Source organism: Arenicella chitinivorans (assembly GCF_014651515.1).
Classification (GTDB): domain Bacteria; phylum Pseudomonadota; class Gammaproteobacteria; order Arenicellales; family Arenicellaceae; genus Arenicella; species Arenicella chitinivorans.
In genome coordinates this window covers 288,358-346,028 of record NZ_BMXA01000001.1, presented here as the reverse complement: position 1 = coordinate 346,028, position 57,671 = coordinate 288,358, and the positions used below count along the sequence as shown (strand labels likewise).

The window sequence follows — 57,671 nt, the reverse complement described above, 5'->3', positions numbered from 1 at the left end:
ATCGGCGGTTGCTCAATGATAAACGGGCCCGTGTCAGTTTGCGTCCGATAGCGCAGCGACTCACCAACAAATAGATCCACCGAAGATTGACCAAACGCTTCACCATAGAGACTCGGCAAGGGATACCTTACTAGGCCGGGTTCCAGCTCGAAACGGGTGCCCAGCTGAACGCCACCAAAGCGAAAAGTTGAACCCAGTTCGCTACCATCCGCACTTTGCGCAATCGTGTCACCCAGACTGAATCGCGTGCGCGTATCCAAAAAGTCCTTGGTCAACACCGTGTCTAACCGTACCAGCTTCTCCGCTGCACTCCAGTCCGATAATATGAACGATGACGTGAACACCGCTCGCGGCAAAGTCAGACCAAATTCCGTAAATCCACTGGATTGAGTCTGGCCCGCACTGTACGTCGTATTTGTACTGTAGTTTAAAAATAACGACGTCAAACCATCTGGCGGTTGGTTTTCGGCGTTCCGTGACGACTGGATTTCTCGCGCGACAAATGCGCTAGGCATTGCCTTCAATAACAACGCATGCTGAGATGGATTAAACTCGAAGCGGACCGACGGTAGACTGCTGAGAGCGATAAATCGATCGCTTGCCGTATGCGCGCTGTTGCCCGTCGCGTGGTGCGGTATTGACAATCGGTTAGCGAACAATACTGATTCTGGCACCCAGTAATCGCCTTCATGTTGGTACACAAAAGCACCACCGTGAATTAGACGGTCGTTGAGTTCAATGCTTACAAGTAATTCTGTGGCCTGGCTAATGTCGAGGTGAGGATAAAACCGTCGATCAGCATCGCTTGCGGCGACCGCGACCGGCACACTAACCATCAGCGAGGCCACCAACAGCGCTCCAATAGCGGCTGCCATGATCGTACCATTACACAATTGCCCCCAACGCATTCGCATCAACCCCCTACCGAAACCTCCGGCCGCGCTGTGACAGTCTCAGGTTGCCAACATTTATTCTCATCTACATGCAACTCTGCCGAATCTGTTGCGCCGCTCAAGGTTTCGTAATCCAACCACAGTGTCTGAGGCAATTTGGATATGTCGGTTGTTAAGGGCCAGAATGCGCGCGAGTCAGGCAATACATAGCGAGGATGATATATTTGCTCGAGTTGGGTCTCGCCGCGCAAGGTCATTTTCAACATCATGGCATGTTGATCACCCAGATTTTGTACGAGTAGATCCTGCTTAGTCGCGTCATCGCAGCGTCTGGCGAGCCGCCAAGAAAACACCGCCTTACTCTCTTTTGGCGTCACGAAGATTGGCAAGCTCAAGCGCAATGCCACAGTGACGCCCGTTGCGTTCGCGCTTTGTTTTTCAATTGCAGGGACTTCGCTAAGAAAGAGACGAAATGTGCGTTGTTGATTGATGGGCGTATCACCACGCACAGCCACACGCACAACTTGGGACCCGCCTGGGGGCAACTCAAAGATAGCCGGCGACACGATCAGCTCATTGGTTGGCGTCAGTATCTGGCGGTTGTCTTGCTGCGCCCACAATACGGTTTCGGATTGAACCGTGACAGCCGTTTGTTCTTTATTTTCAACTTTGATGCTGGCCACGGGCCGTTCTGCCGGCATATAGATCCGCACGGGCAATACGTTGAATGAGGCTGCATTCACCGTCAACGATGTCGTAACGAGAACAGTGCCCCCAATTATGCGAACCAAATGCATCAATTGACACAGGGTTTTCATCTACCGCTCCATGTTGTTTTTATTGTTAAGCCTGTTAGATGAGCATGGTGATATACCATGCTCATCGAGTAGAGAAAAATGGCAACTGAGGCAGAAGAGGAGAAAATAGGGTTTGAAAAACTACCCCAGCGCCATTAAGAGTCAGTGCACTCAATCAAAGAGGCCGACTCGTACCAAATGGGCTCCACAGCGTGAATCGCATAAGAACTTGGCGTTCATCATTCGCGGAACCCTTCACACATCGCCTAGAATGTGACCGTCGCCGTAACCGGATTATCACGGTAGGTACCGATGGGAACATTCTGCCCAGCCGGTATTGTTCCCGTCATAATGATTGGTATCGGTAAGCCAGTTCCAAGGCCCACAAATGTGTCAGTACCGACGGTATTTCCCCAATTCGTCGCACAGTTGGTCAGCACTGCACCTAGTGGAGGCAGGTTAATTGCACAACCCAAGGTGTAGTCGATTGTATCCGTACCAGCACCGTCGATAATCATTTTTCGGTCAGAGACACCGGTTCCGTTTTGCCCAGCGTCAATCCCCACGTTGTGCGGCGTCAATAAAGCACACGTCACATCGATCGATGCGAGCCCGCTAATCAGGGGCAATGCATCAAGAGGGTCATAGGTACCGAAATCAAGATCGTTGGCGGTGACTTCACACACTTCGGCAACCGTGACACGCACCTCGAAGGTATCGCTGACTGTGGCAGCGCTGACAGAAGATGAGAATGAAAGAAATGCCAGGATTGGCAGTACTGCATTGAAAGCAGGTTTAATATATCGCATGGTTGTCCCCAAAATTGTTGTCAATTAAACAATGTATTTTGAAGCTTGAAAACGCATCTCCAATAGTGCCTCTATTACATGTCGTGGAGGCAAGCAATGGATTTGCTCGTTTACCATACTTACCCCCACGACATCACTCTGTGATAGATGTCACTATCAGAAGTTGGCCCCCAAGCCTCCCCCCTTTTGCAGAAACAATTAACTTGCCAAGACTCCTCACACCACTATTCTTGTCAAGTCAGGCCGCGCAGCCAGTGGATAGGAGTCTACTGATAATTGTTCAAGAAATAATCAGTTGTATTAGTTGACCCTATGCCGAGCTGTTGCGGTACAACTTGCTCCTGCCTAACCAATATGGTCAGAAGACAAAAAAAAGGCAAGAAAAAATAAAATATTCGTCAATTATTAGACTAAAGTCTAATGGCATTTATAATCGTTCCGCCTGCAAAAACACCAATATTAATAACAAATATCAATTATAAATCTTATAATCATAAGTTTTTCAATGCTTTATAAATGTGCATTTATTATACATAACTATGAGATATTTAATTGACAACACCCCATTAGCCAAGGTTGATGCTTCCTACCTTCGGCTAATTTTTTTCATGTAGCATGGCCCATGGTACATTCCTTACGGTCAATACCAACTTACTTAACCACCGACAACAAGGTGTTTATCAAGTTAGAATAGGACATTGCCAATCGGCGCATCCGCGAGTAGAAGCATGTTGCGTTGGTGTCAGTTTTGCACTACTCGCAACCACACCAATTTGCACTCAGCAATTAATTGACAACGTTGTCATTGATGGCTATGATCGGGATATAAATAGTAATGGACTTGAATTCGAACTTAGCAAGACTCACTGAGTCTCGGTTCACACCAAATTTAGTAGATATCATCATGACTCAGGCCAACATACTTGACCCCCTTCCTTCGCTCTATATTGGCATCGATGGCGGCGGCAGCAAATGTAAAGCCAAGCTCGTTTCAGACGATGCCAAGTTTGTCGGCGTCGGTATTTCCGGTCGCGCTAACCCCGTACACGGTATGGAAACCACGCTGGAATCCATCGTTGATTCGGCGCACAAAGCCTTAGCCGACGCCGACCTGCCGCGCAGAGCACTTCGCAACGTGATCGCGGGTATTGGGCTTGCTGGGGTTAATTTACCGTCCCTGTTCGAGCAGGTGAACAACTGGCCTCACCCATTTAAAGAAATGCACCTTACAACCGACCTGCATATTGCTTGCCTAGGTGCACACGCATGGCAAGATGGCTCAGTGATCATCTCCGGCACCGGTTCCTGCGGGATTTCGATGATTGACGGTAAAACTAAGATGTACGGCGCACATGGGTTTCCCTTGGGCGATCAAGGGAGTGGCGCTTGGCTCGGATGGAAAGCAATTGTCGCCGCTCTGCTTGCGTCCGACGACCTCGGCCCTGCAACCGTCCTCACCGATCGAATCTGTGATTACCTAGGTGCCCGCCCTCGCGGGATTGCGGATGCAATGGCGAATCAACCACCCAAAGAGTTTGCGAAGCTAGCATCCATCGTCTTTACGGAAGCAAAAAGTGGGGATGCTGTCGCCGTATCCATTCTCGAAGAAGGCGTATCTTACTTAGACAGCATGGCACGCAAGATTCTGACTGACAATCCTGGTCGCCTGTCTTTACTTGGTGGGCTGCGTTCAGAGATCACGCCCTGGTTGGCAGAGGATGTCAAAAACACCTTATCAGACCCAATACATGCACCGGAAGATGGCGCAATTCATTTTGCCAAAACCGAATCCGCCAACGCGAATAAAAAAGCCGGTTAACACATAACTTTATGGCCTACGCGGTGAACATTCGGCGCTCAATAACCAATCTTCCTCTCGCGCCGTACCCCGCCCATTGCGAGCTGGCGGCGAATGACCACAGATTCAATCTCGAGCTGGCAACGATCTATGCCAACCAATGCCTGAGCGAGTACGCCGAAGTCCTACACGCTGCGCTTGATTTGCCCAAGCATAACGTTCAACTTGACGCTGAACGCTCAGGGAAAAGTCCAGCTATTGCGCTCAACTTGAATGCGGCGCTCGACTCAGATTACGAATTGATAATAGGCGTGGACACGGTCAGCCTAACCGGCCGCGATGAAACACAGATGTTTTATGGCGTACAAACCTTGATTCAATTGGCTCAAAGTTTGGGGCCATACCTACCGACGCTCGAGATTCGCGATACCGCACGCTGCAAGTATCGTGGACTGCACCTCGATGTCAGTCGCCATTTTTATCCGGTTGACAACGTCAAACGTGTGCTGGATTTGATGGCCATGCATAAATTGAATCACTTTCACTGGCACTTAGTGGATGATCAAGGATGGCGACTCGAAATAGACGCGTTCCCAGACCTGGTCAAAACTGGCAGCCATCGACCCGGCACCGTTACCAAACACACACTGGATCGAGACAATGAACTCGATAATACCCCACACCGTGGTTTTTACACAAAGCAGGATATCCGAGACATCGTCGCGTATGCCAAGGCCCGCCACATTACGGTGATTCCTGAAATCGACCTGCCGGGTCACAGCTCAGCATTACTTACCGCATACCCAGTCTTGGCATGCCACAACGCACCGACGCCGCCGCGTGTGCAAACGCATTTTGGTATTTTCACGCAGGTTTTGTGCAACCGTGAATCCACTTTCACGTTCCTAGAAACTTTGTTTACCGAACTCGCCGTATTGTTTCCTGGGCCGTACGTGCATATCGGCGGCGATGAAGTCAAAAAAACGCATTGGGATAGCTGCCCAGACTGCCAGCAGGTGTTACGAGATCGTGCGCTATCGAATAGCGAAGCCTTACACGGGTACTTTATTCAACGTGTCACAAAAATTCTGGCTAACCTCAACAAGCGCGCCATCTGTTGGGACGACGTACTGGATTCTGATAACCTAGATCAGAGCGTAAAAATCATGTCTTGGCTGGGTGAAGAGAAAGCCTGCGACGCGCTCACGCGTGGTCATGATGTAATCATGACTCAGAGCAAGCTCTACTTCGATTTTTACCAGTCCTTGTCGATTGACGAACCCTTCGCGATACACGGGCATGCCCCACTTAAAGAGGTCTACAACTACGACCCCTTAGAACACTCAGACACAATCCAAGGCGTGCAAGCCAATGTCTGGACCGAGTACATCGACACCATGCCCAAACTGGAGTACGCCTTGCTGCCCAGGCTTGCGGCACTCGCTGAGATCGCATGGACACCCAAATCACAACAATCATGGACAGCGTTTAGACAACGCATTCCAGCTCTTCTGGAACGCTATGAGAAACTCGGATATCACGCCGCTGATTCCGTGTTTGTACCGCAGTTCAACGTGCTCGATCGAGGCACAGGCTATTTACGTGTGGCGCTACATTCGGAGTTTCCTCAATTGCCGATCTACTTTACGTCCGACGGCACTCGCCCTACAGAGGGCTCCTCTGCTTATCAACAACCGCTGCTGATTACCGAACCGACCCTCCTGCATGCCGGCTGCTTTTCAACTGACAACAAGCCGGCCAGCGGTGTGGTGCCACTGTTTGTTTTTCCACATCACGCAATGGGCTGTAAGGTGGTAGCCAAGGACAGCGCATTAAACCTGATCGAGATCGATCATCTCAACCAATTGACCAATGGCTTGCCTCAGCAAGGTGTTCGTTTTCAGCATGCGCAATGGGCGCTGTTTGAAGCATTGGACAGTTTTCATATTGATCTCGATTTACGCACTACGCAGACTTTTTCGACTATTTCTGTCGGCTTTGACGGCGCGCTCGGACGGTCCCTCTATTTTCCAGTTAGCGTCACGGTCCACGGTTCACAGAATGAGCAAGACTGGAAAGTACTAGGTCAATTACAACCCAGTCAACCGACCGGGCGCTGGGCACTTTCAAGTGCAGAACACACCTATCGATTTCTTCGTTTCAGTGTCGACAACCGGCAAACCATTTACTCCTTCGAAGACGCCCGCGACATCATCCCGCCGCTTTACGTCGATGAAATAACCGTCACCTGATTGCGACCAACATGACGCACACTACCGTTCTTTCTCATCTCGACTGGCTCATAATCGGCCTGATATTGGGCCTGACGTTAGTCATCAGCCTAGTACTAAAAGACAGCGGCGGGAAAGGCGGCGTTGAAGAATTTTTCACTGCCAATCGCTCGGCTAAATGGTGGTTTCTCGGGACATCAATCGCCGCCACAACCTTTGCCTCCGACACACCGCTGGTGATTACCGGCTGGATTGCCGACTACGGCGTCGCCGGGAACTGGTTCTGGTGGGGCGGCGCCATAGGCATCGTGGCCATTACCGTGTTTTTTGCGCGGGTTTGGCGCTCCACCGGAGTCGTCACTGACGCTGAAATTGCGGAATTGCGCTATGGCGGCAAACCCGCGACTGTATTGCGCACCAGCAAAGCCTTCGTGTTTTCTGTGATCGTTAATTGTGTCGTCCTGGGCTGGGTGTTTGCGGGCATGTCCAAAATTGCGGAACCGTTTATGGACTGGCAATATTTGCTCGGCTCCACGCTCTACACCGTTATCGAGAGCATATATCCAGAGGTGCTGATCTTTAATGACCTGAACACCAGTCTGACAATTTTTACTCTCGTCGTGGTTACACTCACTTATTCCGCCGTTGGCGGACTCAAAGCGATTCTGGTCACTGACATGATCTGGTTCGTACTGGCTATGACTATGGCCATCACTCTCAGCTATTTCGCTGTGTCTCATGTCGGTGGCTTAGATCAATTGTGGGCCAGCCTGGAAACAACCTATCCGGTCGGCGGCAATGCAACAGATCTGGATGGCAAGGCCTTTCTGGACCACCAACAACTCAGCTCGTTTATCCCTTCATTCTCCGACGAGGCTGTTGGTTCCCTCGGCATTCCTTTTTCGGCCTTTATTCTAACGCTGACGTTTATGTGGTGGACTAACGGAAACGTGGATGGTGCTGGCTTTTTTGCACAACGTCTCTACAGTGCAGCGGATAACAGCGAAGCGGAAAAAGGGGCCCTATGGTACGGCCTGGCGCACTTTGTCTTTCGGTCCTGGCCTTGGGTCATCGCTGGCATCGCCGCATTGGTTATTTATCCGCGAGTCGCCGTGAACGACGTCGCCGCACAATTCAACGCCTGTTTGAACGACTCTCAAGTTTGCAGTATCGCACAGCGCACCTGTCTAGACAGTCGATACGCGTGCCAGATTGACGAGTTTGGTCTGTTGTACGAAAAACATATTACCCAGGCTGACGGCACCACTCAGGTCGAATTCCGCGAGGACCGTGAACGCAGTTATCCTGCTATGATCAAAGACGTCTTACCCACCGGCTTACTCGGTTTGGCACTGGTCGCCTTGATGGGTGCGTTCATGTCGACAGTATCGACGCACATTAATTGGGGCGCATCGTACATCGCGAACGATTTCTACCTACGTTTCGTTAACCCGAAAGCCACTAATCAGCGCCTTACGCTGGTGAGTCGTCTTGCCACACTGGGCATCACGGTCGCCGCCGTGACATTTGCATCGTTTATCGAGAATGTTGGCGCTATGTGGCAATTATATCTGGGCATGATGGCCGGCCTTGGCCTGCCGCACTTGTTGCGTTGGTTTTGGTGGCGCGCCAATGCGTGGTCCGAGTTGGCCGGCATGTTGACGGGGCTATTGCTGGCGCTTGGTAATTATGTACTCGAATACAATACTCTGCTGCCTTCCGGTCAGATATCGATCTTTCCTACCGCAATTGCGAGCCATCCGATTCACGTCATCTGCTGGATCTCTGTCTGCGCAGCCCTGGTGTCTCTCGTCACCACATTCATTACGCCAGCGGTACCAGACGCAACGCTGCAGCGCTTTGTTGATAAGGTCAAGCCGATCGGGTTGTGGAAAAATTTGAACCAAGCCCATCAACCTGCACGAAGTTTTGCCGCATCCATGTTGTATTTTGTTTTAGGCTCGATTGGGATCTACGCCGGGATGTTTGGCATTGGCTATGGCCTGCGACTCGACTATGGCGTTGCCAGTATCTTGCTGAGCATATTTACGATCACCATGCTGATCGTGATCCGAGGCATGAATAAAATTAATCGAGAACGATAAACAGAAAGGGATATTGCCGATACGGAATAATCTTATGCCGCAGAGGATTTTGCTGCCAGCTTGATCCGTTGCGTTTCCACAAAACGATAAAATTCTGCATTCCGTAATTTTGCAGCCGCTGCTTCATCCATAACCACGATCGCATCTGCATGCATCTGCAATATCGATGCTGGACAAGCGGCACTGACCGGCCCTTCAATCGCCGCCCGCATCGCATCCGCCTTGGAGTCTCCGGTTGCAATTAACAGCACCCGACGCGCATCCATAATCGTGCCAATACCCATCGTTAGCGACAGGCTCGGTTGGTACTCACCATCAGCAAAGAAGCGAGCGTTGTCCGCGATCGTTCCCTCAGTCAAGGTTTTAACGCGCGTTCGCGACACCAGCGATGACGAAGGCTCGTTAAACCCAATATGGCCATTGCGCCCGACACCAAGCAACTGGAGATCGATACCGCCTGCATTCATGATTTGTGCTTCGTATTCGGCACACGCAAGTTCCGCGTTTTCCGCCATACCGTTTGGAACATGGGTATTTTCGGGCGCAACGTCAATGCAATCAAACAGGTTTCGCTGCATGAAATGGCGATAACTTTGCGAATGATCGCCCGCTAAGCCGACGTATTCATCAAGATTAAACGTGGTCACTTGAGCAAAACTGATACCTTGATTTCGATGTGCGTCGATCAAGGCTTGATACAACGCTAATGGCGTCGATCCGGTGGCTAAACCAAACACCGACGTGGGCTTATCGTGAAGCTGACCTAGAAACAAATCACACCCGTACGCGGCCGCATCGTGTGCAGATCCAACAATCACTACTCTCATGATAAAACACGCTTGTTTGATGGCAGCTTGGCTTGCCCTGCAACCCACGTCTGCTGCACCTGAAACTCTGAGTTAAAGTGCACCAAATCCGCACGATAGCCAGGTTTAACCAAGCCTAACTTCGGTTGGCGTAGAAATTCGGCTGGATACAAGGAGGCCATCCGTAAGACTTCCCCAAGCTCAATTCCCGCCAGTTGATGCGCGATCCGCACTGCATCGATCATCGTAATCGCTGATCCAGCGAGATTCCCTTCGCTGTTCAATAGTCTGCCATCACGCTCAGTAATCGTTTGACCATACAATTCGAAAGATCTATGTACACCGCCTACTGTGGCCATGGCGTCACTTACCAGGCACAGTTTGCCGGTGGGCTTGGCATGCCACGCCAAGCGAATCATATCCGCATGCACATGATGTCCATCGGCAATAATGCCGCACCAAGCTTGTCGATCAACCAGCGCCGCACCGACCACGCCTGGCTCCCGCCCCGTCGCCGGGCGCATCGCATTGTAAAGATGCGTGAAGCCACGTAAGCCAGCCCGTAAGGCCTTATTCACGGTCGCAGCATCTGCGTTAGTATGCCCAGCACAAACTATAACGCCGGCATCGCTAAGACGCTGAATCTGCTGGCAGCCAACTACTTCCGGCGCCAAGGTTACGAGTAGAGGTAAATCCGCATTGTCGATCAGCCAAGCAATCTCTGCATCGCTGGGCGACGCCATGAACGCCTCATGGTGTGTGCCACGCTTCGCCGCAGCGAAGTATGGGCCTTCTAGATGCAATCCCAAAACGCTTTGTTCACCTTCGGCAATCGCTGCACGGGTCGCCATAACAGCAAGGCCACGGGCTGATTGCGTATCACTGATCAAGGTGGGCAACAACCCCGTGGTGCCACCCTGATAATGGCCACGCAGTATGCGCCGAATACCATTGACCGTCGTGTCATTATTGAATAACACGCCGCCACCACCATTGACCTGCCAGTCGATAAATCCGGGGGCCAAAACACCCGAACCCAAGTTTTCAACCACCATATCTGAGGGAAGTTCACTGCGTGCTGTCACCGCGGATATGCGGTTCTGTTCCACAACCACAGCATGGTTCTCAAGAAATTGATCGCCGTTGAATATCCGATCGGCTTGAAGGGCGAACTCGGTCATGACGGTGTATAAGGGTCAAAAAGCATAGGTTCAGGAATTATCTGACAACGTTGTCAATTATGCAATCATATGATTCTAAAGTAAAGCACATAACGCGCGCCCAGCCTAGCTAAGCGAATCCCGTGTCTGCGAATACCGCATCTAGCAGCATGCTGAATTGGTGTACTCTCATTGCAGAACTGAGGGTTGCTAGATCTAGGTTAAAGGCTTATTTTTAATCTGCGTTGAAGATTCTCGTACAATGATCTCCGGCAAATAGGCATGATCACGGTAACCCGCATCATCATGAGCTTCTCCGCTGACCAGGCGAATGAGTATCTCTGTCGCATGCTGTGCGATCTCGTCCATGGGCTGTTTAGCCGTGGTCAACGAAGGCCATGTCTGCCTTGAGAAAGGGCTATCCTCAAAACCGGCAATCGCCAGCTGCTCAGGGACTCGGACGCCCCGCATTCGTGCCGCAAACAGTGCACCTGCGGCAATTTCGTCATTACAGGCGAAGATGGCTGTCGGCGCCGACGGCTGACTTAACACTTGCTGGGCGCGCTCCATGCCGGACTCAAACGTATAATGCCCCTCGAGCACCAGCGTGTCATCGACAGGCAGTCCGTGTTCACGAAGTGCCTGCTTATAACCTTCCAGTCGTTCGCCACTGGACATGTGTTCTGGGTCGCCATTCAAAAAACAAATCCGCGTGTGTTTTTGCGTCAGCAAATGTTGGGTAATCTGATATGCCGCCTGGCGGTCGTCGATATAAATTGTCCGCTCGGCATCTGACGGTGGACTGGAGCTAGATACAATTCGAGAATACGGAATCTCGGCCGCATCTAGTTTAGACAAAATGTCGGGGTTCTCTGAAATTGGTGGCGTAAGCACCAACCCTGCGACCATGCTCCGCCTGGTTAGGGCGATAATTTCTTCCACAATAGCAACTGGATCTGACTCAGTCTCACAAGGATGTACTACCAACTCGTACGAATTCGCTCTCGCTGCTGCGAGAATGCCGTGCAACATCGTAATCACATAATTACTGTTGGGGTTGTTATAAATGAAGCCAATGGTGGCAGACTTTCCGCGCAGACGCCTTGCAGACAAGTTTGGCTGATAATTTAGCTTCTCGATCGCGGCCTGCACTTTTTCGCGCATCTCGGCTTTAACACCGCCTTCCTGATTTACGACGCGCGAAACGGTTTTGAAGGACACACCGGCCAGTTCGGCAACATCTTTTATGGTGACTTTCATGGTTAATCCTAACTTATTGACTGCGCCTTGGTCACAGGCCCTAGACGGCTGAGCTGAGTAAGCTCAGCAAATCTCGACAGCCCATAGGGGACTGCTTGGTTAAATCTTAGCAAATCCAAACTTGTGCACTTGCTCCAACAGTTGACGATGCGTTGGTAATTGGGTTTCGAGCGTCGATACCGAACGACGAACCTCATCAAACCGTTGTCGAGCCGAGCGCTTCTGAGCAAACTGATGTTCGCTGTCACGCAAATCAACCTCGTATTGCATGCCGTACAACACAAATAAATAGCTGTCCAACACGAATGGCTCAAACGCGTAATCGAAATCGTACTTACTGGGAACGTGTGTCTTCCAGTATGCTAAGCGTTGCTGCAGCGATTCTGGAATGGATTTTGGGTCGCAATTGTCGATCCAGTATTGGCTGTCACGCCGTTTACTCACGCAATAATGAAGCTTAACGAAGTCGACGGTTTTATCCCAGCGCAAATTTAAAATACTGTTGTACTGATCCGCCGCGTACTGCATTTCCTTCCGTGTGTTGGGAAATTGTTCGGCCAACATGTTGGCGGCGGCCTCCACCAGAAAAATTGCGGAAGCCTCTAACGGCTCGATAAACGCGGCCGACATACCAATCGCGACACAGTTTTTGTGCCAAAATTCACGACGGTAACCGCTCTGAAACCGGATTTTGCGTGCCTCGAACTGGTTCCCTGCCTCACCAAGGTAGGCGCGTAAATATTCCTCAGCCTGTGCATCATCCGTATACATTGAACTGTAAACAAAGCCAACACCACGGCGCTCGGTCAGGCCGATATCCCAAGTCCAACCATCTGCAAATGCAGTAGCAATGGTGTGCGTGGCTATCGGCTCTTGATCATCTTCATAGGGCACGCGTATCGCCAGCGCCGTATCGTTAAAAATGATGTCCGAAATATCTTGGTACGGTACACCCAGCGCTTCGCCTAACAGAATTGCTTTAGCGCCGGAACAGTCCACAAATAGATCGGCTTCCAAACGTCCAACTTGGTCAGTTTCAACGGCCATGATATCGCCCTGCTCATCCAGACAGACCTCATTCACATCTGCTGAGTGAAACTGTACCCCCAAATGGGCGACACAGTGCTCATGCAAAAAGTCCGCAAACTTATTGGCATCGAGATGATATGAGTAATTTTGGATTGCTGCATAGGCTGGCGTTGTAATCTTTTTAGGCGCCAAATTACGCGCACACATCTGAGCCTGCGTGGCGGTTGCCATGTCATACGGCAAATCTCCGCCGTCACCGAGTATCCAGTACGGCGCGAGATTGAAGTCATAGGCTGCATGAAACACCGCGTTCAATGGGTGATAATAGCTGTGACGTTCACCCGGCTCGGGTGTGTGCACCCAGTTGACAAACTCAGACCCTTGTTTGAACGTGGCGTCGCAGCATCGAATAAACTCGGATTCATCAATACCGAGCACTTGCAGTGTGGTTCGAATAGTCGGCCAAGTGCCTTCACCAACACCCATAATTGGTACATTCGGTGATTCCACCAACGACACCGTGATAGTCGGGTCATCTGCGCAATTAAACCGTTTGGCCAGCAAGCCTGCGGTAATCCAGCCGGCTGTGCCACCGCCAACAATTAAGACACGCGTTACCCTGCTCATATCGACGTTACGTGCTGATCTGCCAATTACTTGGCTTCCTGAGCGCTCCGTTTAGCACGTCGTTGCATCAGATCGTCCAGTCGATGTAAAGACACCAAGCTCGCGTAGATAGCACGCAGATACCCTTTGTCTCGCAACTCGGCCAGCTTCTCCGCCGGTAATTCGCCCAGGGCAACTTCATCAACAAAGTACAGCCCCGTGACATTGAATGGCTGACCACTCGGCGGTGTAATGGAGATCGGGTTGCTCTTCAACAGTGACAGCTCGGTTAAGGTGTCAATAAAGTCCAGCATTTGCATGCCATGCGCGCGCACTTCCGCAGCTAATTTTGACTGATGCTGAAGGAATTCAGTTTGATTTCCTTCGTCATCAAAAAGCCGCTCGCCCAGATCGGTATTCACCAGCTTCGAGTCCTCATCAACACAGATAACCAGTTTCTCGCTATTGTTCTTATCAGGCATAGCAACCAGCGCTGACGGTCTCAAACTACCCGGCAGATAGCGGCCCAGCCATTTGCCGTTCTCACACAGCAAATTCTCATCGGGTGTAAAGCCGGTCATGATAACGGGGCGGATCTGACCTGTTTCGTTATTTTTTGCAAATACAACCGGGCATTCAGAGGAACAAGGTCCAAATTCAGCCATAAAAATCGGCAACAGGTTGTGCCCTTCGGCCAGTGCCACTTGGTCTTTAACTTCCACCTTTAGGTTACGGTGGGCATCGGAATTTAGTGCTACGAGTGATGTCATAATTATTTTTAAATCTTTGGAAAGCCATATTGGCATACTTTGTCAATCAACGATCGATGCGACGGCAAGTCTCGACACACATGCTCAGTGGCTTTGGCCACGTTGGCAAAAGACATCTTGGCCTGTTCCACCTGGGCAAATGTCGATGCGCTCGACTGCAACGATTGCTCGAACCCCATACCGTGCAAGATGTATTGATAACTCTCGTGCGGAAAGGGTTCATTCGTGTCCGAGAAGTCGTATTTGCTGACTGGATGCCGAGACCAGGCATCCAGCTTATCCAACAAACTGTTGGGGACCGTTTCGGACTGCTTATTGTCTCGCCAGAATGGTTCCTGACGAGAAGACAGATAATAATGCAGTTTTATAAAGTCGATAGTCTTATCCCACCGAAAACGGAACGATTTATTAAATTTTTTCTCTGTGTGTGCCATTGCACCCCGTGATCGAGGGAATAAATCAGACAACATGTTCCCTGCTGCCTCTACCAAAAAGATCGCTGATGCTTCGAGCGGTTCCACAAACGCGGCTGACAAGCCAATCGCAACACAATTTTTGTGCCAAAATTTTTCCCGATAGCCTACCCGCATTTTAATCTTGCGTACACTCAGCTCACCGCTTAGGTCACCACAGTATGCTCGCAGCTGCTGCTCAGCTTGATCGTCGCTGATGTGCGCGGAAGAAAACACGTGACCAACTCCGCGCCGGTTTTGCAGCCCGATATCCCAAATCCAACCAGCTGCCTGCGCCGTTGCTTTGGTCACACACGCGATATCTGCATCTTTCGAAAGGTACGGAATCTGAGCAGCCATTGCGGTATCGGTCAGCAATACGTCGTTTACGTCGTTAAACGGTATTCGCATGGTGTCGCCGAGTAATAAGCTCCGAAAACCAGTGCAGTCCACAAACAACTGACCGCTGACTTTGCCTTGCTCTTCGGTGTCGACGTCGGTGATGAACCCATCGTGGTCACAATTTACCTGCGTGACGTTGGCGGGCACAAAATGGACGCCCAGCTTATCGACCGCATGCCGCTTAAGTAGTGCGGCGAACTTGCCCGCATCCAAATGATACGCGTAACTTTGAACCGCATCGTAACCGCGCGTGGTGATTTTCTTGGGCGCCAGACCGCGATCACAGGCCACACCCTGAGCACTCACCGCATTTGCGTAACTGACATCACGCCCAGCATGCCCAAGCACCCAATACGGCGCGAGATTAAAGTCGGCAGGATTGTAGATCGAGCTAAAAAGGTTGTAATACGTATGCGGCTGAGCGTCGTCTGCATTTTGTTTCCAATCAATAAACTGGCTGCCTTGCTTAAAGGTTGCGTTACATTCTCGAATGAACTCGGTTTCATCCAAACCAATATTTTCCAGCGTTCGACGCATGGTTGGCCAAGTACCTTCGCCCACACCGATAGTCGGGATATCCGGCGATTCAATCACGCAAACTCGGATCGCACCGGGTCGCGTTGACACAAGGTTTTTAGCTAATGTGCAGGCTGTTAGCCAACCCGCGGTGCCACCACCAACGATGACCACCTGCTCAACTCGAAGCTCACCCAATTTCATGCAGACTAGTATACTCCATTGCACGCTCTATCCATGCTTAGTGAACCTGAAACAAACTCAGCATGAAGACTGCTTCAGGCCACACTTTACAAAAAAAGGGAGGGACACTGCCCTCCCCTCTAATCGCCGATCGCCGCCTAGTAACGATACGCCAGCTTGACGAAGTAGCGCGCGCCATTCACTGATGCAACACGCAGACTATTCAGGCCTGAACCAAAGTTCTGGATGGTGACCTCTTCCGTTAGGTTCACGCCTTCAAAAGAGATATCCAGGTTATTGGTGATGTGGTAAGTCGCAGACAAGTCAACGAACGACTGATCTTCAAACGAATCAAGCGCTGTCCCCAGTGCCGTACCTTCCGCCAGGAAGGCGTCGCGATAGGTGTACGCCAAACGCACTGAGACTTTTTCGTTCTCGTAGTAACCGCTCAGGTTGTACGCGCTCTCAGAGGTACCCGGCAAATCGACCTTAGTGCCATCATCCAACTCACCTTCCGCGTCGACGTAGGTGTAGTTCGCAATCAAGCCAAAGCCGTTCTCGAACTCTTTTTGGAACTGAACTTCGAAGCCAGTCAAGTCACCGCCTTTACCTTGGACAGGGATCGTTGTGCGGTATGGCAGAGGTGGCTCACCAGGCAGTGTCAACGTGCGCACTTCTGACGTCGTCGTGATAAAGGATTTGATGTCTTTGTGGAAGATCGATCCAGACAACAACGAACCTTCACCGAAATACCATTCCAAACCGATATCTGCTTGGTCAGCAATGAATGGTTCAATCGCGGAGTTACCTTGCGTTGCAGTTTGTTGAATGTTGGCGATAGCTCCAAATGCCGGATTCAGGCTGCTGTACCCTGCACGCGACATCACGCGCGCCATCGAACCACGTAACAACAGGTCGTCCGACAAATCAAACGCGATATTGAAGCTTGGCAACAATTCTGAGTAATCCGACTCAACCACGTTGAACGCCGACGTACCAGTCACATCCGTCTGCACATAACGTGCACCAACATTACCGCGATAGCTGTCACCGGCAAAGTTTGCTTGTGCGTAAAATGCCGTGATGTCCTCTTCAATGCGACCAAACGCGTTATCTACACGCTGCGGGGCACCGGCAAGGCTAGTCGCTGCACCGTGCAGCGCGCCGCTATCAATACGGACATAATTACACGCGTTCCCACCGCACACATCGCCATCGACGTTCAGCGCACCATCGCCTATTCCCAGACTGGCGACTGTTGCACCTTCTGGCAATGACACAGTGGAATTGAATTGGTTCTGCTCTTGCGCATGATCACGCAATTTGACACCAACGTCGACGGAGTTGAACACACCCCAATCGACATCAAAATTCAAGTCCGCCTGGTAGTAGGTTTCCTCGTCTTCCAACACCGTTTCTGCCAGCGCCATGCTCAGCACGGTACTGCCCGACGCGTTGGCAACCGACGTCCCATTAATGTTAGCAATAATCCGTTGCGGCAGATCGGCATCGAAATCCACGGTGACACCCGATGTGGCATCAAACGCGCCTAATCCAATCAACGCGTTCGCATTGCCACCGTTACCGCCTTCGGCCGTGGTTTTGCCCAGCTCATAGCTCAAAGTCCAGCCCTCACCGTCATACTCACCGGTAAAGTGCAATACATCGCTTTCCATCACGGGCATCCGTGCGTTCGCGTCCTGAGCCAGATTCGCTGCTGCATTGACTGTGCCCGCCAGCGGCAATACTTCTGCGCGACCACAACAGGCTGCTGATGGGGCAACGCGCGACGTAGATGGGGTAATATCGCTGGCATTAATTACCAGGAAGTTCTGATTAATGTTTTGCGCGTCGATTTCGGTCTTCAAGTACTCAAGCGTGTAAGACTGCTCGTCCGTTGGCGCGTACTCCAAGGTTAGATCAACCGTTTGGCGCTCACGATTTTGCCGAAATTCTGCCAAACCGATTGCTGACCAGGATTCTTCCCAATAGTTTTCTGCTTTGTCCGCACGACCAACAATTTCATTGCTGTGCACCATGCCGGATACACCAAAAGTACTGTCATCATTTTTCCAACTGACATAACCAGTCGCACCAATGCCGGTGTCATCGCTATCTGCCAAGCTGTTGCTATTCGTTTCGATTGATGCGAAAACTGTTAACGCATCCGTCGCTTCCAGTGGACGCCGGGTATTGACGATAACAGTACCACCCACTCCGCCTTCATCCAGCGATGCGGTTGGCGACTTATGTACTTCAATGCTCGAAACCAGCTCAGATGGCAACAAGTCCATGTTAAAGCTGCGGTTGTTCGCACCCAATGAGAACCATTCCGTAGATGCTACAAACTGACCGTTCATCATGGTGTGTGTCAATTCTGGGTTTACACCACGAATCGACACTTCGTTACCTTCGCCAACGAAACCGCGGTTAATCGTCACGCCAGGTACACGCTGTAACGCTTCGGCCAGGTTTTTGTCTGGGAATTTACCAATGTCTTCCGCGGAGATTGCATCCACTACCGAGTTTGCTGCACGCTTTACTTCCAGTGCTTTGCGTAATGCGCCACGTGTGCCGTAGACAACGACTTCTTCGATCTCTGCATTCACTTGCGCATCCTGCGCATAGCCACTGTTTACAGGCGCAAGCATTGCCGCTGCAAGGGTACCAACCGCACCATACAAAGCCGGGTCGCTAATTCGCTTTAGCTTGGCCTTGAGTGGCATTTTATTGAACTTTTTGGACATTCTCATCTCCTACCGAAACGGTAACTTGTCACAAACTCGTATCTGAATTTTTTACATTATTATTCGCCAAATGAGCACTGGGTTCTCACCTAGTGGGAACAAAGTACAAACATAAGACAACGTTGTCAATCTTGCGATGTGAAAAATACGATTTTTTTGGCAACGTTGTCATTGATATGTAACAGAATGTTGTTTTCGCGTACTAAGTGCGATTTAGTTCTACATCGACCGAACACGCCCGCGGCAACCTGAACCGGTCACAACGGGCGTTTTTGGTGTTATTACTTAAGGGTTTGCGTTCAGATAAGCACGATGCGGATTCGAAAAACTACCGTTACCATAGGCATCCCAGGTAATAGACCAGGTCATCAGACCTCGAAAATCCGGGTGTGCCTGCCCCGGCACATAAGCCCCACAACCAGTGCGCTTGATCAAACAATCTAAAGCAGAATGCACAACGCTACTTGAGGTAAGCCCTGATGAAGCAGCACCGGCTGTGGCTGGCAGTCCGATCGCTACCTGATCGGCACGCAAGCCAGGGAAGAAATTGTTGGCATCTCGTCCAGCTGGAAAACCCGTGATCATCATGTCTGACAACGCCACATGGAAATTGGCGGTTCCGGCGTTGTAGGCAACATCATCAGTGGCCAGGATGGAACCGGAATTGTAGTGCTGTACATGCAACAGATTCAGATCATTACGCAAGGCGTGAATCAAGGGCAGATACGCTCCCCAGATGCCACCGAAATTCGCATAGCCACCCTGGACGTATGCGGTTTCTGGGGCCATTGTGAGGATAAAGTCGGGACCAAAGCGCGCTTTCAACTGACGTGTCGCTTCAATCAAATTCACAATCGCCGGAGTTTGCGGGTTCGCCACAGTATCGCCGGGATTCATGTTTAACGATCCGCCTTCGAGATCTATGTCCATGCCGTCCAAATCATAGCGCGCGATTATATCGCCCATGGTGCGCACAAAGTTATCGCGCTCTGTGACATTATCGAGCGTGATATGCGCGTTTGCACCACCCAGCGAGATAAGCACTTTTTGCCCACGCGCCTGTAACATCTGGACACCCGCCATAAATGCTGCTTCGCTCTCTTCAGCCGGTGCAAACGCCACCTCACCCGGCTGACCACCGAGTTTATTTTCAGCGAATGAAAGGTTTACGATGTCCCAGACATCACTGACCGATCCAATAGGAAGGTAGCCTGCTTGATTCACAAAGTTATGCCAATAACCAACCAATACACGGTGTGGTAATGGACTGCCCGTTGCGCTGCCATCGTTAATATTCGCCACCGTTGACACGGTGGTTGCAGCCCCGTCATTGTCGGTGACGGTTAGCGTGACCGTATAGGTTCCCGTATTGGTGTAACTATGCGAGGCAGATGACTGGTTAGACTGTGCCCCGTCACCGAAGCTCCAGCTATAATTGGCGACACTGCCATCTGGGTCGCTACTGCCTGCGGCAGTGAAGTTAATCATCTGGTTAACCTGGCCATAGTAAGGGCCGTTAATCTCAGCAACGGGCGGTTGATTGTTGCCACTTGTTTGGCAATCACCAAACTCATTCCAGGCATCTCCCCAATGCGCACCGACGCCTGGTTCATATGCCCAAGCTGCGGACGAAGAACACCAGCCCTCAATCAGGCATTCGAAACGCTTGCCGGCATTGGACACCATGTCACCAGCTGCATAACTCGCGCCAGCAACATACGCCGGAACGCCATCACAACTGCCTGGTTCGCCGCCAGAATCGTCACTGATTGCCGCCGAAGTGGAGGCGACGCTGCTGGTGCCTTGATTATCGATAACAGTTAAGGTGACGGTGTAGGTGCCCGCCGTCGTGTAGGTGTGTTGCGGATTGGGCAACGAACTCGAAGCACCGTCGCCAAACTGCCACTGATAGCCTGTAATCGTGCCATCGACATCGGTTGATCCAGCACTGTTGAAATTAAGTGTTTGACCAACCAGCGCCTGATAGGGACCGTTGATTTGTGCACTCGGTGCTTGGTTAGTCGGCGTATCCCCACAAGATCCCAACACGGCCCAGACATCCCATTGTTGCGAATGGTTAATTGGGTTTTGGTTTTGTGTCCACCATTTCGCGCGATAGGCAGATCCCGCATGCTTAACCTGATCATTACCAACGTACACTGTACTGCTGGTCCAGGAAGATAGACTACTGCAGTCGACCGCCAAAGCCGATGCAGGAACAAATAAGAGCGCACCACAATACAGTGCGGTGCATAAACGTAGGAAAGTCATGATTACCTCACTCGTCGACTGACGATCAGAATGTGAGTTGAAAAGAATACTGCCGGGTGACAGTTGGCACCCGGCAGCGCTGCCCTAAAGACAGTGGGGTTAGTTTACAGACCGTCTGAAATAGCTTGGATCAGCTCGCCATTCGCCGTGTCTCCACTAAATTCCCAGAAAAACGCACCACCGAGACCTTGTTGGTTTGCGTAATTCATTTTCCCTTGAATAGTCGCGGGCGTATCGAAGCTCCACCAATTGTTGCCGCAATATGCGTACGCAGTTCCAGCCACGACGCCGGTCGCAGGACATGAATTCTTCAAAACTTTGTAGTCTTCAATGCCCGCCTCGTACGTGCCTTGCGCGGCACCACTGGCGGAGCCACCTGGCGCACTTTGTGACACACCGGTCCAGCCTCGTCCATAAAAGCCAATGCCGAGTAAGATTTTTTCAGATGGCACACCGAAACTCTTCAACAGTTGTACGCCATTATCCGAATGGAAGTCCGCAATCGGAATACCAGGGTAGGCGGTAAGCGGGGAATGTGGTGCCGTAGGCCCATCGGCATCGAATGCGCCGAAAAAGTCATAGGTCATCAACATATAGAAGTCTAGGTATTGCGCAGCTGGGCCATAGTCAGCCGCATTCAACTTAGCACTGCCCGCGCCAATCGCTGAGGTTACTAACTGATTGCCGAAACGAGCACGCAAGGCACCCATTAGCGTTGGATACGCCGCCGGACCACTAGAATCACACGACAAGCCACAGGCGTTAGGGTACTCCCAGTCGATATCAATGCCATCGAACACATCCGACCAGCGCGCATCATTGACGAGGTTGTAGCAGGAATCAGCAAAGGCTTGCGCATTGGCTGCCGCCTGACCGAAACCGCCAGACCAAGTCCAGCCACCAAACGACCACACAACTTTGATGTTTGGATACATGGCTTTCAGTTTGCGAATCTGATTGAAGTTTCCACGCAATGCACCCGCATCCCATGTATCACTGGTACCATCCACACTCGCTCCGGCATCGTAATACTTGTCGTACGCAGCGTACGAATCGCCGATCTTACACTCGCCGTTCTGTACATTACCGAAGGCGTAGACAATGTGCGTTAACTTTTCCGCAGATCCGCTGGTGACCAGGTTTTTGATGTGATAATTACGGCCGTAAACGCCCCACTCGGTAAAATAGCCAACCACCTTCTTATTTCCGGTTGGCGGATTGCTTGTATTGATCGTGGCTGTGGTACTACTGGTATTCGTTGCGCCGTCATCATCTGTCACTGTGAGACTCACTGTGTAGTTTCCAGCAGTCGCGTAGGCGTGTGCCGGAGTCGCTGCACTCGAGCTCGCACCATCGCCAAAATCCCAAGCGTAGCTCACGATATTGCCATCAGAATCCTGCGAACCGGCACTGCTGAAGGCGATGCTGTTACCAACTAAGGCACTGTATGGCCCATTGGCATTGGCAACCGGGTCCAGATTACCGCCAACTGACGAAATCGTCGCCGTGGTTGAGTTGCTTGCAGATGCACCGCCATTGTCAGTCACTGTTAGTGTGACTGTATAATTCCCGGCAGTCGCGTAGGTATGCGTCGGATTCGCACCCGTAGCACTACCTCCGTCGCCAAAACTCCAGCTGTAGCCGACGATTTGACCATCAGGGTCAACCGAGCCGGCACTACTGAAACTAATCGCGGAACCAGCGGTTCCTGAGTAAGGTCCATTGGCATCGGCGCTGGGTGCCGCATTGCCGCTGCAATCACCGACTTCAGACCAGGCATCCTGCCAATGAGCGCCGACACCTGGCTCATACGCCCACGCTGCGGACGAAGAACACCAGCCAGCGACATTGCAAACAAATTCTTTATTTACATTACTCACATGCTGGCCGGCCGAATAGCTCTGCCCGGCTGAATATGTCGGCAAGCCGTTGCATCCGCCGGAGGTGCCACCGGAAATGGTCGCCGACGTCGATGCGCTGCTGGTCGCTCCGTCATCATCCGTCACCGTGAGTGCAACCGTGTAGTTGCCCGCACTGGAATACACATGCGCCGGACTTGCAGCGCTGGAAGAAGCGCCATCACCAAAGTTCCAGGAATACGACACGATCTGACCATCTGAATCACTCGAGCCAGCACTGCTAAAGGCAATATTGCTGCCTACCGTACCGGAGTATGGTCCGTTGGCATTCGCAACCGGGCTTTGATTACTGCCGCCATCACAGAGACCCAGTACACTCCAAGGCTGTCCGGAGCCACTGGGTCCGCTGTTGGTGACGGGGTCATTGCCTTGCGTCCACCAATTGGCACTGTATGCGCTACCATTCGCTTCTACCGTATCACCGCCATTGTAAACCTGAGACGCGCTCCAACTGTTCAGCGAACTACAGTCAACTGCAAACGCGGTGGCCGAGAAAAGCCCGGCGGTAGCGATAGTTAACGATTTGACTAACTTGTACATCTACTAATCCTCCATTAAATAGCCAACCTGTATGTAGGGTTGTCGGCTAAATGAGTAAAAATGCTGAACCACTACTTGAGAGTAGGAACGCAGTAGCAGCAGCATGGCGAATTCGACCAAAGATCACCGCTAACTGGCCGACATAATGACAACGTTGTCCGAATCCTACATGAATTCGACAACGTTGTCTAATGTCTAGTATTTAATTGTGAACGAAATGCGGAGTCAGCGCGGATAAGCTACGATTGCTTGAGTCAATCCATGTCACATCGACGCGGCACAACAGGGACAGATGGCTATTCTAGGATCTCATCGAGAATATCCGAGGTATGCTGGCCCAGTAGCGGTGGAGGCCGGTGATAGCGTATCGGTGTGCGTGAAAACTTGATCGGGTTCGCAACTAATTTCAGCTCTGCGTGCTGAGGATGAGGGAGTGTGACAACCATATTTCGCGCGAGCACCTGCTGATCAGTGAACACCGTGTCGAGCGTATTTATTGGCGCACTCGGCACACCCAATTCATCGAAAAGTTGCCGCCAATCGGCTGTCTCTCTCATCAACATCGCCTCGGCGATAATGGTAACTAACGCGTCGCGGTTGGCAACGCGCTGTTGGTTGGTACAAAATCTAGGGTTTTCTGCCAAACTCGACCAACCTATTGCATCACACAGCTTCGCAAACTGACTATCATTGCCGACCGCCACAATGCAATGTCCGTCTTTAGTTGCAAAACTCTGATACGGGACGATGTTCGGATGTGCGTTGCCCATAGGTTTTGGCACGATGTTACCAACCAAATAGTTACTTGCCTGGTTCGCCATTGTTGACACCGCCACGTCCATGAGCGACATGTCAATGTGCTGACCCAAGCCAGACCGCTCTCGCTCCGCCAGGGCTGCAAGAATGCCGATTGTGGCGTACAAGCCCGTCATGATATCCGTGACAGCCACGCCGACTTTTTGTGGCTCGCCATTGAGCGCTCCAGTCACACTCATTAGTCCACTCATTCCCTGAATTAAGAAGTCATAGCCAGGCCGTTTAGCGTAAGGTCCAGAGTGACCGAATCCTGTAATCGAGCAATAGACGATGCGCGGATTTATGGTCGATACAGTGGTGTAATCGAGTTGATAATCAGCCAACTGTCCGGTTTTGAAGTTCTCGATTATTACATCCGACTCCGCAATTAGCCGGTGTAATTGAGCCTGACCTTGTGCGGATTTAATATCGATGCAAACAGAACGCTTGCCGCGATTAGCGCATAGAAAATATGCACTCTCCCCAGTCTCACCGTCTGTCCGCGAAAGGTTCGGCGGCCCCCAGTGACGCGTGTCGTCGCCTTTTCCGGGCTGCTCAACTTTAATGACATCGGCCCCCAAATCTGCCATCGTTTGCCCAGCCCAAGGGCCGGCCAGAACACGTGAAAGGTCTAACACTCGAATATGAGATAAGGCAGCATTGGTCATCTGAATTCTCGAAATAGTTAAAAAGCAGCGATCCCAGTTTGGGTTCGCGCCAATATTAACGCATGAACGTCGTGCGTACCTTCGTAAGTGTTCACTGTTTGGAGGTTAACCATGTGGCGCATAACCGGATACTCGTCCGAAATACCGTTACTGCCGGCATGTCTCTGACGCACTCATCATCGAAGAACAACCCCTTGATGAATTTTGCCAAAAATTAAGCACAGCGATCAAACACGTTGTTTAGCAAAGCGTTAGGGGTGCTCTGTGGTTGCCCCGCGCAAAAACGTTCCTTAAATGACTCCCGGCCCCTTGTTTTTAGTTTCATTTTAATGAGGGGCGACAAAATCCTAAAAATTGATAAAAACTGAACACGGCGAGCTTGCTATAGTTTTTTGAGTTAGTAACACACCACAGACTCTGTGTACGTGGACAAGTTGACTCACTCAATTGGCGACCTCGTATGACCTTGATACTCAGTGATTTTGCATCCAGGCATGGGCGAACAACCGGCCCGGTAAAATGAAACGCTTTGCCTACGCGACGGTGTTAGCCGCATTCGCACTCGCCCTATGGTGGTTCCAGCGCCCGCACGCCCCCGCTGTGCCTACGAGTGATAAAACACCAAACATCGAAGCGCCGTCCGACGCCATTGCAGGCACCCTGAGCACACCTAAAAAATCTGATTCCACGCTAACGGACCAACCCAGTAGCGTGCCGATATATCACTCGAAAAACTTCCTATCTCAGCTCAATCAACCGTATGCATTTGGTGTTATCCCTCCGTCGTCGGCGCTCGTGTGGACCAGCGCTGGCGACCAAACATTTAAAGTCGCAGACGCGGACGGCAACAATATTCGCACCATTGAAAGCAACTTCGAGGACCCCTACGACCTGACGATTGCATCGTCTTATGGCCATACCCTGCTCTTCATATCTGAAGGCGCGATACATCGCCACTCAGTCGATCATCAAGCCGGGACCCGTCAAGAGCAACGATTGCTCAGCTTGCCGAGTCAGGCTGTTCACGGGCTTGGATTTGATTCTGTGTCTAACACCCTATACCTCGGCGACAGCCTGGGGCGAGCAAAGTTCGCTATCCAGTTTGACGATGAGGGAAATTCCACAATGAAAACCATTACCCTACTCACCCATTCCACACAGGAGGAACCATGACAGCACCACAAACACTCACACCACCCAGGTGGCTCTCTATCACCACAACATTGCTATTGGCAGTAAGTTTACTCGCAATCAGCCCACGTACTAAAGCACAAACAATTGATGGATTTGTCGACCTGCACTCGCATTTGATGGCGGAACACACCTTCGGCGGCAGCTGGTACTGGGGCACCGTTGAAGGCTCGTTGGACTGGGCACTACGACGCTGTGATGGCAACCCGGCGCAGAGTCACGGAGCCATCGAGAACCTTCCGGGTGTGGCCGAATTTATCGCCACGGACACTGGCATCCATCTGGGCAAACGCCGTGGCTATGACCGTCGAAAATGTAAAAAAATCTTCGGCGTTACCATTCCCGGAACCTGTCCGCGACCACACTTTGAACACTGGCCACGACACGATGGACTGGCACATCAGCAAATGTGGCACGGACACCTGAAACAGGCGTTTGATGGCGGCATGAAGGTCATGGTGGTCTCGCTTGCAGAATCCAACTTTCTATGTCGCAATACGCCATCGTCCAAGCGACGCTATGATTGTGACGAGATGGCCTCTGTACACCGCCAACTCGACAAACTAAACCAGTTCGTCGCCAACCATTCCAGCTGGGTTGGCATCGCGCGTTCACCTGCTCAAGCGCGAACTTTGGCAGCGCAGAACAAACTCGCGTTGGTGATAGCTGTTGAGGTCAGCAAGCTGTTTCCAAATGGCAGTATTACTGACCAACTAGACCAACTTTACAACAAAGGTGTTCGATCTGTACAACTTGTCCACCACCACAATAATCGCTTCTCGGGGGCAGCACCAATCCCCAAACTGGTACAGACCGTCGATTTGGTTGAAGTAGTTAAAGGTGAGATGAGCCCGATTAATGACGTCAGTTGTGGCAACAACTGCGATGGTGACACGCATTTAAATACGCAGGGATTGACCGCAGATGGCGCGCAACTGGTGAATGCCATGATTGACCGTGGCATGCTTGTCGACGTAGCGCATGTGTCACGAAAGTCACTCAAACAGATTCACACAATAATGAGTCAGAACAACAATTATCCGATGTTCTATTCACATGCGCATTTATTTGACTCCATTGACGGTAACAAGGATCAGCGCAATGAAAAGTACATCAAGTCAGACGAAATCAGCCTCATCAATGGCACCGGCGGTATGGTGGGCTTGCGTACGGGTCTGGAGGCTGCGACCACCTATAACACCAGTGTTGGCAACTACTGTGACGGTTCCATCCGCTCATTCGCTCAATCGTTGATGGCTGGCGTTGACCAAGGCTTGAGTCTTGGCCTCGGAGCTGACCTGAATGGCTTTATCACCCAGATGAAACCGCGTTGCTACCCCGACAACGACCCGGCAACACAGGATATTCAACGCAAAGGCCTAGCACACGTCGGCTTGCTACCACAGCTGGTGCAGGATCTGCACAACATTGGCGTACCACAACAGTACATAGATCACTTGGATAATTCCGCTGAACGCTTCGTGGTGATGTGGGAACGCGCTCAGACTATCGCGGCTAACAACTAGAACAAACGAACTTTAGGGAAGCGTGCAGGACGCGCGCTTCCCCTTACGCCACCACAAATTAACGCAACATCAACGGCACGCTCAGCGTGACTTCAAACTCACCAAGCAGGCGAGCGCTTAAACCCAGACCATCACTCAATACACACTGCGAATCCTGCAATACTCGTGACTCCAACGCGGGCAGCAGATCCGTCAAGCGTAATTGTTGTGACCGCATTACCACTGGCCGTGCAGGATCCAGACAATAGTCACTGGCGGGTAACCAATCGAATAACGCAATATTCAATGTTTGTTCTGGTAACACACCCTGATGAACAAAGGTGGCATAGTGGCCACCGGTAAATTCGACGGTTGCGCAGCCAGGCACATTCGGGACATTGCCTGAGAGCACCTCAATGGCCGCCAACTTAACACCTTGATCCAGCCGAGTAAGATCCAACACATCACCAGTTAAATACATCGGTTCTGAGGAAAATTGAATGTTGCCCGACAAACCACACACTGAGTGACATAGTCTTGCCATCGCCTCCCAAAGCGTGTGCTCAAATCGCGCAGACATATAGCCTTGAGCGGCGCAAGTAATAAAGGTTTTGGCATCAAACCATTCAAGTTTTGGCTCTAAGTCAGAACGTCGCGCCCGCCCGCGTCGACGTATAACCGGCACCGGCGAGCCGAAATAGTCATGCCGAAATCGGGCCGGAGACCTATCAAACCACTGCCCAAAGGCGCGTGAAAAATTCGCTTGGCTTGAAAAGCCAGACAATACGGCTATTTCTGGTAACCGCGCGTGTGTTTCAGTCAATCGCTTGGCTGCCAGAAACAAACGGTTGCGCAATAAGTACTCTGAAAACGTCTCGCCCATATACTCAGCAAATAAAGCCTGAAAATGCACCGGCGAATAGAAACAGCGTGCCGCCACCTGCTGCAGGGTTAGAGAGTCGTCCAGCGACTGCAACACATACGACACCGCGGCTTCCATCCGTTGCCGGTGTCTTAGTTCAGTCTGGTAGTTGTCTCGCGTACGCAGTGCTCGCCTCCCTCACAGAATCATTGGAGAACAGCGCACGCTTACATGATGGAAAAGCTCAACGTTGATGCGCTCCACTCACTTTGGCTGTCTAGTCTGCGCAGAGCGAGCGCATCAATCAAGTCTGAATCAGTAAAAATCAACACACAAAGGCAATTCGCTAGCCACCACACCGTACCGTGAGCGCGCTTGGGTCTTCCATCAAACGCGCTTGAGGCACGAGCTTGATATCCGCCAACGTCAGATCCAGCTCGCCGTCGGTGCGAATTGCCAATAGTTGTCTGACGCCAGCAAAACGCTGTTCGCTCCGCGCCAGGCATGTGCTGTCTATCACGATGTTCTGCCATGCACCTGGGCTTAGATTTGTCACAGCGGCTGCCACCTCAGGTAGATCGGCACAGGATTGCGCATCACACAGCACCGAAAACGCCACATCTGCCTGTGTCGTGGCGTTTAATTGCGCCGATAACGTCATGACTGCGCTATGCCGTTGGTACGCACTCAAATCCTGTGGAACCTGGGCATTAAGCGCAAATGTCGCACTGCCGACACCGGACCAGTTAAGTCGGCGCGCATCTTCTTGGGCCACTTTGTCGACGGACTGTACAACCAGCATCTCGGTTGGGGTCGAAACCGAATTTCCTTGCATGGCGATTAAGGCTTCGTCGCGCTCCCGCACGACAATCGACCATGGCGCGTTCGCCCGAGAGACGAAGCCCCAAAGTTCATCCAATACACTGTTTGGTTGACGCGCATTACGCTCGTCCAACGGGCCGAGTGGTGGGTTTGTTGACGCATAACTCAATCCATAATCCAGCGGAAACAATGGATCGTATCCAGTCTCATCAAAGTTCAGGCGCGCCTGATTGACGTACTTGGGCCAGCTAAATGAGAGTCGCCCCTGAAAATCAAACGGTGCGTTCCCTGCGGCGTCGGCAACCAACACGTCAGCGACGCCTGCACCTTCAGTTCCGGGTAACCAAGCGACCACGAACGCATCTGATGCATTCACTTCTTTGTTCACCCATAAAGGTCGCCCAGTAATAAACACCGACACCACCGGAATACCTTGCGCCTGGAGCGCCTGCAGTAAGCGCAGATCGCGCTTATCCCCGTACTGGTATTCGATATTAATTAGATCGCCGTGCCATTCTGCATAGGGTTCTTCACCGAATACGACGACGGCGACGTCCGGGCGTCCGGATTCACCAAAATCACTTGGCTCCCAAACGCCATCCGCAGCGTAGAGGCTCTGCCCGCCTGCCTGCTCAATAGCCGACTGCAAACCCACAAGGATACTTGTCGCACCTGGAAAATCGCTGTTTTGATTTCCGGTACCCTGCCAAGTAAGGCTCCAGCCGCCGCTCTGCTTGGCAATGTTGTCAGCCGCATCACCTGCGATTAAAACCCGACTCCCTGGCTTCAATGGCAACACGCCGCCGTTATTCTTTAACAACACCAGCGACTTACGTACCGCCTCTCTGGCTAGCGCACGGTGGTCCGGGTGACCAATTAATCCGACGTCACCCACCAATGGCCGGTCCGCCACCGGACCCGCATCAAACAATCCAGCGATCAGCTTAACACGCAGAATTCGTCGTACCGCATCATCTAACCGCGCAGGCGAAATGTGTCCTTGTTCTACGTCCTTGAGAGTATTTTCGTATAACGCTTTCCAGTGTTCTGGCACCATAAACATATCGAGCCCGGCATTAATTGCTGCAGGGCAACGCGATACATGACACCCTGGAACCTGCTGGTGACCATTCCAATCACCCACCACGAACCCCTCAAACCCCATGCGCTCCTTTAGAACATCAGTAAGTAGATAGCGATGCCCGTGTAATTTATCGCCGTTCCAGGAATTAAATGACGCCATGGTGGTCAAGACGTTGGCATCCAGCGCGGCGATATAACCAGCACCATGCACTTGCCGCAACTCCCATTCACTGGCGACGGTATCACCTCGATCTACCCCCATCGAGGTGCCACCATCCCCCAGGAAATGCTTTGCGGTCGACACAATATGGTTCGGCCCGACCCGCATGGAATTTTTAAACTCACCTTGAATGCCGCGTACCATCTCGCGCGCATACTGGTTTACCAGTTCCGGATTTTCAGAGTAAGACTCATACGTTCGCCCCCAGCGGACGTCACGTGCTACCGCCACCGTCGGCCCAAAGGTCCAGTTCACGCCGGTCGCTGCGACTTCACGCGCGGTCACCTGCCCAATACGATACATCAACGGTAGGTCATTTGCCGCACCCAGACCAATGTTATGTGGAAAAATTGTTGCCCCATAAACATTATTGTTGCCGTGAACAGCATCGGTCCCCCAGATCAGCGGAATGGCGATGTTGCCATCAGACTCATCCATCGATGCAGTATAAAAGGCATCTGCGGTGTTCACCCAGTCATCCAATGAAGCGTACTTGTCATTGTTTGGTGTGGTGCCACCGCCATTCAAAATAGAACCTAAGTGATAGGTTTTAACGTCCTCCGGTGTCACATATTTCAACTCCGGCTGAATAATTTGCCCAACTTTTTCTGCAATACTCATCTGCGCTAACAACGCATCAATCCGAGCTTCAATGACTGGATCTCTACGCGGGCTCATTGCACGTGCCGGCCAGGTTTGTAGATCAAAGCCATTGTCATTGGTGATACTTTCAGTATCGGTTACTTCTTCTTTAGCCGATTGATTGTGTTTGCCCAACAGCAGAACCACGACGCCCAGTGTCACCAAAAGGCAAAGTACAACAGTTTTAAGATTCATAAGACACTAACTTCCTAACCAGCGCTAGATACGATTGGATTACGGGTATGGTGGACCGAACAATGAACGATCCTTGTCGAGAGTTTAAAAAATCGCTCGCTGCACCATCGAGAAAGAGAGGGGAAAAACCTCGATGATGCAACGAACGACGGAGATACCAGACTTAGAAAATTGCGATCGCTCTGAGTCCATAGGTACGTGCATCATTCAGAAAGCGCACATTGGTCGTGTTGCCAACAATGGCTTTTTGCGATGCCACTTCATCGGTAATGTTTTGACCATAAGCCTCAATTCGATAACGACCATCGGCGAAGGTGTAACCAAAACCCACATTGATGGTTGCGAAGCCGTCCTGCTTCTCAGGGTGTCCAACTTCCAACGCCGATAAGCGGTCACCGCTCAGCAGAACGATATCGCGCTCATTGAACTGGCTTAGGAAGTAGTCCGAACGATAACTGGCGAGAATCTGCCAATCAAACGAACCACCACTGAGGTCCACAACCTGTGCCAGACGTACTGTGGCCGAGAAATCAGATTGCAACGGCAGCTTGTTACCCGTCAAGTCAATCAGCGGCGTGATACCACCATTGCCAAAATCTTGCTCACGCACGTCAGCCACCACGCCTTCAGTGACCTCACTGTCCAAAAATGTTGCGAAAACGTCGAGGGACACGTTGTTCTCAAAATTGAATCGGCTTTCAATCTCTAGCCCATACAACTCTGAAGCACCGACATTTCGATTCACCAAGGCAAAGCCATTACACTCTTCTTCCCGCACATCAAAGTTGATGCAGGTTAAATCCTGGAATACCTGATTAGAGTAGTCGTAGTAGAATGCGGTCGCATTGAATACTGCGGGGCCACCAAATGCCTCATAGTCGAGGCGCGACCCAACTTCGTAAACCACAATATCTTCTGGCTCAAACACTTCTGGCAGGAAGCCTTGAAAGCTGTCATTGAATCCACCCGCTTTGTGGCCAGACGACACTTTGGCATACACCATATGCGAATCGGAGACGTCGTACTCAAAACCCAGTCGGAAGTCAGTATAATCTGCTTCAGATTCACCCTGCTGCTGCGCTGGAATTGTCAGATTGGTGTAGGTAAAAAAGCCATCATCCGGACACGTCACAAACCCATTGTCGATATCTGGACGTACAAAACACTCCCCGTTGGGACCACCATTTGCGACCGCAGATATTTGTTGAATGAGCGTATCCCGCGCACCCGGCGTGACAATACCTTCAAGCAGAAATTGCGCTTGCGCCTGTGGTGTATCAAGGCCAGACACATCGAAATTAGGTCGATCCAGCAGTGCCGGAACAAATCCTTCGGTACCCAAGCGCGTCGCCACACAACAGGCGAAATCTCGACCACCCAGTGTCAGCGCCCAGTTACCGCCAATGCCATAACGTGATTTTGATTCGTCGGTATAACGCAACCCAGCCATCCCGCGGAAGCGATCTGAAAAATCAAACGTCATGTCGCCGTAAATTGCGAACGCATCGCCATCCACGTCCGGCATCGTGAACTCGGTTCCCGAGTAACAACAGTAGCCTTTATCTGCCAGAGAGAAGAAACCCACTTCTTGGTCTTCAGAGAAACCGAAAACACCGGTAGACCATTGGAGACGACCATCCGTATTGGAGCTTAAGCGCAACTCTGCAACCAGGGCTTCTGATGTCGAGGCCCAGAATTGGCCACTGAAGTTATCCTCATCCAGTGCTCCAACACCGTCATAAGCAATACCGTCCGACGCCGCATTTCGTTGATAGAAATCGACGGTACGAAACGACGTGTTAACTTCGAGGTCAACGCTGTCGAATGACTTCTTGAACACAGCCTGGATGCCAGCGATTTCATTTTCCATTTCACCCTGCAATCCGCGGTAACGCACATCACGCAGATTCAGATCAGACGGGCGCAGCCCCGTATCTCGCACCGCGGCGTTAATGTTTGTGCCCGGGTACCCGGTACCCGCTTCCTCGGCGTAATCCGCGACGATTGACAAGCTAGCCGTATCGCTCAGCTCATTTAGGTAAGTCAGACGAATTCCTTTATCTTCCTGTAGACCCGCTGGGTCCAAAGACTGCGTGCCGGCATTATTGAACCCATAGTCACGCTCTTGATAATAACCAGCGATACGCAGTGCGCTGCTGTCCGACAACGAAACGTTGGTGGCACCTTCCGCCCCATAGCCGCCACGACTGGCAACCTCTGCCTGAAAATAACCGTCTTTTTCATCAAAAGTCGGCTTTTTGGTAATGATATTCAGTGTGCCAGCCAGTGCATTACGTCCGTATAGGGTTCCCTGCGGGCCTTTATTAACCTCAACACGCTCCAAGTCGTAGAACATGCCGCCTAATCCACGCGGACGCGGAATGTAGACGCCATTTAAGTGCGGTGCCGCACCTGGGTCACCCAACTCAGTATTGTTCGCAGAACCTACGCCACGGATAAACAACTCAACATTCCCTTCCTGATTGGCGATGCTTAAACCGGGTACAGCGAGCTGCAACTGACGAAACTCGGTAATGCCGGCGCTACGAATCTCATCGGCGGATAAGCTTTGGACCACGCCCGATACATCTTGAATGCTTTGCTCTCGACGATTCGCGGTCACTATGATTTCTTCAATATCATAGGGATTCACTTCGGCATTATCGTCTTCCTGCGCCTGCAAAGCCGCCGAACTCAACAGCGTCAGACTCGCAAACCCTAAACTAAGTGCAATTCGGGACAGTCGAGTGACGCCCCTGGCCAGTGGCCTCGTTGTTGTATTTTTCATTATTATCTCCTCCCATTAATGGATTGGCTTGGTATCCAAGCAGGTCTACGTTAGTGTATTTCACTTTAGGCGGTCGACAAACATTCGGTTCGGACCTGAAATTGAACGTTCAACTTTCGGTAAACCGAAAGTTGAACCAATACAACCAGGCCGCTCAGCGCTTCAGTTTGTCTAGCATTGCGTTCAAATTCCGGCCTACTCCGAAAGTTGAACTTATCACCAGTGCGGCTTCGACCATAATCCCCGCAACATAATAATGATACAGGGACTCAGTCTCGTGAATACAACCACCACTACGACTCGAAGCACACCTTTGAGCACCAAGGAGAAGCTCGGCTACGGGCTAGGCGACGCTGGATTTAATCTATACTGGACCACCATTGCGTCGTTTATCGCAGCGTTTTACACTGACGTCTTCGGCATCAGCGCTGCGGCTGCCGGGACCATGTTATTGGTGACCAAGATCTTTGACGCTTTCACGGACCCGGTCATGGGTGCCGTAGCAGATCGTACCCGCACGCGTTGGGGTAAGTTTCGCCCTTTCCTGATATGGGGCGGCGCGCCACTGGCACTGGCCGCGTTAATGACGTTTACCACGCCCGAACTCGGTGCTCTGGGCCGACTGGTCTGGGCTTACGTGACCTATTCGGTGATGATGATCTGTTACACGATTGTCTCCACACCTTATTCTGCGCTGTCGGGCGTCATGACATCACGTAGCCAGGATCGCACCTCGCTAATCAGCATCCGCTTTATTTTTGCCTTTGGTTGCGGTGCGCTCGTTAATCGCTATACCTTACCGTTAGTTGAACAGTTCGGTCAGGGTGACCCCGCTCGTGGCTGGCAGTTGACGATTGGCCTCTACGGCATACTGGCGACGCTGGTCTTTCTTCTGACCTTTCTCAGCACGAGAGAACGCATCGCGCCACCGATAACACAACAAAGCCATGCCGTCGGGGATTTAAAAGACCTGCTCGACAACAAACCTTGGTTGATTCTGTTCGCGTTGGCACTGATTATCATGCTGACCATTACCATGCGTGCGGGCTCTTCGTATTACTATTTTAACTACTATCTCGTAAAGCCAGAGCTCTTGTCGTCGTACCTTTTCTGGCAGATGATTTTCTACGCCGTTGGCGCAGCATGCACACCGTTGATGACGCGCTTTATCGACAAAGCCAAGCTGCTCATGTTACTGATGGCTTTGACTGCCACGTTCTCTATTTGTCTGTACTTTGTACCCAAAGATGGCATTCCGCTTATTTTTACTCTCAATTGCCTGATCAGTTTGTGTTTAGGACCCAAATCGCCACTGACTTGGTCGATGTACGCCGACACCGCCGATTATACGGAATGGAAAACGGGACGCCGTGCGACAGCCATGACGTTTGCCGCCGCCACATTTTCACAAAAACTGGGTGGCGCGTTCGGATCTGCGATCATGCTATGGCTGCTTGCACTACTCGGATATCAGGCGAACCAAGCGCAAGCCGGGTCGTCACTGGTGGGCATCAATCTATTACAAACCGTCATCCCCGGCGTATTTGCCCTTATAGCGGCAGTGCTGGTCACACGTTACACACTGACCGGTAAGCGTTTGCGGCAAATACAGCTTGATCTCGAGACACGTTAACCATGCGCTTAGCTCACCAGAAAGACAAGACCGTCAGCTTGTTCGACCCACAGGCTGTCCCCACCGCTGGCAGTTACCTATGGAACGCCCATACTTTGCTGCAAGTGAATTGCCAAGGCTACGCCAATGCGCAGTTCTTACAACCCGAACCGGCTAAATACGCCAGTGGTCCGAGCCTTGAAGCCACCACATTTATGCAACCAGAGCAGCCGATTTTCGAGCACAGCCCTGGTCGCTTCGTGTACGTGAAAGACGCTCGGGACGGTGGGCTCTTCTCGCTGCCGTTTGCGCCGAGCAAACAGACCTTTGAACACTTTGAATTTCAGTGCGCCAATGATGCAATCTATTGGCATATCACGCATCGAGGGTTGCGGTTATCTTGGCAGGTATCTTTGCACGCCGAGTTAGCAGTAGAGGTCTGGACCCTCACCATCAGCGCCTTGGACACTGCAAAGCAGATCGATATCTACCCGTACTTTCCATTTGGTTATCGATCCTGGATGAATCAATCTGCGGATTTTGATTCCGACCTGAACGGTATTATCTGCCGTAGCGTGACGCCGTACCAAAAGACCGCTGATTATTTCAAACAAAAAGAGTTTAAAGACCTCAGTTTTTTGCTAGCTGATCAACCGCCAATCAGTTGGGACGCAAGACAACAGGCATTTGAAGGCAACGGCGGTTTACGTGCCCCCCAGGGCGTGATGCAACCGCAACTGTCACAAAGCAGTGCTCATTACGAACTTCCGACTGCCGCACTACACTACCAGCTTAGCTTGACTCCCGGAGGCGAGAAAACATTTCGCTTCGCGTTTGGGCCCGCCAACAATCGCGCCGAAATCGAAGCGATTCGTGCAACGGTTTTTAGGCAAACACCAAAATTGGCGAAACCGAACTGGTACGCTGACCAGACTCTACAAATGCAGTCGAACGACCCGCAATTAGATGCATTTGTGAATTTCTGGTTACCACGACAAATTGCCTACCACGGCGACTTGAACCGCCTGACGACCGATCCCCAAACGCGAAACTACCTTCAAGACGCGATGGGGCTTTGTTACCTGGCTCCCGCTAAAGCGCGCCAGATGCTGCTCACCACTCTGGGACAACAATACGCGGACGGGGCTCTGCCGGATGGCGTTTTGCTGCACGCCAATGCATCACTTAAATACATTAACCAAGTGCCGCATACTGACCATGCGGTCTGGCTGCCCATCGCCCTGCAGGCTTACTTACAATGCAGCAATGACACCGACGTCTTCGATCTAAACTTACCGTTCGCGGACAGTTCAGAAACCGCCAGCGTATTTACCCATTGTGAGCGCGCGCTGAGTCATTTGTTGGCAGCGCGCGATCATCGACAGTTAAGTTTAATTGGCCAAGGGGATTGGTGTGATCCGATGAACATGGTCGGCTATCAAGGTAAGGGGGTCTCTGCTTGGCTCACTTTCGCAACAATTTACGCGCTACAAACCTGGTTACAAATTTGTGCCCGGCTGGGACGCACAAATCAACGAGCATTCTGGCAACAAGCGATTGATGACATGACCACCGCCGCGAATACCCATTTTTGGCACGGTGACTGGTTCGGGCGAGGCATCACAGATGCGGGGCGACTATTTGGGATTGATGGTGACGAGGAAGGCGCTATTTTTCTTAACCCGCAAACTTGGGCCTTGTTAAGCCAGTGTGTGAATGAAGAACAGCAAACGAGCATGTTGGCCGCCGTGACACATCATTTAGAAACGCCCTATGGTGTTGAACTGGTTACCCCGGCGTTCACTCAGATGCATGAAGACATCGGTCGCGTGACGCAAAAGTTTCCTGGAACAGCCGAGAATGGCTCGGTTTATAACCACGCAGCGGCGTTTTATATTTATGCCCTGTATACCATTGGCGAAGCCGATCACGCGTATCGCCTCATACGTAAAATGATACCCAGTTTGGACGAACCGGACCTCACTCAACGCGGACAGCTACCGAATTTCATCCCGAATTACTACCGAGGGGCGAGTCGGCAGTTTCCGCGCACCGCTGGCCGCTCGAGCTTACTGTTTAACACCGGAACCGTGCATTGGCTCTACCGGAGTTTGGTTGAGGGCTTGCTAGGGATACTCGTTACCGCTAACGGAGTACGGTTCGCGCCACAGCCACCCAGCACCTTACGTCACATGCAGGCATGTAAACACATTGCCGGGGTACAATTGGACATCACCATTGAACGAACATCGTCGGCAACATGTCAGCAGACCTATGTGGACGGTGTACGGTTACCACAGAACGAGCTGTCACAGTTAACTGTTGGTAAGCAGTATTCTGTACAGATCCAATTGCCAGCGACTACTCAGCCCTAATGGACAAGCCGAATTTAGTCATTTGCATGGGTGTGAGCGGGACTGGAAAATCCACCTTGGGGCGCGCATTGGCGTCACAGTTGCGCTGGCTGTTTATCGAAGCTGATGATTTCCATTGCGCGGAGAATAAAGCGTGGATGGCCAGTGGCAAACCCTTAACCAATACTATGCGCGAGCCTTGGATCAAGGCGTTATTAACTGAGCTCGAGTTACGGTGTGCTGCACAACAAAACTGCGTACTCGCCTATTCCGGGTTGGTTCGGGCGCACCGCGATCGTTTTCGTGCTCTACACTTTCAGATTCAGTTTGTGCACCTATCGGCGTCTCCCGAAGTCTTGGAAAGTCGATTGGCCGAACGACAAAATCATTTTATGCCCACCTCTTTGCTAACCAGTCAACTTGCAACTTTGGATATCTCAGCCGACGAACCAGACGTGCTAACACTTGACGCCCAACGCCCCACCTCAACATTGGTCACCTTAGTACAAAAAGCATTACAGCACGCTTAATTCAGAGCGACTATTTGCAAGAATACGATTACTACTACACGCTTGGATTGGCTATACTGCCGTAAAAAGAAGAAAAGAGGGCGGTTGGATTGGAACGGTTAATTTTTAACACGCACGATATTGTGCTGCTCGTTACGATTTATCAGTGCGCGTTATTCGCTATGCTGTTGTTTGTGGTGCGACACCAGCGACGAATGGCGGACTATTTCCTGGTCGGTTTTTTACTGACTCAGGCAGCCATCCCACTGCACATTTTGGTGAATTACGGCACCGAATTCCGCTATATCGCGCTGAATATCTCGCCTGATCTCTACCGCGTGTTTGAAATTGCGTACTGGCTCGAGGGGCCATTATTGCTTTGGTATACACGTGCGCTGGTATACAAAAATTACCAACTCACACGCATCGATCTGTTGTTTTTACTGCCAGCGGCAGTCTATTTAATCTGGATCTGGTTTGAGTTTTACACGCTGCCATTCCAGATAAAAGTTGAGTTTTTACGCAACTACCACACAGAACAAGCCAACTTTCTGCGCCATGCCGAAGGGTTTATCCGAGAGTGCCTGCGTGTATTTTTCAGCATTTTGTGTCTGATCGAAATCCACCAGTTTCGAAAACAAATTCGGCATCGTTATTCCAGCCTGGAAAATATCGATCTGGGCTGGTTAAACCTGTTGGTGATTGGGTTCACCATCATTCGTTGCTGGGCCGTGTTTGTAGCCGCCGCAATTATTCTAAATGTCCACGGCGGCATTCCCATCGACTTCAGTTTAATGGGCTTAACAGGCAACTACGCCACCCTGGGGCTGGTTACGGCATTGATCTTTTTTAGTCTCAGCCGTTCACGCTTGTTTGAAGGCGTGATTACGGTGGAGGAAAGCAACTCCGAACACGTGGAGTTTGAGTGCGACGAAGTTGCACGCATTGAAGCCCACATGGCGAACCAAAAGCCATTCCTCCAACATATCCTGACTCTGGAGCAGCTCGCCCGACAACTGGAGCTCCCAACGCGAACTTTATCGAATATCATCAACCGTCACTTTAAACAAAACTTCTTCGAATTCATCAATCGCTACCGGATCGAAGAGTCGAAGCGCCTGCTGCAAGACCCAGATCTTGCCCAATTGACGATGATCGAGGTAATGTCAAAAAGTGGTTTTAACAGCAAAGCCACCTTTAACACATTTTTCAAAAAACTCGTCGGCGTTACCCCGAGTCAATATCGTAAGCAGAGCCTGGATAGTTAGTACCGAACACAGGCTCGATTCAGGCTACGCTCACCCCGGTTCAGCATAGCCTGAGACGCTTACTTCACACCAAAGGCTAAGAGTTCGATCTTGGCTGCCGCGACGTACAGCGCACTTGCCTCGGTTGCCAAGGAGTCGGGCGGAATCATTGATGGCCAATGCGCTTCCAGTGCGTCCAGGTGCGCCAGCGCGGCTTCTTTGGCGTCACGCTCGCCGCCATTGGCGACAGAAATATCACTCACTATCCGCTTGCTGACAGTGGTGAAACCGAGAGCATCCTGATACTCATGTGCGTTTTCCATCTTCCCGTCGACCACTGCAATGGCATACTCCTCACCCGCGACACGCATGATTTCTGCCACCAGTTTCAATTGTTGTGCCACTGAGATACTCGCCACATTGACCGCCTTTTCATTCGCAGTAATTGCTTCAACCACAGCCGCGTAGGCTGCAGACACCACGGCATCGCCTTGCTCCTGTTCCACCGCCGTCGATAAGGTGGTTAACTGCGCAGCAAAGCCTCTAACACCCCGCGCTTTAAAGGCGGGTTCCACGGCGGCATACAGTTCACTCTCTGGGTGCTTCATATGCATTTTAGCGTGCTCAAAATGACCTGCTTGGTAAAGCGCGTTGCCAACAAACAGATGGCCGCGCATCAATGCCAACTGAGTTAGATAAGCAAGATCGTTGGTCGCCAGATCAACGGACCCAGCTCCCTCACCTTCGCCTTCGCCCTCACCTTCCACCACGGAAGCTGTTTGCTCCAAGGCCACCTTGGCTTGCTGCTCTATGTCAGTAGCCGTATCACTGTTTGAGTCACAGCCCGCGATCCCAACACTCGCGACACTCACCAGCGTAATCTTGTTGATACTCATCCAGAGTTTAGTTCGTTTAATCATAGTTTCAGTACAACCTCGTGGGGGAATTGGATTATTGCTAAGATTGGTGTCTATTGTTTTTAATCACAATCAGAACCCCGCTTAGTATGGCCTTTTTAATTGAAAACGCAATTGATAATCATTCTCTTCTAGCAATTCAAGACGCTGTGGCTGACTCAAGCCTATACCAAGATGGCAAGCTCACAGCGGGTAAGTCCGCTCGCCAGGTTAAACAGAACCTGCAAGCCGACCCCGAAGCGGCTGCCATTCTAGGTGTGAAACAGAAAATTGAAACTGCACTGGCGTCGCACCCCTTGCTAAAACGCGCTGTCTACCCCCAGCGATTCGCCAAGATCATTATCAGTCGGTACCAACCGGGCATGGAATACGGTGCTCATATTGATGAGGCCTGTATAGACAATACGCGCACCGACATCGCATTTACTTTGTTTTTATCTGACCCCGATACCTATTCCGGAGGCGAACTCGAAATTCACAAATCGGACGGCATCGAGCAAATCAAACTACCAGCGGGGAGTGCTTATGTGTATTCCGCAGACACTATTCACCGCGTAACCCCCGTCACGGCCGGAGAGCGATTCGCCGCGATTGGATGGATTCAAAGCAAAATCCGACTTGCCGCCCACCGTCAGACCTTGTTTGATCTTAGTCAGGCGCTGGAATTGCTTCCAAGAAACGAGCAGAATACCGCCGCTCGTCTGAACATACTAAAAGTTAAAAGCAATTTGGAACGGCTCTGGTGCGACTGATTTATGCTTCGGAGTGGTGCGAGTCGGATTCGGCAACGATTGAAATTTTGTCAGTGGGTTTGGATAGCATGCGAACCGGCAAGACCTCGTGCTGCGAGTATCCCCTGGGAGGTTGACCGCTCATACTCGCGTCAAGCAGATCAACAACGGCAAGTCGCATTGATTTGGCGCCAACTCGTTCGGAATCGTATTATTGATTACTAAACAACAAAAAAGTTGAATCCAAACGCATCAGTATTGCATCCAATATCAAGATGATTCGCTCATCTTGACGGTCAAGTCACCTGATTTTGATAGTTATTCAGGTGTTCCACTTAGCACTGATGATTAAAAATCAGGAGATTTTGAATGACACATCAAGCTTTCAACTCACAGCAACTCAGCCACCAGATAGGATGGTCGCTGATATTGTTGATCGTATTAGGAATAGCAAGCGCACTCTTTATCACGCCAGGTATAGATGTAAACCTCAGCGCTGATATTGCTGGGACGGCCGAAAACATGCTAACGGCAGAACTTAGGCTACACGCTGCAGCCTATCTCTCCGTGCTACAAATTCTGCTGGAGATGTTTATCGCAATCGGTTTTTTTCTACTCTTGCGTGATCACGGCCTAGTGCTTGCATCATGGAGTTTAGTTCTCGCCATCATTACCGGAGTGATTGCCCTGCTGGGGGCAGTTTACGCATTAAATTCAGCGCTGATTGCCGGTAATTCTGCGTTTGATTCGATCGCTAGCGGCAATCAACGGTCACTTCTGATCAGCCTGCAAGTGACCTCAGACTACACCTCTTTCCACTTGGGTCTGGTTCTTGGTAGCATTTCGAAAGCCGGTGTGTTCTGGCTATTTTTGCGTTCAAGACTGATACCAAAGCTGCTCGCAGCGTGGGGCGTCTTTGCATCTTTGTTTGTGGTGCTGGCATTGATCGGCCGAGATTTTCTGCCAGTATTAGGTCACGCTACCGTCACGGGGGCATTTATGGCCTGCAATTTGGTGGCTGTCGTGGCCCTTGGTCTAGTGCTAGGAGTTCGAGGAGTTAATACCCTGAATAAATGAAGGGGGCGCTTACTCGCTTGGCTCGACGTGGACAACAACGTCATGAATATCGAATTGACGCTTCAATAACGCTTCGATTTGTTCGGTAACGTGATGCGCATTCACGGTCGGCATAGTTGGGTCGACCGTGATAATCACGTCGGCATAATTACCATCTTTCGTATTTCTGGCGCGCACTTGACGCACGCGTTCGACCTGACCGACTTTTTCGATCTCCGCCGCCAACTCAGCTGGAGGATGCTGTGAAGCATCAACCAGAATTGGAACGGCGCGCAGCAATAAGCGAAAAGCGAGAACTAAAATAACGACCGCCACGACGATGGCCATCAGGGTATCCACCCAATAGTAACCAAGTGCTGCAAATTGCCAGCCTCCGATCACAGCAACCGTTGTAAGCACGTCACTCAACGTGTGTTTGGCATCGGCCTGAAGCAGATCAGAATCCAACCGACTCGCCCAATAATGTTCCCAGGCAGTTAATGCGACGTTACACCCTAACGCAACTAACAGGACCACCATACCAATCCCACTCTGCGCGACATGTTCGCCATAATTCCGAATTGCATTCGACACCAACTCTAAAGCCACCACACTGAGCAATACCGCCAAACTGAATACCGCCAAATGCTCAAATTTACGGTGACCATAATGATGGTCGGCGTCACTGGGCTGTTCAGATAAACGAATAGCAATCAATGCAATGCCGTTGTTTGCCAAGTCAGTCAGAGAGTGTAGTGCGTCGCTAATAATGGCACTCGAATTGGTAATCATGCCCACCGTCAACTTAATCATCATTAAGACGATGTCGGTCAGCGCTTCGATGATCAGGACAGTTTTTACCTTCATGCCGTTCGCAGGTCGGATTCAATTAATACATTAGAACATAGCGACACGTCGTAGACCGTGATCCAGATCAACATACGCCTTGTCATTTGCTCGTTGTGCCGGCGTAGGTGCCAATCGAGCTCAACATATAGCGAGCATAGTGGTGAAGCTCGTGATTCAAATTAAACAGGGTCGAAAGCGGCATACTCTCTCGACCTTCGTCTTGCAGTTGCTGCGCCACAATGTCGTCCGCCACCTGCTGATGGCGAGCGTTTTGTTCCGCCAAGCGACCCATCGACTCCGTCACATACGGCGCATCATGCGCTGAAAATAATAGTGGGATCAAGTCAACGTAAAAATCTCTCAAGTACTGCCGGTGCGCTGTGCCCAAAGCCTCGCCGAGCGGGGTTTCTGCCAACGTATTTAATTGCGCAAAATCATGACGAACGTCTTTGAGTGTTTTAGAGGCATACACCAGCGCGCGTGCTGTTTCTGAAATCGCGACCGCTTTATCACCTTGCTCGCTACTCAGTTTCGCTTGTTGCACCTTGCGTGCGTAGCGAATCAGATCACCTTCAAATAGCTTGAGGCTTTCATAGCACTCGTCAAACGAACCAACCAGACTGCTCGGCTTTAGCTGATGCCGCTCATCCAAACCTTTAAGCGGCAGATCGAGCGTCTTCAGATTTAAGCGGATTGCGTCGCTCTTAAGCTGAGTCAGTGCGGACTCCAGACTGTCGATCGCCGCGTCTGGCACTTCGATTGGCACACTGAAAAACTGTGCACGCAAATCTTTTTCGGTCGGCAACACACGCTGAATCCAGCGTGCATAAAATTTAAGTATCGGCAGAAACACCAGCAAGCCTAGAACATTAAATGTGCTGTGAAACGTAACCAGACCAAACATTGGGTCGGTAACACTCAAGAAACGCAACAACTCTGGCAATGCGGGCAACAGAAAGATGAACGCCAGCGAGTTGACTATCAAATTAAAAAACACGTGGGCAAGCGCTAACTGTTTCTTAACAACGGACTGCCCCAGGCTACCGAGGATGGTGGTGCTCGTGGTGCCTAGATCCGCTCCAATGATCACAGCCGCAGCGTCGGTAAGTTGCACAATGTCGGAATTCAGCATCGACAAAGCGATTATCATCACCGCAGAACTGGACTGCATCACAGCAGCTAGGAGTACACCGATCAACAGATACACCCATGCGGGCAGGTCTCGCCATTCGGCAATGTCGAACATCTCAGACACACCAGCAACACTGTTCTTCATGATATCGAGTCCAAATATCAACAATCCAAAAGCGAACAAAGCGGTGCCCAAACCTTTCACTTTGTCATTTTTAAAATAATCAAGGCTTAACGCAGCGCCGATACCCAACATGGGCACCACCATGGCTTGCAAGTCCATTTTGAAACCCACAATCGTCACCACCCAGCCCGTGACCGTGGTGCCGACATTTGCGCCCAACACCACACCAATACCGTTGAACAAGGGTAGAATTTCAGCACTCACAAAAGCCAACACGACCAGCGACACCATCGAGCTACTTTGCATAATCGCGGTAACGGCAACCCCAACGCCAGCAGCACTCAAGGCCGTGTTCGTCCGATTCACAATCCAGCGCTTCAAACCCTCGCCACCCGACAAGCGAATACCGCGCTCCAAATTCCGCATGGCGAATAGAAAGATCGCTAAACCAAACACAAATAACAGCAATGTCACTCGAAGCCTCCGGCACTCACCTAGGTATGCCCTGAGTATAGAGCTTGATTACTGTCGAGGGAATTCGGGCGCGAAAACCGGTATTAATTAGGAAGAGAAAATCAGCAAAAACCGATATGAGAAATGGTGGCTATGGGTGGACTTGAACCACCGACCCCAGCATTATGAATGCTGTGCTCTAACCAGCTGAGCTACATAGCCAATTTTTCCTTATTGGCGGAAACGAAAGGTATCGTTAACCGACAATAGTGTCCGTTGCGGACTTGAATTGAGAGGCGAGAAAATACACTTGCGCCGTCATGTAGTCAAGCCTGCTTTGCACTTTTTTAGTATTTCCGCGGATTTTCTTGAATTGGGGATTTTTTGCTTTTCAACGTGCCTCTCACTACTCGCATTTTGATGCACACCTCTGACGGAGATTGCCACGCGTCACTCGCGATGACGGTGTTTGATTTGGATCATAAAACCACCAACGTCCATTCTGAGCATAGCGAAGAATCTCCATTCACCAGACTGCCACGCTGCGCTCGTAAAGACAGTGTTTGAGTTGGGTTACAAATACACCAAGCTCATTCTGAGCGAAGCGAAGAGTCTCTACTCTGCTCAGTATTGAGCATTTCACTCGCGGCCAGCAAAAAGGCACCGATTCCATGCGCATCATCGCGCACGCGGTCCGTTGTCACATAATACTCGTAGCTACCACTGCGATAAGGTTCACCACCCAATCCAGCGGAGCGACAGACGTTGTTTAGGTGCACAACACCATCCTCCACCGAAATCAACTCGTCCAGCAAACCTTGATACCCACGCTCGGCGATCGGCAAATAAACCGAGTCCAACATCGATCCAGCCCATGGCGCGTGACCAAAACCCAGGTGCTCGACCAGTCTTCGGGTCAGCCCAAGGCTGGAGTTTGCTTTCGTCCCAGGCGTGGTAAAGCAGACCTGTCTCCGGGTCACGCGTCTCCATCTCGATGCGCACAAACTGCTGCACGCTGTCCTCATACACGGCAGAGGCCGACTCAAATTCGGAGGTGTAACGCACGTAGAACGTGCTGCGCCATATACAGCCCATCAAGCCAGATTTGCCACGGGTATTTACGTTTATGCTAGAAGCCACCACTGTGCGTTCTAGGTTGCCATGTTAACTGCAACATTAAATGATCCATTGCTCGCTTGTAACGCTCATCGCCGCTTGTTTGGTAGAGAGAGCCCAAACAAAATCTTGCCGGCATTGACTGAATCAATATTGAACTCGCTCAGCTTAAGACTGGTGATCGCTCCATGCTGGTCAATAAAGTGATCTGCATAAGCCTTGATGTAGTCGTAGTATTGGGTGTTGCCAGTTTGCTCGGCTAAGCGTTGCATACCTAGCAATACTAAACCATGCGTGTAACTCCATACGTATTCGCCGTCGGAATTACGCATTAACCACGGCTTAGGGAATCGCTCAATAAGTTGATTTGCTATGGCAATAGCGGGCGACTCGAGTGTGTCCCCGGTCTCCGGTGCCGACTGTGTTTGCGCATGTGATAGCAATGCATCGATGTCTAATAAGGCCATTGCGACTACCAGGTCCATAATCTTTTGTTCTGGATCCCAGCGGCCTTCGAATGTTTGCCGCGCATCAATACTCACGGCTATTTCCCAGATATTGTCAGCTAACCATGTCAAACAAAGCAGACATTGAGTCAGCAGATCGATATTGCAAAATCGGCATAAGGCGTTTAAACCAAGTGAAAATATTCCTACCGCCGCTATGCAAAAATAAACCTTTGATAATCCTCGCTATTTACGCGAGAGCATCGACCATGGATCATATTTGTGTGACAATATGATGACAACTCAATTCTTATCGTCTCCAGGGTTATGAAACGCGTAGTATTCGCAGTTATTGGTCTCACCGTGGCCGCTTATTTTTCAGTTCAGTGGGGACACTCATCGAGTTCGCCGTCTGTAGCTCTGCCCGCTGAAACCTTGGAATTGGTTCGACACACCGAATACCCAACTTATTACGCGCACGTAAATGGTGTTCGCATCGCCTACCAAGAGTTTGGTAAACCACAGGATGATGCGGTGCTGTTGGTCATGGGGCTCGGCGGACAACTCATACACTGGGAAGACAGTTTTGTTTTTTCGTTAGTGGAACAAGGCTACCGAGTGATTCGATTTGATAATCGCGATTCAGGCTGGTCGAGCAAATTTCACCAACAAGGCGCACCTGGCGCGTTTACGCTACTCAAATATAAACTCGGTTTACCATTGGGCGCGCCTTATCGCTTAGATGATATGGCAGACGACGCGATTGCGCTGTTGGATCACTTAGGCATTGAACAAGCGCATATTGCCGGTATTTCAATGGGCGGAATGATTGCGCAGTTAATGGCAGCACACCACCCAGAAAGGGTTACGACACTCACCTCAATCATGTCCACCTCAAGTGATCCTGACTTACCCAGTGGCACACTGCAGCCATCACTCGAGAATCTCGACGGCATGAGCCGAACAGAGGTAATCGTGTCACGGGCACAGTTTGCACAGCAAATAGACGGTGATGTTGCCGAGCTATCGACACAAGCATGGCAACAGCGCATGACCCGAAGCTACGACCGAGCGCATTATCCTGATGGCACTGCTCGGCAACTTTGGGCAATTGCTGATTCCGGTGATCGTGTTGATCTTCTCAAGCAAATCAAGCTACCAACGTTGGTAGTACACGGCACCGCAGACAATCTCATTCCACTGCAAGCCGGACAACACACGGCTGAGCTGATTACCGACTCTAAATTTGTGGCGTTGGAAGGCATGGGGCATTTTATCGATAGCCAAAACGAACCCCTACTCATTGATGAAATGCTCGACCTGTACGCGCAGCACTCAGTGGTTAAACAACCAGAAAGTCACGCTGCACCAGCTGTGCTGTCTATGCGCTAGAAGCGACCGCTAGTGAAGGTACTTGCCGCTGAGCCTGTTCTAGATTAAGACTTTTCCAGTTAGGTCATTAACAGTTAAGGCACTAGGTGCCTTTGAGTTTATTGAATATTTCCTCAGTATGCTCCCCCAGCTCGGGAGGCGGTCGATGATAGCTAACCGGCGTGCGAGAAAACTTAAGTGGATTGCCGACTAACTCGAGGTCTGGATTGCTCGGATGCGGCACGTTGATCTTCATTTGCCGAGCAAGAATTTGAGGGTCGTTGAAAACATCTTGTAGGTTATTTATCGGCGCGGCTGGTACATCTGCTTTTTGAAATTTTGCCAACCAGTTATCTCGCGTGTCACGCCGCATCTCTTCGGCAATTAGAACAACTAACACTTTTCGATTCTTGACCCGCTGACTATTCGATTTAAAGCGCTCATCGTCGCACCACTCTGGGCGCCCAACAACCACACAAAACCGCGCGAACTGCGAGTCATTGCCGACAGCTACCACACAGTGTCCTTGTTGCGTTTCAAAGCTCTGATACGGCACGATATTTGGATGCGCATTGCCCATCGCTTGCGGAGTCATTCCGCCAACGAGGTAATTGCTCGCTTGGTTTGCCATGGATGCGACGGCTACATCGAATAAGGACAAATCGATATGTTGCCCCAATCCGGAGATCGAACGCTCGGACAAAGCCGCCAATACCCCGATTACCGCATACAACCCGGTTAGTACATCTGTTACCGCAACGCCGACTTTCTGTGGTGGACCATCAGGCTCTCCAGTCACACTCATAAGCCCGCTCATGGCTTGAATTAAAAAGTCGTAGCCGGGTCGTTCACTATACGGTCCGGTTTGACCAAATCCAGTGATCGAGCAATAAATCAGAGCCGGATTTATATTAGATAAGGTGTCGTAGTCGAGGTGATAATTTGCCAAATGACCGGCCTTAAAGTTTTCGATCACGACATCGCTGTCCTGCACCAGCGCATGCAACACCGCTTGGCCTTCGGCACTACGAATATCCACACAAATCGATCTCTTGCCTCGATTTGCACATAGGTAGTACGCGCTCTCTGCCGTATCGGCACCACTTGAATCAGGCATATACGGCGGCGCCCAATGCCGAGTGTCGTCTCCTTTTTCTGGCTGCTCAACCTTAATCACGTCGGCACCAAAATCAGCCAGCACTTGCCCAGCCCACGGCCCAGCTAATACTCTCGACAAGTCTAAAACCTTAAGGTGCGACAACGCGCCATGCTTAATCATGCCATCTCTCCGCTGCTAAGGAACTAGGTGCTCAAAAGAGCCTTTTAGAGACTCTGTATAAACCGGACCCGTTTTAAGCAAACTTGGAATCAGATCGAAACTCTAGGGTTGCACTAGCGCTGTATTGAGCACCATTTTAGCCAACATAAATAGACTTGACCTCTAAATATTCTTCTAAGCCAAACACACCGCGCTCTCGACCATTACCTGACTGCTTAAAACCACCGAATGGCGCATCCATGGTGGCAATCGCATCATTAACGTGCACCATACCTGCTTCCAGTTTGGTTGCCACGTGCATGGTGTCATCATTGTTGTGACCATACACATAGGCCGACAAGCCAAAATGGGACGCATTGGCGATTTGTATCGCGTGCTCAATATCGGAATAAGACAAGACGACTAACACCGGGCCGAAAATTTCTTCCTGCGCCACCGTCATGCTCTCGTCAACATCATAAAAGCACGTCGGTTTGACAAAGAATCCGTCGTTTGCATCGTGATCGGACACACCACCACACAGCACCTCGGCTCCCTCATCGATTCCGGTTTGGATATAGGCATTAACGCGATCAAATTGCAGTTTGTTCACCACCGGACCAATATCGGTGGACTGCTCAAATGGATCACCGACCTGATAGTTACTGATAGCGGTTTTAATTGCTGCCAGAGTCTCTGCCTTGTGTTGCTCTGGCACAATTAGCCTGGTTGGTGCATTGCAGGATTGCCCCGTATTCAACATAAGTCGGGCGACGCACGAGTTTGCCGCTGCAGAAAGATCGGCATCAGGCAAAACAATAAAAGGCGATTTACCGCCCAATTCTTGCGTAACTCGTTTAACGGTTGGTGCTGCCGCTTGGGCAACGGCTACGCCAGCTCGAACCGAACCAGTAATTGATATAACATCCACATCACGGTGTGAAGCCAATGCTTCACCTGCTTGCGCACCACCGTGAACTAGATTAAATACTCCTGGTGGTAACTCTGCACGGTCCACTATGTCGGCAAATAGTGCCGCACTGTAAGGCGCGTATTCGCTCGGTTTTAACACCATGCTGCAACCGGCCGCTAAAGCGGCAGATACTTTACACACCACCTGATTCATCGGCCAGTTCCACGGTGTGATCATGCCGGCCACACCAATCGGCAGTTTTTGTACTAGCACATCACCAATTTTCTCGGTTGTTGAAAAGTCCATCAGGGTTTGGCGCATGCTCTTTAGCAAGCCCAAACCAACCATAGTCTGCTTCTGTTGCGATACCGTAATTGGCGCGCCCATTTCAGTGGTAATGGCGTGCGCCATATCCTCAAGCGAGTCTTCGTAAGCGTCAATCAAACGATCAAACATCGCGACTCGCTGCGCTTGAGTGGTGGCGGCGAATAGCGGAAATGCATTCTTAGCCGCATCGACAGCTGAGTCAACATCCGCGCTGCCACCCAGTGAGAGTTGATCAACCACCTGTGCAGTCACCGGGCTGACCACGTCAAAGGTCGCCGTAGACTGACTCGACACCCATTGACCGTTTATATAATGTTTATCTAAAGAGGGTAACTGCTTCATGATGTCCTCTAGGCACAAAGCCTATTTTTGTTGCCGGCTGGCTGACAATTTTGGTAAATTGAAATCAGCAAATTAGTGTCGCGGTAGCAAACCGGTAGCCACACAAGAGCCATTAGTTGCTGATTAAAACGCCTGTTTGCTGCCAATGACCTGGGTTCAAAATGACTTTTTCTGCATTACTAAAATCCAATGTGAGCGGCACCCGAGATGGAACCACAAATTGGTTTTTTGCTACCGGCAGTAGTTCTTTGTCTTGGTCAGTGGCAATTGCAAACACTTTTTTTGAGCCCGTCGCGCGTGCAAACAATTTACCTTTACGCACAAACACCTTGAGTTTCACCTTGTCGCTAAATTGGTACTCGCCCGCAATCGCATTCATGTCTGCCGATGACAACGCTACGTTTGGGTTTGCTTGCACGTGCTTAGGTTGTTGCGCCGGTGCCGCCGCTAATAACGCATCCCACATTACTTCAGACGCAATCACACCTAAATCCACCGGGCTCAACTCTTTGTCGTCAATTTCTTCGGTCGACACTGCGTAGAATACGTCACCATCAAACAGAGTTGCGTAAGGTTGTAAGCTGCGTGACATCGACGTGTGAACTTGCACTGCCAAGCGTTTTAGTAAGGCTGGCTCTAGTTTCTGATTCACCACCAGAACGCTGATCGTGGTGTTCTTATTGCTGTTGTCAGCTCGTTCGAGAGTTTGTTCACTAAACTTAGATTCAAACTTTGCAAACATATCTTTGATTTGCAGATCTCTCTCAAGGCCTTTATCGGTATAACATGCGTCTACCTTGCCATCACGATCGGTAACAGCACCGAAGGCGTTGACCACCGAAAACGCGGCTATCTTTAGATCACCAATCTGCTTAAACGCGCCACCCTGCCCGGAGTGCACTGCGCAGCCAAAGAATCCACCGGTCATGGCATGCCGTCCAGCTCCGGTTGCACCCAATGGAAATTGACCGGGGACAGCCGCTCGATAGGCGGCTTGAGCAAGCTTTTTGTCGGGATAAATTTCGTTCAAGCGTCGACTGCCGAAATCAAAAATAATAGACCCTAAAGACATCGCCACAGATGGCGTTAATGAAAATGCATCTCCGTCTCGCAGTCCGTCGTCCATCATCGCCGTGGCAACCGCTGTAGTAGCTTCCAAACCGTACCACGAGCCGCCAGCCACAACGATTGAATCTAGCTCAGCAACGTCATACCCGAGCTCAACATAAGGCGCGTTAACCGTGCCTGGCCCGCCTCCTCGAACATCCATGGCCACCTTGGCCTTTTTGTCAAAATGGAAGACAGTGACGCCAGTTGGGCCTTCTTCATAGCTAGCGGTTCCGACTCGAATACCCGGCCAATCGAACTCCAAGGATGCGCCGCTATCCATGTTGACGGTCGGCACTAAGCTGTCTTGACTAGCCGCCTGTAGATTCGTCGAAGCGAATACAAACGACACTAGTGACGATGCGAATAAGGCGTTCTTGGTCAAACTCAAAGTGATGGCGCGCATAGATATAAATGGCAGTGATCTTAGAATGGTGTAGACAGTGTAGCAGCAGTCACGACTGCACTTGAGAAGCCAATTGAGTGGTCCGTGGTGCGCGAACATCACCACCCAAGCGGTGGCCGCGCGCCAAAAAGACGAGACTTGCCAGCACGCAAGCTGATCGCTTGCACACGCCAGGCAACCAACTATTTAGTCTTTAAACTCGCTTTGTAAAGTAGATACTAACCAATTCCGAAAACGCGATATCGACGGCACATCCCATCGGTCAGCACGGGCAATAAAATGATATGAGCCGAGTGATACCGGTTTGAACAGGTCATTGTCTGCGCCAATTTCGACCAACCGTCCACTGGCGATATCATTCACCGCGATCAAATTATTGGTTAACGCAATACCTCGGCCATGTCGCGCTGCAGCAAGCGTCATATGGCCATCCCATAATTTAACGCCATCTAGTTCATCCACGTCATCGACGTCATTTTCTTGAAACCAATGCTGCCAGTTGCCAAAACTATCTTCGCGCAGCAATTGATGTTTAAGCAAATCTTCAGGCACTCGAATATCGCCACAATCAGCAAGAAACTCAGGGCTTGCAACCGGAATAATGTGCGGCTTGGCAATTCGCTGACTTTTCATGCCTGGCGGCAGGCTTGATGACTTCTCATTAGCCCGATAAAGTCGAATATTCACATCCGCTTCGTGACGACTAAAATCAGGTTCTTCGCCGGTTGATCGTAGCTCTAAATGCACACCTGGATTGGCATTTTCAAATGCCCTGAGGTGACGCGCCATCCAATGCAGTGCAAACCCAGACATGCACCAAACTTGTAGTGAGTCGTCAGAACAGCGCTTCATTAACGCGATAGTCGATTCAGAAATCAGATCCAGTGCCTGAGTTATTTGAAGGTGATAAATTTGACCCTCTTCAGTCAATACGACACCGCCAGGTGTTCGGTCAATCAGCGCACAGCCGGTCCATTCTTCAACCGCTTTCAAATGCCGACTAACCACCGCATGGTTACGTAACAAAGCATGTGCAGCCTTGCGAATTCCACCTAAGCGAGCTACCGCATCAAATGCACGCAACGATTCAAAAGGCGGAATCGATTTTCGCGAAGGAATCCGTTTCGATAGTTCGTAATACTTAGCATCTGAGCTCATGTAATTCTCTTGAAAATGTGTAACTCGCTGGCATAAAGTGAAGCTGGGTAAGAAACAACCGACCCAGCTTGAGGGTACGCTTTGTGTTCCTGTTTTTAATTAGGTTACAGTAATCATAACGCGTGTTCAACGATAGGTTTGAGTACCGAGTGCTAGCCCACTACTGCCTCAAGCATAAATCACTAGATTGACCCAAACTGAGTATACGTGCCCTCATTGAGTTGTCGAATAGCCGAAATTCCTGAGCAAATCAGAAACTTGTTTGAAAAGATACGTGTTCCTATTCATAGTCAATTTAAGTTCATAGTCAATTTAAGTGAATTAAATCTTGCTAGGTTGTCCCGCAGACTAAAACCAAATGATTTTCAGAACAGCCCATTCTCAACTGCCCACAACCACGAACGGGCTGGATTGAAGAGGCTCGCCACGTAGTTACGTCTTGCAACAGTCATGTGGAGTGCTGGCAATGGCGATTAGCTTAGATACCACCATACTCGGCGAAGTACGGCGGAAATACTAGAACAGTTGGCTCTCCCAATCAGGTTAAGAGTTCAGTGCGATAGGTGATAAAACATCACCAGCAACCCTATTTTTAACAACAGTCGATGCCGACCGACTCAGCTATAGTTCACCTCAACAGCACACCACTACATTGTGTGCATCGCTCGGCTTCATGGCACTATCTCATGGTACATAGGAGAAACTCAGTGGCAGACTCAAACAAAATATCTGGAAAAATACTAGCGCGCTCGCTTGATGACGCGGGCACCCATATGTTCATACCTGAGCATTTTGATTTTTCCGAACACAAGGAAATTATTAGCTACGTACAAGCCCACCCTTTCGCGCACCTGTTCTCAAGCTTCAACGACTTACTGCAGGTGACTGCCACGCCGTTGATTTACATAGGTCAACAAGAGCAAGGTGGGGCCACAACTCGAAGCAAGACTCAATACGAATTTATCGGTCATATCGCTAAACGCAACCCACACTGCGAGGCTATTCACGCTGGCGCGCACGCCATTGCGTTGTTGCAGGGGCCCGACGCCTATGTGTCGCCGCGTTGGTACACAATGGAACCTAAAATACCAACATGGAGTTATGTTGCGGTTCAACTTAGGGGGCAGTTCAGCGCCATAACTGACCACCAGCAAACACTTGAGGTATTGGCCAAGACAATCGATCACATGGAGCGCGATAATGATAACCCATGGCATATAGACAAAACTGACCCGAGCTTACTCGAACAGTTCAGCCAAGGTGTCTTGGCGTTTCGATTCACGGTGTCAGAAATGGAAGGCATTGAACGACTAGGGCAAAGCCGTGACCTGACCGACTTGGAAGGAGTCATTAAGGGCTTAAACAAAACCCAAGAGCCAAACGCGCAAACGATTGCTAAGATGATGCAAGATAAGATTGACCGCGCAAGCTAATACCGAGTCACATAGCGAACACTGTCTACGCACTGGCGCTCCAACTCCCTTAGTTGAATCACCAATTGCTGGGGGGGTAATTGAAGGTTTAACCAATCATCATGGTTAAACCCTCTTCTTCAGACACGATGCTCATACAGCATTAATCGCTAACTGGGCCTAGTTAAGTAGCCAAGAAGGCACACACTGGCTATGCAATTTCCGCCGCTGCTAATCGAGTTTTCTCAACAAACTCATCAATATGACTGCGCTCGATAATAAGCGGTGGGGATAAAATAATGCTGTCGCCTGCACCGCGCACCATCACGCCCTTTTGCATGGCCTTTTTATACACTCGCGATCCCATTGGTAAACCATCTGATTGCGGCTGGAATTCGATTGCACCCAATAAACCGTAGTTACGAATATCGATCACATGCGGCAAGTCATTCAAGCTGTGTAGTGCTTCCTCAAAATAAGCACCAATGCCTTCATTAACTCGCGTAAACAAGGATTCTTCCTGATAAATATCCAAGCAAGCGCTCGCCGCCGCGCAGGCAATTGGATGCGCAGAGTAAGTGTAGCCATGCCAAAATTCGATGCCCTCAGCCGAATTCACAACTGCGTCGTAGATAAAGTCTTTACAAAAGGTGGCGCCCATTGGAACCGCGCCACTGGTCAAGCCTTTAGCGGAAGTGTAAATGTCGGGTATAACATCAAACTCTATAGAGGCAGTGAACGATCCTGTGCGCCCAAAGCCGGTCACCACTTCATCAAAGATCAGCAAGATATCATGCTCGTCACAAATTTTTCGCAGCTGTTTTAAGTACCCTACCGGCGGCGGCAGCACACCACCAGCACCGGCGATTGGCTCTACCATCACAGCCGCTATGTTCTCTGCACCATGTAAGGCGATCAAGTCGTTTAGGGCTTGCGCTTTCTCGACACCTGTTTTCGGCAAGCCACGAGAAAACGCGTTGTTAGCATGATCGAGTGTGTGAGGTAAATGAGCAACCGACCCCCATCGACCAAAATTACGCGTATTGTTGACTAAGCCACCAACCGCCGTTCCGCCAAGATTCACGCCATGGTAAGCACGTTCTCGAGCAATAAACATTTTGCGTCCAGACTGCCCCTTGGCCGCGTGATAAGCCATCGCTATTTTGAGTGCCGTATCAATCGCTTCTGAACCGGAATTACTAAAAAACACATGGTCAAGGTTTCCTGGAGACAAATCAGTCAAACGCTCGGCAAGCTCAAATGATGCGCGGTGCCCAAGGTTAAACGAAGACACGTAACCTAGCGTTTTTGCCGATTCATACATTGCCTTGGCAACGCGCTCGCGACTGTGGCCTAAGTTAGTGCACCATAGCCCAGCCGTCATATCGATCATAGTCTGACCGGCTTCGGTCGTCACATGCATGCCACTCGAGGACTCCATTAATATTGGATCCTGTTTAAACGTTTTATTCGCCGTAAATGGCATCCAATGAGCATCAAGTTTCATTGTGGAATCCTCTGACTTAAGTATTAGTATTCGTTAGTTGGTTCAGTATACCGTGGCGCCAAAATGCCATGAAGATGCCAATGCCGACTGCGCTGGTGTCCCGCGCGCAACACGCCATTAAGGTTTGCATATCACCACTCGCATCAGTGGTGTGATTGGCGCACCGACGTCGACTCTGTTGGCAACTTCCTTACCAATCACTTGATTCATATACTGAATTTAATCATTTATGCAGCAACCAAAAGGCCTGCTGACTAACAACGAACCAAGCTACCCAGCCCAAACATGACTATGCAGAAAAACACCCGGCCGGCTGATAACTTATTTTTATCCCAAAGCCGCGGCCAGAAGATAGACAACGATGAGTTTGTTCGCCTAGCTTATGCTGGGGAACTTCCTGCAGAGATTCAGGTCAAAACGTTCGGCAGTACAGAGCATTTGTTTCCAACCCGCTGCATCGCTAAGGGGCCAAAAATTGCTCCTCTAGTAGAGCACAAAGATCACTCCGAAAACGCTCAGTTTAGCTCACATAATCGTGACTACACCATCGACGAATACATTGCTTGTAATCGAGTAACCGGCCTATTAATTTTGAAAGACAGCCAAATCATTCTTGAACGCTATCAGCACGGCATCAACGAGAAGAGTCGCTGGATGTCCATGTCTATGGCAAAATCGATTAGCACTACCTTAGTCGGCGTCGCCATAAAACAAGGCTACATTAAGAGTGTTAATGATCCACTTACCGATTACTTACCTGAGCTGGTGAACAGCACTTACGATAAAGTCACCATTGAGCAGCTACTGCAAATGACATCTGGTGCGCGTTGGAATGAAGACCACACCAACCCGCTTTCTGAAAGAAGAGAAGTACTCGAGCTGCAAATTGCACAGCAGCCTGGCGCCATCCTTCGCTACATGGCGACCTTACCGCAAGTAGCGAAACCTGGCTGCGTATGGAATTACAGCACCGGAGAAACTCACGTGGTTGGCGCACTCCTCAAAGCAGCCACCGGCAAATACCTAGCTGACTACCTGAGTGAAACCCTGTGGTCAAAGCTCGGTATGGAGTCGGATAGCCATTGGTGGCTAGAGTCGCCAGACGGCCTCGAAATAGCTGGGAGCGGAATCACTGCTACGCTGCGGGACTACGGCCGCTTCGGACTTTTTATGATGAACGATGGCATCGTCAATGGCGAAAGGTTGCTGCCTGAAGGTTGGGTAAAACAAGCAACAACCCCGTTCAAAATCGGTGACACA

The 57,671-nt window shown here is 50.7% G+C and carries 41 protein-coding genes, 1 tRNA gene and 2 pseudogenes (2 of these 44 only partly in view); 14 read left to right on the top strand and 30 right to left on the bottom strand.

What is annotated here, in order from left to right; translation table 11 throughout:
- The 3 genes from IE055_RS01540 to IE055_RS01530 all read right to left on the bottom strand — a co-directional run.
- Window positions 1-875: the 5' end (the start) of a fimbria/pilus outer membrane usher protein gene (locus IE055_RS01540; RefSeq protein WP_189398244.1), read on the bottom strand. Its footprint begins 1,561 nt before the window's first position; the window shows 875 of its 2,436 coding nt (coding positions 1-875); the start codon lies at window positions 873-875; its stop codon lies off the left edge, out of view.
- A 38-nt stretch (window positions 876-913) separates the two neighbouring features.
- Complete coding sequence (locus IE055_RS01535) at window positions 914-1,711, bottom strand: fimbrial biogenesis chaperone (RefSeq protein ID WP_189398243.1); 798 nt, start codon at window positions 1,709-1,711, stop codon at window positions 914-916.
- A 245-nt stretch (window positions 1,712-1,956) separates the two neighbouring features.
- Window positions 1,957-2,499: a Csu type fimbrial protein gene (locus tag IE055_RS01530; RefSeq protein WP_189398242.1), complete on the bottom strand. Its 543-nt coding sequence runs from the start codon at window positions 2,497-2,499 to the stop codon at window positions 1,957-1,959.
- Window positions 2,500-3,334: 835 nt separating this feature from the next.
- Here IE055_RS01530 and nagK point away from each other — a divergent pair.
- From nagK to IE055_RS01515, 3 genes are read left to right on the top strand one after another with little or no spacing between them, the layout of a single operon-like run.
- Window positions 3,335-4,318: an N-acetylglucosamine kinase gene (nagK, locus tag IE055_RS01525; RefSeq protein WP_229794069.1), complete on the top strand. Its 984-nt coding sequence runs from the start codon at window positions 3,335-3,337 to the stop codon at window positions 4,316-4,318.
- Window positions 4,319-4,341: 23 nt separating this feature from the next.
- Window positions 4,342-6,549 (top strand): beta-N-acetylhexosaminidase, encoded by a 2,208-nt coding sequence (locus tag IE055_RS01520; protein ID WP_189398241.1) that lies wholly within the window; start codon window positions 4,342-4,344, stop codon window positions 6,547-6,549.
- 11 nt (window positions 6,550-6,560) lie between these two features.
- The gene (locus IE055_RS01515) at window positions 6,561-8,633 is read left to right on the top strand and encodes a sodium:solute symporter family protein (protein WP_189398240.1); all 2,073 of its coding nucleotides are present in this window, start codon (window positions 6,561-6,563) and stop codon (window positions 8,631-8,633) included.
- 32 nt (window positions 8,634-8,665) lie between these two features.
- Here IE055_RS01515 and nagB read toward each other — a convergent pair whose 3' ends face one another.
- The 12 genes and pseudogenes from nagB to IE055_RS17990 all read right to left on the bottom strand — a co-directional run.
- The gene (nagB, locus tag IE055_RS01510) at window positions 8,666-9,460 is read right to left on the bottom strand and encodes a glucosamine-6-phosphate deaminase (RefSeq protein ID WP_189398239.1); all 795 of its coding nucleotides are present in this window, start codon (window positions 9,458-9,460) and stop codon (window positions 8,666-8,668) included.
- On the bottom strand, window positions 9,457-10,620 hold the full coding sequence (gene nagA, locus IE055_RS01505) for an N-acetylglucosamine-6-phosphate deacetylase (protein ID WP_189398238.1): 1,164 nt from the start codon (window positions 10,618-10,620) through the stop codon (window positions 9,457-9,459). The genes nagB and nagA overlap by 4 nt, the downstream gene beginning before the upstream one ends.
- A gap of 195 nt (window positions 10,621-10,815) precedes the next feature.
- Window positions 10,816-11,859 carry a LacI family DNA-binding transcriptional regulator gene (locus IE055_RS01500; RefSeq protein ID WP_189398237.1) on the bottom strand — a complete coding sequence of 348 codons (1,044 nt, stop codon included), beginning with the start codon at window positions 11,857-11,859 and terminating at the stop codon, window positions 10,816-10,818.
- A 99-nt stretch (window positions 11,860-11,958) separates the two neighbouring features.
- Window positions 11,959-13,515, bottom strand: a complete 1,557-nt coding sequence (locus IE055_RS01495) for a tryptophan halogenase family protein (RefSeq protein ID WP_189398236.1) — start codon at window positions 13,513-13,515, stop codon at window positions 11,959-11,961.
- A 26-nt stretch (window positions 13,516-13,541) separates the two neighbouring features.
- The gene (locus IE055_RS01490) at window positions 13,542-14,264 is read right to left on the bottom strand and encodes a SapC family protein (RefSeq protein ID WP_189398235.1); all 723 of its coding nucleotides are present in this window, start codon (window positions 14,262-14,264) and stop codon (window positions 13,542-13,544) included.
- Window positions 14,265-14,272: 8 nt separating this feature from the next.
- Complete coding sequence (locus IE055_RS01485) at window positions 14,273-15,838, bottom strand: tryptophan halogenase family protein (RefSeq protein WP_189398904.1); 1,566 nt, start codon at window positions 15,836-15,838, stop codon at window positions 14,273-14,275.
- A gap of 137 nt (window positions 15,839-15,975) precedes the next feature.
- Complete coding sequence (locus tag IE055_RS01480; protein ID WP_189398234.1) at window positions 15,976-18,564, bottom strand: TonB-dependent receptor; 2,589 nt, start codon at window positions 18,562-18,564, stop codon at window positions 15,976-15,978.
- 285 nt (window positions 18,565-18,849) lie between these two features.
- Window positions 18,850-20,835 (bottom strand): PKD domain-containing protein, encoded by a 1,986-nt coding sequence (locus IE055_RS01475; RefSeq protein ID WP_189398233.1) that lies wholly within the window; start codon window positions 20,833-20,835, stop codon window positions 18,850-18,852.
- Between the two features lie 104 nt (window positions 20,836-20,939).
- Entirely contained in the window at window positions 20,940-22,715 is a 1,776-nt protein-coding gene (locus IE055_RS01470; protein WP_229794142.1) for a glycosyl hydrolase family 18 protein, read from the bottom strand.
- A gap of 90 nt (window positions 22,716-22,805) precedes the next feature.
- A pseudogene (locus IE055_RS18025) lies at window positions 22,806-23,294 on the bottom strand (PKD domain-containing protein); the annotation flags it as partial.
- Between the two features lie 296 nt (window positions 23,295-23,590).
- Window positions 23,591-24,757 (bottom strand): CaiB/BaiF CoA transferase family protein, encoded by a 1,167-nt coding sequence (locus IE055_RS01465; protein ID WP_189398231.1) that lies wholly within the window; start codon window positions 24,755-24,757, stop codon window positions 23,591-23,593.
- 17 nt (window positions 24,758-24,774) lie between these two features.
- Window positions 24,775-24,912, bottom strand: a pseudogene (locus IE055_RS17990) (acyl-CoA dehydrogenase family protein); the annotation flags it as partial.
- A gap of 364 nt (window positions 24,913-25,276) precedes the next feature.
- Between IE055_RS17990 and IE055_RS01455 the strand changes: the two are divergent.
- Together IE055_RS01455 and IE055_RS01450 are read left to right on the top strand one after the other, a co-directional pair.
- A complete protein-coding gene (locus tag IE055_RS01455) occupies window positions 25,277-25,930 on the top strand; it encodes an NHL repeat-containing protein (RefSeq protein WP_189398230.1) in 654 nt (217 codons plus the stop codon).
- Window positions 25,927-27,474 (top strand): membrane dipeptidase, encoded by a 1,548-nt coding sequence (locus IE055_RS01450; RefSeq protein WP_189398229.1) that lies wholly within the window; start codon window positions 25,927-25,929, stop codon window positions 27,472-27,474. The genes IE055_RS01455 and IE055_RS01450 overlap by 4 nt, the downstream gene beginning before the upstream one ends.
- Window positions 27,475-27,532: 58 nt before the next feature.
- Here IE055_RS01450 and IE055_RS01445 read toward each other — a convergent pair whose 3' ends face one another.
- The 3 genes from IE055_RS01445 to IE055_RS01435 all read right to left on the bottom strand — a co-directional run bounded on the left by IE055_RS01445 (window position 27,533) and on the right by IE055_RS01435 (window position 34,065).
- The gene (locus tag IE055_RS01445; protein WP_189398228.1) at window positions 27,533-28,453 is read right to left on the bottom strand and encodes an AraC family transcriptional regulator; all 921 of its coding nucleotides are present in this window, start codon (window positions 28,451-28,453) and stop codon (window positions 27,533-27,535) included.
- A gap of 208 nt (window positions 28,454-28,661) precedes the next feature.
- Window positions 28,662-31,277, bottom strand: a complete 2,616-nt coding sequence (locus IE055_RS01440) for a glycoside hydrolase family 3 protein (RefSeq protein ID WP_189398227.1) — start codon at window positions 31,275-31,277, stop codon at window positions 28,662-28,664.
- A 163-nt stretch (window positions 31,278-31,440) separates the two neighbouring features.
- Complete coding sequence (locus IE055_RS01435) at window positions 31,441-34,065, bottom strand: TonB-dependent receptor (RefSeq protein WP_189398226.1); 2,625 nt, start codon at window positions 34,063-34,065, stop codon at window positions 31,441-31,443.
- Between the two features lie 277 nt (window positions 34,066-34,342).
- Between IE055_RS01435 and IE055_RS01430 the strand changes: the two genes are divergently transcribed.
- The 4 genes from IE055_RS01430 (at window position 34,343) to IE055_RS01415 (ending at window position 39,808) form a co-directional block, all read left to right on the top strand.
- Window positions 34,343-35,698 (top strand): MFS transporter, encoded by a 1,356-nt coding sequence (locus tag IE055_RS01430; RefSeq protein WP_229794068.1) that lies wholly within the window; start codon window positions 34,343-34,345, stop codon window positions 35,696-35,698.
- A gap of 2 nt (window positions 35,699-35,700) precedes the next feature.
- Window positions 35,701-38,052 carry a GH36-type glycosyl hydrolase domain-containing protein gene (locus IE055_RS01425; RefSeq protein ID WP_189398224.1) on the top strand — a complete coding sequence of 784 codons (2,352 nt, stop codon included), beginning with the start codon at window positions 35,701-35,703 and terminating at the stop codon, window positions 38,050-38,052.
- The gene (locus IE055_RS01420) at window positions 38,052-38,561 is read left to right on the top strand and encodes a gluconokinase (RefSeq protein WP_189398223.1); all 510 of its coding nucleotides are present in this window, start codon (window positions 38,052-38,054) and stop codon (window positions 38,559-38,561) included. Before IE055_RS01425 ends, IE055_RS01420 begins: the two co-directional genes overlap by 1 nt.
- A gap of 89 nt (window positions 38,562-38,650) precedes the next feature.
- Window positions 38,651-39,808: a helix-turn-helix domain-containing protein gene (locus IE055_RS01415; RefSeq protein WP_189398222.1), complete on the top strand. Its 1,158-nt coding sequence runs from the start codon at window positions 38,651-38,653 to the stop codon at window positions 39,806-39,808.
- A gap of 59 nt (window positions 39,809-39,867) precedes the next feature.
- On the opposite strand, the gene IE055_RS01410 is transcribed toward IE055_RS01415, so the two are convergent.
- Window positions 39,868-40,707 carry a 4-helix bundle domain-containing protein gene (locus IE055_RS01410; RefSeq protein WP_189398221.1) on the bottom strand — a complete coding sequence of 280 codons (840 nt, stop codon included), beginning with the start codon at window positions 40,705-40,707 and terminating at the stop codon, window positions 39,868-39,870.
- 86 nt (window positions 40,708-40,793) lie between these two features.
- On the opposite strand from IE055_RS01410, the gene IE055_RS01405 reads away from it, so the two are divergent.
- Together IE055_RS01405 and IE055_RS01400 are read left to right on the top strand one after the other, a co-directional pair.
- Window positions 40,794-41,456, top strand: a complete 663-nt coding sequence (locus IE055_RS01405) for a Fe2+-dependent dioxygenase (RefSeq protein ID WP_189398220.1) — start codon at window positions 40,794-40,796, stop codon at window positions 41,454-41,456.
- A gap of 348 nt (window positions 41,457-41,804) precedes the next feature.
- Window positions 41,805-42,512 (top strand): DUF4386 domain-containing protein, encoded by a 708-nt coding sequence (locus tag IE055_RS01400; protein ID WP_189398219.1) that lies wholly within the window; start codon window positions 41,805-41,807, stop codon window positions 42,510-42,512.
- Between the two features lie 9 nt (window positions 42,513-42,521).
- On the opposite strand, the gene IE055_RS01395 is transcribed toward IE055_RS01400, so the two are convergent.
- From IE055_RS01395 to IE055_RS01375, 6 genes are all read right to left on the bottom strand, one after another.
- Window positions 42,522-43,358, bottom strand: coding sequence for a cation diffusion facilitator family transporter (locus IE055_RS01395; protein WP_189398218.1), 837 nt, complete (start codon window positions 43,356-43,358; stop codon window positions 42,522-42,524).
- 82 nt (window positions 43,359-43,440) lie between these two features.
- Window positions 43,441-45,069 (bottom strand): Na/Pi cotransporter family protein, encoded by a 1,629-nt coding sequence (locus IE055_RS01390; protein WP_189398217.1) that lies wholly within the window; start codon window positions 45,067-45,069, stop codon window positions 43,441-43,443.
- Between the two features lie 124 nt (window positions 45,070-45,193).
- Window positions 45,194-45,270, bottom strand: a tRNA-Met gene (locus tag IE055_RS01385).
- Window positions 45,271-45,638: 368 nt separating this feature from the next.
- Entirely contained in the window at window positions 45,639-45,851 is a 213-nt protein-coding gene (locus IE055_RS18020; RefSeq protein ID WP_373299144.1) for a glycoside hydrolase family 88 protein, read from the bottom strand.
- Window positions 45,784-46,188, bottom strand: a complete 405-nt coding sequence (locus IE055_RS01380; protein ID WP_189398216.1) for a glycoside hydrolase family 88 protein — start codon at window positions 46,186-46,188, stop codon at window positions 45,784-45,786. The genes IE055_RS18020 and IE055_RS01380 overlap by 68 nt, the downstream gene beginning before the upstream one ends.
- Before the next feature lie 65 nt (window positions 46,189-46,253).
- Entirely contained in the window at window positions 46,254-46,706 is a 453-nt protein-coding gene (locus IE055_RS01375; protein ID WP_189398215.1) for a glycoside hydrolase family 88 protein, read from the bottom strand.
- A gap of 231 nt (window positions 46,707-46,937) precedes the next feature.
- Between IE055_RS01375 and IE055_RS01370 the strand changes: the two genes are divergently transcribed.
- Window positions 46,938-48,002 carry an alpha/beta fold hydrolase gene (locus IE055_RS01370; RefSeq protein WP_189398214.1) on the top strand — a complete coding sequence of 355 codons (1,065 nt, stop codon included), beginning with the start codon at window positions 46,938-46,940 and terminating at the stop codon, window positions 48,000-48,002.
- Between the two features lie 82 nt (window positions 48,003-48,084).
- Here the strand turns inward: IE055_RS01370 and IE055_RS01365 are convergent, their stop codons facing one another.
- The 4 genes from IE055_RS01365 to IE055_RS01350 form a co-directional block, all read right to left on the bottom strand.
- Window positions 48,085-49,260, bottom strand: coding sequence for a CaiB/BaiF CoA transferase family protein (locus IE055_RS01365; RefSeq protein ID WP_189398213.1), 1,176 nt, complete (start codon window positions 49,258-49,260; stop codon window positions 48,085-48,087).
- A 136-nt stretch (window positions 49,261-49,396) separates the two neighbouring features.
- Window positions 49,397-50,821, bottom strand: a complete 1,425-nt coding sequence (locus IE055_RS01360) for an aldehyde dehydrogenase family protein (RefSeq protein ID WP_189398212.1) — start codon at window positions 50,819-50,821, stop codon at window positions 49,397-49,399.
- A 112-nt stretch (window positions 50,822-50,933) separates the two neighbouring features.
- Window positions 50,934-52,334 (bottom strand): P1 family peptidase, encoded by a 1,401-nt coding sequence (locus tag IE055_RS01355; protein ID WP_189398211.1) that lies wholly within the window; start codon window positions 52,332-52,334, stop codon window positions 50,934-50,936.
- 186 nt (window positions 52,335-52,520) lie between these two features.
- The gene (locus IE055_RS01350) at window positions 52,521-53,492 is read right to left on the bottom strand and encodes a LysR substrate-binding domain-containing protein (RefSeq protein ID WP_189398210.1); all 972 of its coding nucleotides are present in this window, start codon (window positions 53,490-53,492) and stop codon (window positions 52,521-52,523) included.
- A 707-nt stretch (window positions 53,493-54,199) separates the two neighbouring features.
- On the opposite strand from IE055_RS01350, the gene IE055_RS01345 reads away from it, so the two are divergent.
- The gene (locus tag IE055_RS01345) at window positions 54,200-54,925 is read left to right on the top strand and encodes an FMN-binding negative transcriptional regulator (RefSeq protein ID WP_189398209.1); all 726 of its coding nucleotides are present in this window, start codon (window positions 54,200-54,202) and stop codon (window positions 54,923-54,925) included.
- Between the two features lie 190 nt (window positions 54,926-55,115).
- Here the strand turns inward: IE055_RS01345 and aptA are convergent, their stop codons facing one another.
- Window positions 55,116-56,411 (bottom strand): omega-aminotransferase AptA, encoded by a 1,296-nt coding sequence (aptA, locus tag IE055_RS01340; protein WP_189398208.1) that lies wholly within the window; start codon window positions 56,409-56,411, stop codon window positions 55,116-55,118.
- 291 nt (window positions 56,412-56,702) lie between these two features.
- On the opposite strand from aptA, the gene IE055_RS01335 reads away from it, so the two are divergent.
- On the top strand, window positions 56,703-57,671 hold the 5' portion of the coding sequence (locus IE055_RS01335; protein WP_229794067.1) for a serine hydrolase domain-containing protein. 225 nt of this gene lie beyond the right edge of the window; only the first 969 of its 1,194 coding nucleotides appear in the window; its start codon is at window positions 56,703-56,705; its stop codon lies off the right edge, out of view.

Coding starts and splice junctions, on each gene's coding strand:
- IE055_RS01535 (WP_189398243.1), bottom strand. CDS start 1,711: ATGAAAACCCTGTGTCAATTGATGCATTTGGTTCGCATAATTGGGGGC.
- IE055_RS01530 (WP_189398242.1), bottom strand. CDS start 2,499: ATGCGATATATTAAACCTGCTTTCAATGCAGTACTGCCAATCCTGGCA.
- nagK (WP_229794069.1), top strand. CDS start 3,335: ATGGACTTGAATTCGAACTTAGCAAGACTCACTGAGTCTCGGTTCACA.
- IE055_RS01515 (WP_189398240.1), top strand. CDS start 6,561: ATGACGCACACTACCGTTCTTTCTCATCTCGACTGGCTCATAATCGGC.
- nagB (WP_189398239.1), bottom strand. CDS start 9,460: ATGAGAGTAGTGATTGTTGGATCTGCACACGATGCGGCCGCGTACGGG.
- nagA (WP_189398238.1), bottom strand. CDS start 10,620: ATGACCGAGTTCGCCCTTCAAGCCGATCGGATATTCAACGGCGATCAA.
- IE055_RS01500 (WP_189398237.1), bottom strand. CDS start 11,859: ATGAAAGTCACCATAAAAGATGTTGCCGAACTGGCCGGTGTGTCCTTC.
- IE055_RS01495 (WP_189398236.1), bottom strand. CDS start 13,515: ATGAGCAGGGTAACGCGTGTCTTAATTGTTGGCGGTGGCACAGCCGGC.
- IE055_RS01490 (WP_189398235.1), bottom strand. CDS start 14,264: ATGACATCACTCGTAGCACTAAATTCCGATGCCCACCGTAACCTAAAG.
- IE055_RS01485 (WP_189398904.1), bottom strand. CDS start 15,838: ATGAAATTGGGTGAGCTTCGAGTTGAGCAGGTGGTCATCGTTGGTGGT.
- IE055_RS01480 (WP_189398234.1), bottom strand. CDS start 18,564: ATGTCCAAAAAGTTCAATAAAATGCCACTCAAGGCCAAGCTAAAGCGA.
- IE055_RS01475 (WP_189398233.1), bottom strand. CDS start 20,835: ATGACTTTCCTACGTTTATGCACCGCACTGTATTGTGGTGCGCTCTTA.
- IE055_RS01465 (WP_189398231.1), bottom strand. CDS start 24,757: ATGACCAATGCTGCCTTATCTCATATTCGAGTGTTAGACCTTTCACGT.
- IE055_RS01455 (WP_189398230.1), top strand. CDS start 25,277: ATGAAACGCTTTGCCTACGCGACGGTGTTAGCCGCATTCGCACTCGCC.
- IE055_RS01450 (WP_189398229.1), top strand. CDS start 25,927: ATGACAGCACCACAAACACTCACACCACCCAGGTGGCTCTCTATCACC.
- IE055_RS01445 (WP_189398228.1), bottom strand. CDS start 28,453: ATGGAAGCCGCGGTGTCGTATGTGTTGCAGTCGCTGGACGACTCTCTA.
- IE055_RS01440 (WP_189398227.1), bottom strand. CDS start 31,277: ATGAATCTTAAAACTGTTGTACTTTGCCTTTTGGTGACACTGGGCGTC.
- IE055_RS01435 (WP_189398226.1), bottom strand. CDS start 34,065: ATGAAAAATACAACAACGAGGCCACTGGCCAGGGGCGTCACTCGACTG.
- IE055_RS01425 (WP_189398224.1), top strand. CDS start 35,701: ATGCGCTTAGCTCACCAGAAAGACAAGACCGTCAGCTTGTTCGACCCA.
- IE055_RS01420 (WP_189398223.1), top strand. CDS start 38,052: ATGGACAAGCCGAATTTAGTCATTTGCATGGGTGTGAGCGGGACTGGA.
- IE055_RS01410 (WP_189398221.1), bottom strand. CDS start 40,707: ATGATTAAACGAACTAAACTCTGGATGAGTATCAACAAGATTACGCTG.
- IE055_RS01405 (WP_189398220.1), top strand. CDS start 40,794: ATGGCCTTTTTAATTGAAAACGCAATTGATAATCATTCTCTTCTAGCA.
- IE055_RS01400 (WP_189398219.1), top strand. CDS start 41,805: ATGACACATCAAGCTTTCAACTCACAGCAACTCAGCCACCAGATAGGA.
- IE055_RS01395 (WP_189398218.1), bottom strand. CDS start 43,358: ATGAAGGTAAAAACTGTCCTGATCATCGAAGCGCTGACCGACATCGTC.
- IE055_RS01370 (WP_189398214.1), top strand. CDS start 46,938: ATGAAACGCGTAGTATTCGCAGTTATTGGTCTCACCGTGGCCGCTTAT.
- IE055_RS01365 (WP_189398213.1), bottom strand. CDS start 49,260: ATGATTAAGCATGGCGCGTTGTCGCACCTTAAGGTTTTAGACTTGTCG.
- IE055_RS01360 (WP_189398212.1), bottom strand. CDS start 50,821: ATGAAGCAGTTACCCTCTTTAGATAAACATTATATAAACGGTCAATGG.
- IE055_RS01355 (WP_189398211.1), bottom strand. CDS start 52,334: ATGCGCGCCATCACTTTGAGTTTGACCAAGAACGCCTTATTCGCATCG.
- IE055_RS01350 (WP_189398210.1), bottom strand. CDS start 53,492: ATGAGCTCAGATGCTAAGTATTACGAACTATCGAAACGGATTCCTTCG.
- aptA (WP_189398208.1), bottom strand. CDS start 56,411: ATGAAACTTGATGCTCATTGGATGCCATTTACGGCGAATAAAACGTTT.